This is a genomic window from Pedobacter terrae, from assembly GCF_036946585.1.
Taxonomy (GTDB): domain Bacteria; phylum Bacteroidota; class Bacteroidia; order Sphingobacteriales; family Sphingobacteriaceae; genus Pedobacter; species Pedobacter terrae_C.
In genome coordinates this window covers 115,344-161,064 of record NZ_JAQIIV010000008.1, presented here as the reverse complement: position 1 = coordinate 161,064, position 45,721 = coordinate 115,344, and the positions used below count along the sequence as shown (strand labels likewise).

The following is a 45,721-nucleotide window of genomic DNA, read 5'->3' as shown; positions in this document are numbered from 1 at the left end:
CACCACAAAAAAGGTAATCGAAATTCTTGCTTTTGACAAAGACAAACTAACCTTTGGGTCTCCTGTTTTTGATGGCAAAGAATTAAAAGGAAAAAACAGGGTAATATTTGAGTATGCCAAATCGAACGCCATGACTTTAAAAACGGATATGAAAGCTGGGATGATCGTATTTGACCATTTGGCTTCATTTGATCCGGAAATTAAAGGAAAATTTGAATATTATGGATCGGACGGTACAGTTGATGGCTTCAAAATTATCGGTGGGCGATTAAAATTGCAAGAAGATATCACGCTTAACAATGATCCAAATGATAATGATGCACTTTATGCAGACCCAAAGAAAAATGTTAAACCCATCAGAAAGTTTTGACTTTTAACAAATCATTTACCGTACTCCTCACTTAAAAATTTGTGAGTTTGCCAATCGCTCACTATATTGCGCCCTGCTAAACTAGCTTAAACAACACACAAATTCTGAATTCATAAACCAAAACCAACAAATGTTTTATGCAAACATCTAATGAAACCATTAGTATAGACCATGATAAGGAACTTGACCTCCATTTAGAAAGTCAAGGCGTATCCAAAGAAAAATTATTTAGCCACCCCGTTGGCCTCTTTGTGCTCTTTTTTACTGAAATGTGGGAAAGATTTAGCTATTATGGCATGCGGGCCATCTTGGTTCTTTTCCTGATTAGTGATCTAAGTAAAAACGGCTGGGGCTGGCCACGGCCAGAAGCCTTACAGCTTTATGCTATTTATACAGGTTTAGTGTATTTTACACCAATATTGGGAGGTTTAATTGCCGATAGATTTACAGGTTACAGAAAAGCTGTTATTATCGGCGCTTTTGTGATGACCCTCGGCCATGCAGCCATGGCACTTGAAGGTTTTAGCAACAACTTTTTCTATGCCGGTTTGCTTTTACTGATTATTGGTAATGGATTTTTTAAACCTAATATTTCTTCAATTGTTGGTAAGCTTTACCCCTCCCATAAGCGATAAAAAAGACAGTGCCTATGCCATTTTCTACATGGGCATTAATTCTGGTGCCTTCATTGGGATGTTGATGTGTGGTTACATCGGTGAAAAAGTAGGTTGGCACTACGGTTTCGGTCTAGCGGGTGTTTTTATGCTCTTCGGTATGTTGCAATTCTATTTCGGTCAGAAAATTTTTGGAGTAATAGGCGCCTCTGTAGATAAAACCAAAGCAGTTGAAAAAGCAGATCCAACAGTAGAAGAAATTCCAAGAAAAGTAAGAACCCAGCGTTTATGGGTAATTGCCATCTTATCTATTTTCACCATTTTCTTCTGGATGGTATTTGAACAGGCAGGTGGTTCTATGACTATTTTTGCCAAAGATTATACGCTAAGAAATTTAACTGGCAGTGCGGCAACTACTTTTAAATGGGTAGATAGCGTGCTTACGATATTTCCGCTGGTTGCCGTAACTTTTGTATTGTTCTCATTAGCCAAAAAAATATTTAAAAAATATCCTGCTACCATTTTATTTACCTTGTTAAGTTTTGCGATTATCTGGGTACTAGCCATCTGGAAAGTAAGCCGCGAACTTGGCTCAGTAAGTACAGAGGTGCCTGCATCATGGTTTAGCGTACTTAACTCATTCTTCATCGTTTCTTTAGCGCCAATTGTTTCAAAAATCTGGGAAACTAAATTTAACCCAAGCGGTCCGGTAAAATTTGGTTTTGGCCTTATATTCGTAGGTATCGGTTTCGCAGGACTGGCTTATGGGGGCTCTGCTATTCCACAGGGAGCTACATCGGCACAAGTAAGTCTGTTCTGGCTTGTATTTGCTTATTTCTTTCATACTGTAGGTGAGCTTTGCATATCTCCGGTTGGTTTATCTTACGTAAGTAAACTCGCACCTGCCAATTTGGTAGGCTTGATGTTTGGTGTATTTTTCACCTGTACCGCTATTGGTAATTACCTTGCTGGTGCCACCGGATCGCTGATCGATAAAATCAGCTCGGCTTATTCTATTTCAACATTCTTTTTAATTTTTACGATCATCCCGATTGTAGCAGGCTTTATTATGTTTGCACTAAGTCCATTATTGCGAAAATGGATGCATGGTGTTCATTAATAAAAAAATACTTGTACTCAAAAGCCCGATGTTTTTCGGGCTTTTCATTTTTAAACCAATTTAATGGAAAAAACAGTTTCAATAGAAGAAATTCAAAATTTTGAAGGTAAATACCCTAAACAACTCTGGCACTTATCATTGGTAGAAATGTGGGAGCGTTTCTGCTTTTACGGAATGCGGGGTGTATTGGCCTTCTTTATGGTAGAGCAACTGGGTTTAAGCGACCAAAAATCGAACCTGCAGTATGGCGCTATACAGGCTTTTGTTTATGCGTTTACCTTTATTGGTGGCATTTTTGCCGATAAGATTTTAGGTTTCAGAAAATCATTATTTTGGGGCGGAACTTTAATGATTATCGGGAACCTGATCCTGGCTTTCTCACCACATGATCTGTTTTATGTAGGCATTACCTTATCCATCATCGGGACTGGTTTCTTCAAACCCAATGTTTCATCAATGGTAGGCGAATTATACCACGAGACAGACAATCGCAGAGATGCAGGCTACGGACTTTTTTATGCAGGTATTAATGTAGGTGGCTTACTGGGCGGTGCAATGTGTATCTACCTTGGCAAATATTACAATTGGCATTTATGCTTCTTATCTGCCGCATTTGTGATGATGTTCGGTTTAGGTACATTCATTTTTACAAAAAAATACCTTGGGCCAATAGGCAATTCTCCATTACTGCACCTTAAAAAATCAAAACAGCAACTGTATGAAATAGCCGTTTATGTAGGTTCGATATTGTGTATTCCATTGATTTACATTATGGTGAAAAATACCGACTTTACTGATTATTTTATGTACACGATCGGCATTATTGCTATGATTTATTTCTTATTTGAAACGTTTAAAATAAAAGATAAAAAAGCCCGGTACAAATTATTGGCCGCTTTTGTTTTTATCTTCTGCTACTTTATTTTTATGGCCATATCCGAGCAGAGCGGCGGTTCTCTTTCATTATTTGCAAAAGATAACCTAGACCATAAAATCCTGTTTTTCAACATTGATCCAAACGTGGTGAACAATAGTGTTAATTCCTTTTTTGTGATCGTTTTCAGTCCGATTGTAGGCATTTTATGGCTTGGCTTATATAAGCGCAAAATTGAACCCAATACCGTAGTGAAATTTGGATTAGGCTTCCTCTTATTGGCTTTAAGTTTTTACGTGTTTTACGCCACCAGATTCTTTGCCAATGCTCAGGGAATTAGCTCCTTAAATGTCTTTACCTTAGCTTATTTATTGCTAACGTTAGGTGAACTTTGTTTGGGTCCGATAGGGATGTCGATTATTACCAAACTATCACCAAAGAAAATGTTCGGCATGATGATGGGTCTTTGGTTTTTATCAAGCGCTTTCGGACAATTGGCGGCTGGTAAACTTGGTGCAGAAATGTCTAGTATTGATAATGCTTCGCTAACAACCAAACTGATGGCCTATACCGAAGGTTATAAAGCATTGGCGTTATATTCGCTCATTGCGGGTTTGGCATTGATTATTTTTTCGCAGCTGGTTAAAAAGTTGATGCAGGAGGTGAGATAAAGTCTTCGAGTACGCTTAGATTGACATTGTTTTAAGAAAGTATATTAATAAGATTTGGAAATGAACGGACATCCGTTCCTGGCGGACTGTGTTCCCGCTCTTTGTTTCAAGTCCTTGCGCTCATTCTTCGGGCTCCGGGCTTTACACATCGATCGGGTTTAAAAACAAGGGTTTGTGCCGCAAATGCAAGAAGTAAATGCAAAAGCTAAATAGGATTATGTAACCCTAAAGCTAGTCTGGATTTGCAATCCCGTCTTTAGAACTTAGGATTTGTAATTCTTATAAACTGCTAAAATATAGCGATCCGGATTGCAAATCCGGACCAACGAAAATTTAAGAAGAAATGCGAATAAGCTTAACGATTTGAAAATGAAAGGACTGTAGTTCTTAATATCTTCAGTTCCGCCATTCGCTATAGTTGCTCATTTCAATCGGGCGCTGCCGCTACTATGGGGTTTAAGAACAACGTTCTATTTCTTGAAAAGCAAAAATTAAATATTAAAACTAGCCAGCAACGGTCCGGATTGCAAACCCGAAACAACATTTAGTATTGTTTCTAAAAAGATCCTGAAACAAGTTCAGGATGACGAATCATCCTGAATTAATGAAAATTCATAAAGGTTTCATATTAAATATTTACTTTCGCACATTAAAATCTAATACACCGTAAACCAAACAAAGGCGAAAAGCTTTAATTTTATTTAAATAACCACAACACCCGTGTCAGATAGTTTAGTCATCATTCCCACCTATAACGAGAAGGAAAACATTGAAAAAATCATTAGGAAGGTTTTTTCTTTAACGCAGCCTTTTCATGTTTTGATTATTGATGATGGTTCTCCTGACGGAACTGCTGAAATTGTAAAATCACTACAAAAAGAATACGAGGGACATTTATTTATTGAAGAGCGCGCAGGCAAACAGGGTTTGGGTACAGCCTACATTTATGGTTTCAATTGGGCATTACAGCACAATTATCCGTATATTTTTGAAATGGATGCCGACTTCTCTCATAACCCGGAAGATTTGCCACGTTTACGCGAAGCCTGTGTAAATGGTGCCGATGTAGCCATTGGCTCCAGGTATGTTAAAGGGGTAAATGTTGTAAACTGGCCCATGGGCAGGGTTTTAATGTCGTATTTTGCCTCTATGTATGTACGGATCATTACCCGGATCAATATTCAGGATGCTACTGCAGGTTTTAAATGTTACCGCCGAATTGTGCTGGAGACCATTCCACTAAATAAAATTAAATTTGTTGGTTATGCGTTTCAGATCGAAATGAAGTTTACTGCGATTAAATTTGGCTTTAAGGTGGTTGAAGTTCCCATTATTTTTACCGATCGAACCGAAGGTACATCAAAAATGAGTACCCGTATCTTCAGGGAAGCTTTTTTAGGTGTAATCCAGATGAAAGTTTCCAGTTGGTTTAGGGATTATAAAAGGGAGTCCGAAGTCCGCAGTCCGAAGTCGGAAATCCGAAGTTCAGAGTCTTAATTCAGATTGCCTGGTTCTATTCACTATAGACTTAGGACTTTAAATCAAGACTTTCCCTGCGATTCCCGTATCATCGCTCCAAAATCCTGTCCTTTATCCATTGCACTAACAGTCATTGTGATTCTTTTGGTACGCGTGGGTTCTGTTTTAGCCTGGTTAATCCAATTGATATAGTAGTTTTGGTGAGATTTAGGTTGTTTTAAAAAATTTTGGATTAAATGCACCTCTTCAGACAGGCAGATTTCAAGATCTTCAGGCATTTCGATTTTAAAATCCTGATCTTCCTCTAAATAAAATTCGACCCCCTGCTCCAGCTTCTTTTTTTAGTTTTTTCCTTACCTCACCTTTTAAAGCGATTATAAAATCCCCCTCTCCCATTGGGATAACTGCCATGCCGTTAACCTCCAACTCATCTATTTTTCCTTTTACCCTGAAACTCTTTTTGCAAGCGGGTTTAATTTCATTGGCTAAGGCAGCTGGAATAAACACATAACTCCAGCCGGTTTTTTCGCCCATGGAACCAAAACGTTCTATTTCTGCTTTGAAGTGGATCATGAGTTTAAATATAGAAATTATGTATAAGAATACTATTAAAGAATATAATCGTTAAGTTATTTACGCACGCGTTAGAAACGCGCGCAAGCGGAAATACAGGAGCGCTAAAAATACTATTTCTACTTCCAAACTTGGGTAGAAAGCATCATATTACCAATTAAAAAATATTATTCGGCTCATAAAAAAGCCAATTCATGAGCCGATTAGTAAAATTATTCGGCTCATGATTTGAAAAATGCTAACTAAACAATGAGCATTGACTGTTAACTAACGGATTTTGTAAAAATTTAAATTTATTAATAACCTCAAATTGTCCTCTATTCTTATTGAACTTCCTTATCGCGATGGTGTCGCAATTAAACCGAAGATTAACATAATCATATAAACTTTCTGCCCGATCTATTTGATCCGGACTCAGCTTTCGCCCTATTGAAATGTGTGCACCAGAACCATTTATTGTGTCACTTGTTTTCAGTCGCTTCCTCAGCCTCACCAGCAAATCGTTTAAATAGGGCTTGGAAGAATTATTTGGGAGCAAAACAATTGCATTGCTAAATTTCGATAAACTTAGCTGATCGAAAATCACTTCCTGCTGTTTTTGAGAGTAACAAAATTTCTCGAGTTGTCTGATATAAAAATCAAGCTCGTATTGATCAGCTGAAAACTCAATAACCGTAATATGCGCCTCTGAATTACGGCTTGCATACCAACCAATTTTAGACCATAGTGTATCTTTCAAAGCTTTAACATCATTAATCGCTTCGCTGTGAGGGTAAACAACTATTGAATACCAATCTCTATATAATTGTCGTTTCATTATAATTAATTAATCGCTACCGGATTCATCTGAATATCTAATTTGGCAAACTTTAAAACCTCAATACTCTGGAAACCGAAATCTTCTACCACTTTACCTAAAATAAGGTAACAGCCTTTTCCTTTAAAAGGATACATGGGGGTAGTATTTGGGAAATGGGTAGTATCAAAAAAATCGCCCTTGGCATCTAAAAAAGTACCGAACCACATTTTGGTGTGCTTAATGGTATGTACGGTTTTTTCGCAAACATAATTACCTACCATTCTTACCGTTTTACCGAGATATCCGTGCATTTCAGCCGCCATGATTTCACCACGATAAGGGGTTTTTAGAAAATCGAACATTTTATAGTTGAGCGGATACCCCAAAAGCTCCAGCTCCGTATAAGCATTTTCCAGTCCAGAGTCTTCCAGTACCGGAAGCTGATAGGTTTTATAACTTAAGTTAAAAAGTTCGGCATGGTTTACTTTTTTCTGTTTAAAACCCAGGTAATTGTGCACATCCCAAAGCAAGGTTTTACGATCTTTACCGGTAAAGCGCAATGCACCAAGCCTGATTAATATAATAGCCTGTTCTAATGATATGCAGGTTCTTTTTACAAAATCTTCGAGATGGAGATATAAACCATTTGCCGCACGTTCCTGCGGGATCCTTCTAATGACTTTTTCTTCTAAACCCTGAATGCCAATAAAACCTAGATAAACATCTTCTGCCTTTATATTTACCACTTCATCGCTATGGTTTACACAGGGCAAATGCACCTGGGCACCTGTTTTTTGCAGTTCATACACGTAAACCCAGCGGCTGTAAAAACCGCCATAGTTATTCAATACGGCTACCATAAACTCCATTGGGTAATAGGTTTTAAGGTAAAGGCTCTGGTAGCTTTCAACAGCAAATGAAGCTGAATGCGCTTTCGAAAAACTGTAACCGGCAAAAGATGAAATTTGTCGCCACACTTCGGTAATAAGCATTTCCGAATGCCCTTGTTTTCTGGCGGAAGCAAAAAATTTATTTACCAGTTCATCAAAAGCCAGTTTTGAACGGTACTTTCCACTCATGGCTTTGCGGAGAACATCAGCATCGGCAAGGTCCAAACCTGCAAAATAATGGCATACCTTAATCACATCTTCCTGATAAACCATGACCCCGTAGGTTTCGCTAAGCCGCTCTTTCATCACCTCGCACAGGTAAACCACTTTTTCAGGGGCGTGATAACGCTCGATATAGGACTTCATCATACCTGAGCTGGCTACCCCTGGCCGGATAATAGAGCTGGCGGCTACCAGGGTAAGATAGTTGTCACACTTGAGTTTTTTGAGCAACTGCCTCATGGCCGGCGATTCGATGTAAAAACAACCGATCGGCTGCCCTTCTTTCAAAATACTATTTAATTTTCGATCTTCTTTAAAGGTCTTAAAGTCGTGGATATCAATATCTGTACCCTTATTTTTTTTTATGAGCTGTACGGCCTCGCGGATATGCCCAATACCCCGCTGACTTAAAACATCGAATTTTTCGTAACCTATGGCTTCCGCTTCGTACATATCCCACTGCACTGTAGGAAAACCTTTTGGCGGCATATCCAATGCGGTGTAATAAGTAATAGGTTCTTCTGATATCAAAATCCCTCCGGCATGGATAGAACGCTGATTGGGCATATTTTTCATGTAAGCATGCACAGCCAATAATTTTTGATAAGTCGCATTCAATAAATTTTCACGTTCTTTGGTAGGGTCAGTAAAACTATCAATCTCGCCCTTGGGCAAACCCAAAACCTTACCAATCTCCCTGATAACTGCCCGGTCTTTAAAAGTGCTGATGGTGCCTAAAAAAGCAACGTGCCATTTGGGGGTAGCGGCTAAAAACATATTTTTGTATGATTTCTCTTTCGTCCCACGAAAAATCGATATCAAAATCTGGCGGACTCGTTCTTTTTTCATGCAGGAACCGTTCAAAATACAGATCGAGATCAATCGGATCTACATCGGTAATCCGCAAACAGTACGCTACAATGCTATTGGCTCCCGAACCGCGCCCCACATGATAAAAGCCACAGGTATTCATGGCATAATCTACAATGTCGTAAGTAATGAGAAAATAGGCACAAAAATTTTTGAGTTCGATAATTCTTAGTTCTTTTTCCAAACGTGCAAGGGCCTCGGGATTATCTTCGCCGTAGCGGTACTTCAGGCCACTTTTGGCCAATTGACAAAGCATTTGCTTATCACCTTCTAATGTACCGGTATAATAAAACTTATTTTTAGATGAAGGCACAGGAGTATTTTCGAAATATATGCTCAAATCACAGCTATCCAATAATTGCTGCGTATTTTGAACAATGAATGGATACTGCTCAAACTGCTGTGTCAGCTCTTCCTCCGGGATCAGGCATTCATCCGGATCGCATTTGTCCTTACCGGGTACCTTGCTTAAAAGGGTATTCAGTTCGATAGCCCTTAAATATTCGTGCAGGCGATAAGTAATTTTATTGCCTACCGTAACGGGGTGCCACACCAGCAGCTTTTCCCTTTGTTTTAAAAGCGGATGTTTATACAAGAGGTTTAGCTGTTTTCCACGGATGCCTACGTATTCGTTTGCTTTCAACACCTGATCGAAAGTTTTATGAAAGGGATAAATGATATATGCATTCTCCATTTCGGGAGGAATTTCCGGTAATGGAATGCTATAAATATTGTGATGGCTCAAAAACTCATTCAGCTCGCGCATACCTTCTTTATTGCGGGCAATGCCTACGTACAATAATTGATTATCTTTTCTGAACTCAATGCCAGCTACAGGCTTGATCTGGTAGGGAATATTGCCCTTATGTATTTCGTCAGCTTCTTTGGCAACGCCTTGTTTGTAACATTCACGGATAAACTCTACTGCCCCGCTTGAGTTATTGATATCGGTAAGTACCATTTGGTGAATACCCAGGCGCCGCGCATGAACAATTAGTTGTTCAATACTAAGGGTACCATATTTGAGGCTATAAGCAGAATGGACATTCAAAAACATAATTACTCGTACGATTTACTACCGGTTATTCCTTTTTCGCTCATAAAACTTCTGATTTTTGAACGTTTCCTTACTTCAGGATCTTTTTCTGCTTCTTGGTCATTTTCGATCAATATTTTCTTTTTACGTGGATTATATTTAATCACCCTTCCTTTTTCATCGCGTGGTGGCTGGGTAACAATACAGGCTTTTACCACCGCTTCGGCCCCATAACTATTCCGTACCTTATCCATGGCCTGGCAAAGGCTATATTCTTCTTCAGCAATATTATAAAGACCAATCTGTTCATAGCCACTTACCAAATGCGAAAGTTTTACACCTACCAGGCGCAATAGCATCCGTTTCGAATATACTTTTTCGAACAGGCCATGTGCTTTGCTGATCAGAAATGAATCGAGAGCGGTATAGGGAATCCGCTCTTGTTGGGTAACCGTTTCGAAATTGGTATAACGCACGGTTATGGTAATACAGGCAGTAAGTTTTTTCTGATTACGCAACTGAAAAGTTAACCCGGTAATCATCCCGGTTAAAATGGCTTTCAATTTTGCCATATCCATGGTATCGTTTTCGAAGGTAGCCTGTGTACCGATTGATTTTCTTTCGCGGTAAGGCACCACGGGCGAAAGATCGATCCCATTTGCTTTTTGCCATAAGCTTAAGCCATGCTGCCCCAAAATTTTAAACATCAGCTGTTGCGGGATCTGCGTGAGTGTAAGGATATTGCGAACCCCCATTTCACTTAACTTTTTATAGGTAGCATGACCAATGCCCGGAATTTTATGGATGGCCAGAGGATCGAGAAAAGGACGCAATTCGGGAAGGGTAACCTGCCGTTCGCCATCAGGTTTAGATTCGTTGGTGGCTATTTTAGCCACGGTTTTATTGATCGACAAGCCAAAGGAAATGGGTAGTTTCATTTCTCTAATTATGGTTTGCCGGAGTTCGGATGCAAATTTCATGCAGCCAAAAAATCGATCCATCCCAGTCATATCGATATAATGCTCATCGATACTGGCTTTTTCGAAAAGTGGAACTTTATCGGCAATAATCTCGGTAATCTCATGCGATGCCTTGGAATACTCTTCCATATCGCCCTTTAAAAATATAGCCTGTGGGCATAGTAATTTTGCTGTCCTGCCTGGCATTGCAGAATGTATACCGTATTGGCGTGCTTCGTAACTACAAGAAGCTACTACACCCCTATCGCTTCCACCGCCAATAATTACCGGCTTACCCAATAACTTAGGATTTTTTCTAATTTCTACAGATACAAAAAATGCATCCTGATCCATATGAATAATCTGCCTGTCTCTATCCATTTCTTTCTAATAAAGATGATCGAAACCAAAAATACTAATATTTTTAGCTAAAAAGAACAATTAGAGATATTGGCTGTAATTAATTGCTAACTATATTAGCTTTTAGAATCGAAATTTGTCAATTATGATGCAGATTACGCATCCTACTTATAGGGCTTACCTTAACTAACTGAATGGATTGGGTATAGTGTAGGAACATGGATTACCGAAAATTCCGTTTGGACTAACATGCTGATCGAGCCAGGTTTTCTCTGCGATCTATTTTTGCCTCCTAATAGTTTAATACTTTACATGTAAAATATAAATGCTTTAATTGCACGTAATCCGGTGATGCCCGAACAACCAACACGAATTCTGCCCATGCTAATAAATTATGTCATCAATTTATCATCGTGGCAGATTTGAAAGATACGCATAGCATAAATAGAAATAACTAGGCTCAATGTATCCACACGTTAAGCTCAAAAAATAAAAAACTTTGTCCTATTTTAAAATGTTAAGTTAATCAAAAGCTTGATTACTATGGAAACTAAAAACAATAAAAAAGAAGCTAAAAAAGAACAAAAAGGAAAGGGAAATTCAAAAGGAAAGGCTTCCTTTGATCAGAACGGGGAAGGTTCTTCAGATAAGTTTGGCCAGGCCGGTTCTGCTCCTAATGAATCAGGAGAAAATGGGCCTGGCACTATAGACAAAAACAAAAAGGCCTAATTAAGATAAAAAGAGTGTCTCACTCTTTTATCTTTCGTAGATACTCATTTTTTCAGCAAGTTCTATAATACTTTTTATTTTGAGCTTTTGAAAAAGTCGCAGTTTATACGTGCTCACTGTACCCATTTGAAGATTCAACTGATTTGAGATCTCCAATACACCAATGCCTTTTGTTAAGAGCTCTGCTACTTCAAGTTCTCTGCCCGAAAGTTTAGTGAATGGATTATCCGCATCATTACCCAATATGCTGTTGAACATATTTTCTTTCACATTTCTGCTTGAGTAGCGGCTACCGGCTAGAATTGTTGTGATTGCGGTTACAATTTCAGATTCTTCAGCATTTTTGGTCAAATAACCAGATGCGCCTGATTTCAAATAAGGTACAGCGTAAATGTTCTCATTTAACGAAGAAAATACGAGAATTTTCGCATTGGGCTGAACCAATTTAATCTGATCAATTACCTTAAGGTTATTACCCCCGGGCAAGTTTACATCAATAATTATTAGACTTGGTAATTTCTCCACCTCCACAAGCGCTTGCTCCAAGGTAGATGCGTGAATGATTTCTACACCAGGCCAAAAGTCTGATATTAAACCTTTTAAACCACGACGGATGATTTCGTGATCATCGGCGATGAGTACAGTAAACGTACTTACGGCATTTTTTGTTTTCATTATACTAAGGATATTATGCAAGTTAGCAAAAAGTTATTTTGTTAACACAATTGTAGTAAATTTTTCGTTAAAAATTGTAAATATTATTATACATAATTCAGCATTTTTGTCAAATACGTAAAGATACCGATCATATATTCAGGAAATAAACACCTACATTACTATAATCTTGTTCTGAAATACCAGCAGGTTTAAAGATATTTACAACACTATTACACCACTTTAACACTTTCATTGAACAGGAGCGTATAATGTAACTACCAGTTTAAATCAGCAAATACAAAATAAGATAAAGAACTGGTTATTAAACAAATATAATTTCTTGTATTAACCAACAAGGGATTTATACAGCGAAAATATACCTTTTTTTGACTGGTGAAAATACTAAAAAGCTCGTTTTAAAATGCAAAAATGAAGACCCTTTTTGGAATACAAATGACCAAAGATGTATTTCCAATACTACAGATCAAAGAATATTTACATTCTAACTTAAAGTTGTTTACCGTGAACTATCTTGTTGACAAAAATCAATAGGATATTTCAAAGTGTTATTAATACTAGATACTGATAAACCCTGTTATTGCAAATGCATGGCGAATGAAGTTCCCAAAGCAATTAGATCTTATTTCGGATACGGCTAAGTGTTTCCAATCTGATGGCCAGGAAGGAAGCGATATATTTAAGAGAAACACGGTTAATCAGATCGGGAAAAGAATCCAGGAACCGCCTATATCTTTTTTCCGCAGAAGAAATTCTGCAAATATAGGCACGCTCTTCCGCCGAGCGGTAATACAACTCCATCATCTTCCTTCCCACAATATTTGCTTCGGTGAAATTTTCAAATAGATAATTAGATAAAACATGAGGGATGGCAATCAAATCTACATCTTCCAATGCCTGTAGATACTCTTCCGAATCGCTTTCGACCCATAAATTGCGTATTGTCCCCACAACCTCATTCTCCTTCGAAATCCATGTGGTAATTTCGGTATCTCCATCTTTTACAGATCCCCTAACAATTCCTTTAATAATTAAAAACAGGAATTTATTTGGCTCACCCGGTGAAATCAAATATTTATTCTTTTTATAGCTAATCGGAAATGCATGCTGATTAAGGTGCCTTTCTATCTCTTCATTTAAAGGATTGAAATTTTTAAAAAAGGCAATTAATGGTGAAGAATTATTATATTTCTTCCACTTGTCCTCATCAGATAAATTAACTGCGATCATAGAATTACGGTTCGGATAGACAATTTTATCCTCTTAAAGAGATTTACCCGTAATAATAAGAACATTGATGTTAAAAAAGAACTTTTTTAATCGCTTATAATCGAAAATTACATTAAAACTTCTTTTCAACACCCAGACCGAACAATGCAAAGTCATATTTAACCGGGTCAATTGGATCAAATTCCTTTAACTGATTGGTTAACTCAACAGCCGTTAGCCAATCCGTTTGTTTTCTTTTGATGAGTCCCAGCAAACGTCCTACCCTGTCGACATGCACATCGCATGGGCAAATCAAATCTTTAGGCCTTAGCGTATCCCATATTCCAAAATCAACGCCTCTGGTATCAGCTCTCACCATCCACCTTAAAAACATATTTAAACGCTTGCAGGTTGACTTTTGCTGTGGTGAAGAAATGTGTTTTTTGGTACGATGCGGAAAGTCATCCAACGAAAAAAAATACTGCCTGAAATAATTGAGGCATTGTTCAATAGAAACCTGCATTTTTCCGGCTAAACAAACTTCCGAAGCGGTGTATGCCACTCCATCGGCGATTTCCTGATAGGCCTCAGAAAATATTTCCTGTTTAGGCAGAAAAGCCAGCTCCAAACTATCAAAATGGCTATAATGCATTTTGAAGAACGAAATAAAATAAAGCAGATCTGTATCGTTAAAGGTGCGGTGTTTGAAATTTAGTAAACGCTTTAAATCGTTATCATTATGATGAAGTACAAAATCGTACGGTGCATTATCCATCCGGTTAAGCAGCTCGCGACATTTACTGATAATCGTTTTCCGCTGCCCCCAAGCCAAAACCGCAGCAAAAAAACCAGAAATCTCGATATCCTGTTTTTTAACAAAAAAATGCGGAATACAAACCGGGTCATTTGTAATAAAGCTAGGTTGATTATACTGCTCAACTTTACTATCAAGAAAATTCTTCAGCTCCAGAAATTGCATACAAGTGTTATTTAAACAAAAATAGCAGCACAATAGCGGCCAACTAAACCGGATTGAAACGGTATCCTTTTTTGTTTTGGAATTTTAATGAAGCAAGCACTTCAACAAAAAAGATTTAGTGTAAAGCCGGACGAACATTACATTAGCGCAGTACCTGCTTTAAAAAAAATAAAAAACCGGGCAAATGTTAACCATAATGCCCGATCAAAATTTTAAGCCAATGCACTTTCCAGATCTTCCAAAAGATCGTCGATATCTTCCACTCCAACGCTTAAACGAAGTAGGTTATCGGTTACTCCAACCTTCTCTCTTTCTTCTTTCGGAATAGAACCATGTGTCATGGTAGCCGGGTGATTAATTAATGATTCAACTCCACCCAAAGATTCAGCAAGAGTAAATACTTTAAACTTAGATGAAATTCTAAAGGTTTCTTCCAGATCAGCACCTTTCAACGTAATCGATATCATGCCCCCAAAGCCACGCATCTGTTTCCTGGCTATATCATGGTTTGGATGATCTTCAAAACCTGGCCAGTAGATTTTATCAACTTTTGGATGTGTTTTTAGATAATGTGCAATACGCTCCCCATTTTCACAATGAGCTTTCATCCGAAGATGGAGTGTTTTAATTCCCCTTAAAACCAAAAAAGCATCTTGCGGACCTGGTGTTGCACCACAGGCATTGTAAATAAACCAAAGATCTTTATACAATTGCTCATTATTGGTTACCAAGGCCCCCATTACCACATCAGAATGACCGCCAATATATTTGGTTACGGAATGCATGACAATATCAGCGCCCAAATCAATAGGATTCTGCAGGTATGGCGATGCAAAAGTATTATCTACAGTTAAGGTTAAATTTTTCTCTCTGGTGATTTTCGCCACCCCTTCAATATCAATAATTTGCATGGTTGGATTGGTTGGTGTTTCTATCCAAACCAATTTTGTCTTATCATTAATATACGGCAGCATGTTTTCTGGATTAGAAAGATCCAGAAAATGAAATTTGATTCCGTATTTGGTATAAATTTTAGTAAAAATGCGATATGAACCACCATAAAGATCATTTCCCGTAATTACCTCATCGCCCGGCTGCAATAGTTTTAATACAGCATCAGTAGCCCCCATCCCGCTGGAAAAGGCTAAGCCATATTTGGCATTTTCCAAAGCAGCTAAACAATCTTCCAGTGCTTTACGCGTTGGATTGGTACCTCTCGAATATTCATACCCTTTGTTATCTCCTGGAGATTTTTGCCAATAGGTAGAGGTTTGATATATTGGTGTCATTACCGCACCAGTGGTTGGATCAGGCTCCTGGCCTGCATGTATAGCTTTAGTCGCGAATTTCATTTTTTTTAAAATTTGAGATGTGAGACATGAGATATGAGATTTGTTTTCTCTCACATCTCAATCTCCTATCTAATATCTACCTAGTATGCTCTTGCAAACAATACTCTCTGGATAGATGGTTTTCCCGAATAAATACAAACACCATCTTCCAGTTTATTATCTAAAGGTATACAACGGATGGTTGCTTTTGTTTCCTCTTTAATTTTTTGCTCCGTTTCTGGTGTCCCATCCCAATGGGCTGAAATAAAACCCGCCTTGTTATCTAACAATTCCTGAAACTCTTCATAGCTGTTCGCTTCGGTAATGTGCTCATCACGATAAGCCAAAGCTTTGTTGAACATACTTTGCTGAATATCTTCCAACAATTTGGCAACGTAAATATCCAGACCTTCCTGAGGTACCGTTTGTTTCAGCTTGGTATCTCTGCGCGCAATTTCTACTGTTTTATTTTCCAGGTCGCGGCCGCCAATCGCAATTCGCACAGGCACGCCTTTCATTTCATAATCTGCAAATTTGAAGCCTGGGCGTTGTGTGTCACGATCATCATATTTAACCGATATACCCATACCTTTTAAACGTAAACTTAGTTCGTTCACATATGCGGAGATTTTAGAAAGATCTTCATCACTTTTATAAATTGGAACAATAACCACCTGAATCGGTGCCAATTTTGGTGGAATAACCAAACCAGAATCATCACTGTGTGCCATAATCAATGCGCCCATTAAACGTGTAGAAACGCCCCATGAAGTAGCCCAAACATGATCCAATTTTCCATCCTTGCCAGTAAATTTAACATCAAAAGCTTTTGCAAAATTCTGACCTAAGAAGTGCGATGTTCCAGCCTGTAAAGCTTTTCCATCCTGCATTAAAGCTTCAATGCAATAGGTATCCAGAGCGCCGGCAAAACGCTCATTGGGCGATTTACGTCCTCTGACAACCGGAACGGCTAACCAGTTTTCTGCAAAATCGGCATAAATATGTAACATGCGTTCTGTTTCCTCAATCGCCTCTTCTGCGGTTGCGTGTGCAGTATGCCCCTCTTGCCACAAAAATTCTGCTGTACGTAGAAATAGCCGCGTACGCATTTCCCACCTTACTACATTTGCCCATTGGTTAATAAGTATAGGTAAATCACGGTACGATTGGATCCATCCCTTATAGGTATTCCAAATAATAGTTTCTGAGGTTGGACGAACAATTAATTCCTCTTCCAATTTGGCAGTTTCATCAACTACAATATTGCCATTCCCATCGTTTTTAAGTCGGTAATGTGTTACAACGGCACATTCTGTCGCAAAACCCTCAACGTGAGATGCTTCCTTAGAGAAAAATGACTTTGGGATGAATAATGGAAAATAAGCATTTTGATGTCCGGTATCCTTAAACATTTTATCGAGTATAGCCTGCATTTTTTCCCATATAGCATAACCATTTGGCTTTATAACCATGCAACCACGTACAGCTGAGTGCTCCGCTAAATCTGCCTTTAACACGATATCATTATACCACTGGGAATAATCTGCTTCCCTACTTGTAATTTCTTTGCTCATCTTTTGTATTTGGAACGTAATTTGTACGTTAAAAAGTGTAAAATTAGATGGCAAATTTATAAATTTATGCCTACAAACAATTAACAATAACCTCAATTATTTTACGCCTACTTTTCCACCAAAAAATAGGCAATAAATAGTTACTTTTGACTACTTATCAAACAAGTAAACGCACACAACTAAATATAAACACCATGAAACCAATTAAATTTTTACCCATTGTCATGATTGCCACCGCGGGGCTGGTGGCTTCATGCTCAACATCAAAATTGGCTCAAACCAAGCCGGTTGATGATGTGTATAATTCTGTAGCAAAAGCGAGAGAGGTGGAAGTTGTTCTTCCTTCTCAAAATCAACAAACGCAGAATCAAAACAACGGCCAGGAAGAATATGACGAATACTATGGAACAAGCAATCCATATTATGACATGGACTATGCTTCCAGAATCAACCGATTTCATAACGGCTACAGTTTTCAGGGCTATTATGATCCCTATTTCGATAATTATTACTATGGAAACAGTTTTGGTCCATCCAATTATTTAGGCTTTGGTTTAGGCTGGAATAATGGTTATGGTTTAGGCGGTTGGGGCTTTGGCGGTGGCTGGGGCTTTGGTAGCATTTGGAACAATCCATTTTATTATGGCAACTATGGCTTCGGCTGGAATAATCCTTGGGCTTGGAATGCCTGGGGGCCTTACTCTTACTACGATCGTTTTGGTTGGGGCGGCGGTTACTACGGCGGAGGCTGGGGTATCGGAGGAGGATACTATGGTGGCGGTGTATATACCAACAGCAATTTCAGACCAAGGCCAGGAAGTAATGACAGAGGGGTACCTAGATACGGTAATGGGAACGGCGGAAACGTTGGTAGGCCTAGCAGAAGTGGAATAGTTAATCAGAATGGCATATCCTATGCACCAAATAATAATGCGGGCAGACCGGTAAGAAGCCAGGGTGGTTATAGTCAAAATGATGGTATGCAAAGTGGCAGACCGACCAGAAACAATAATTACTCTCCTCAGCAAGGTTCGCAAAGTAACAGGCCTACCAGAAACGAGAATTATACTCCTCCTGCAAGAACCGAAAGCAGACCAAGTTACTCTCCTCCACCATCATCATATGGCGGCGGCGGTGGCGGCTCTACCGGTGGCGGCGGTGGTGGTTCGAGACCATCAAGAGCTGGAAGAGGTTAATTATTAAATTTAAACACACAAATGAAAAAAATAATCCTGGCTTCTCTAGTAGCTACAGTAGCTGCTATGGGAACAACATATGCCCAAAGTTATGCCCCTGATGCATTCCGTTTTTCCCAAACCAATTACGGCACCTCTGCCCGGTTTAAAGGAATGGGCGGTGCACAAATTGGAGTTGGTGGCGATATTGGCTCTATCAATGCAAATCCTGCTGGTTTAGGCCTATTCACCAAATCTGAATTTAGCATTACTCCAGAATTTAATTCAGTATCTAATAATAGTGCTTATTTGGGAAACAGTACGAAAACCAATAAAAGCCAGATTAATCTGAATAATATTGGAGCGGTGTTTTATAGCCCCGCAGCCAAAATGAAAGGATCTGACGTAGATAAAGGTTTAGTAAGTACAGTTTTTGGTTTAAGTTATACCCGTAATAATGACTTTTTGAATAACATTAGTTATAGTGGCTTGAATACCAATAGTTCCATCAGGGATTCTTATGTAGATCAAGCGAATAATTTTGGTGTATCAAACAGTATTGCAGGAGACGCCTATAACAGTTTCCTAATTAATAAAAATACACCAACTTACCCAAACCGGTTTTCTGCTGAACCTTATAATAATGCCAGTTTTCAACAGAACTGGGACGAATCTCGTTTGGGTTCCACCTCTGAATTTAATGTAGCTGGTGCGCTAAATTTTGGCAACAAAGTATATATTGGTGCTACCGCAAGTTTTGTTAATGTAAGATACATCAGCGACGCTGCTTTTACTGAATCTGGTATTGTTAACTCTTATAATGATGGCGATGCCGTACCTACCTACAACGGAAATGAAAATTATAGTCTCAATCACTTCCGTAATCAGGAAACCAAGGGTGGTGGATTCAATTTAAAGTTAGGTGCTATTTTCAGACCTGTTAGTGAGTTAAGGATTGGTCTAAATTTCCAGACTCCAACCTGGATGAATATTGAAGATAATACCAGCGAGACACTACAGGCTACCACCGCGGGGAATGCGAATACCGGACCGACCAAATCAAATAACCCAACCCAATATTATTCATTTACCTATAACTTACGCACACCACTTAAAGCTTCAGCAGGTATCAGTTACGTAATTGCAGGTACTGCACTAATATCAGCTGATGTGGATTATGTAGATTACGCCTCAATGCGTTTTTCTGATTCTAATGGATCTGACCGTACTACTATTAACGATAATAATGCGTTTATCAAATCATCTTATAAAGAAGCTATTAATTATAGAGTTGGCGCTGAAGTAAAAGTTAGTAATGAATTTAGTTTACGTGCAGGTTACGGTGTAAATGGAAACGGTGTTAAAGGTGGTGATAATAAGTTTTATCAAGGCCAATACTACACGGGTGGATTGGGTTACCGCATAGATAATTATTATTTCGATCTTGCATACCAGAACTACAAAACAAACTTCAACTCAAGCCCTTACTTGTTAGATGATTATAGTGAACCGGTTGCTGATGTTAAAAGCAATAGGAACAATGTATTCCTAACCTTTGGAGTAAGGTTCTAAGTTTAAAAGTATTTGTATATAAGCTCTTCAATTAACATTGAAGAGCTTTTTTTATGGGTTCACGACTGAAATGAGCATTTCATCATAAATAGGGCCATTATTCGTAACACCTTGAGCCACAATTTTAAATACACCGGTTAAATCTCCTGTAGTAAAGCACACAGATGTTTTGCCAGTATTGCTCAATGCTACTTGTTGGTCCCAATAAATAGTTGTTGCATTTATGGGTTCATCCATATTTGAGACATCGCGTTTATAAAACTTTTTTGGCATTTGAATACCCTTTATAATAGAAATATTGGCATCAATCTCCTTTAATTGGCAACCAAAATAAGTAACCTGATTACCATCCTGATCACGATATCGCTCGTTAGGTTTTGCAGGCCTGTTCCCCGATTCTCCGGCATGATTAACACAGTTTAAAACATTATACATACAGACATAGTCGCCACACCGGTTCACTCTGGGTTGATTAGAAAAAACCCCCGTGTTGAAATTGTCTTTTTCCTTTGCAATAATAACCTCTTTCAAATTTATTCCCGCAGATATTTTTACCGCTGCATCTTGTATCATTCCCGAAACAGGTTTGTCCGGATTTCCAAAAGCAGTCTGTTGCAACTGGCTTTTGATCTGCGCTAGTGGATCATCAATCTTTATCGAAAATATGGCGGGGTTTCGGGTGTTCATGCTTAGCCAAACATCACTTTTATCATCGACAATGAGATTTGAAAACGGGATGGTAAACTTTCCGCTGCTATCCGTACTAAAGGAATTGATGTTGGTTTTGGCAATTGTATGTAATTCCATCGGCGATTTAATCGCACTTTTCCCTTTTGACACCCAACCTTTAACTTCACTACTTGAAAAAACAATTGAGTCGTTGTTTGATGTCTGTTGCCATTGATAGCCACGCCATCCCTTTATTAAAAAAACCTTATTTAGATAGGCTTTATCTTTGATTTTTACAGAAGAAAAATCATAAGGCAATGTAACTAACTCTTTTTCCAGAAACACATAATCGACAATATTTTTATTATTTACGCTGGAAAAGCGATTGGATTGTGCACATGATATGGATACAAAGCCATTTATACTATCTAATCCTTTCCTATGATAGTCGAGCGTTAGTTTTACGCTATCTCTTTTTTTATAAAAATCCTTATCTGTTTTCAAATTTAGATTAACCAATTGATCATGATGCGCAAAAAAGAGACGCTCAGCCAAGGGCTTAAATTCGGCGTCTAAAATCGTAATTTTGTTTAAGCCAGGTTTCACAGAATCAAGATTAAATCGTAGTTTCTGACTAAGTCCACCGCCAAGCCCGAGCTCACTTTGCAGAGATATTTCATTACCGTTATGGATTACGGCGTAAATTTTGGTGTCGTGAGTTGCAAGTAAGCTTATTCTGAGATCATGGTCTACTACCGCATCAGCGGCTGTCATTACCAAACCTCTTTTAAGAATATCGGGAAGTTCATACTGATTTTGGCCATTTGAAGAAATCAATCTTAGGGCGTATTTATTTCCAACCCTTGGCAATATTTTAAATATACCCAATCCGGTTAAATCTGTAGAAAAGCTGTCAATGGCCAGGTTATTTTCGAATAAATAAGCCTTAAGCTGGACAGGAGAATTTTTTAAATCCCGAACTTCGAACCCTACCCTGCTAGGCAATCCGTTAACAAGATACCCGCCCTCAGGGTAAAAGTTAACCTTATAAATGCTAATTTCCGGAGAAGGTAAATCATATTTAATATGCCTTTTATCTTTATTTTTTTTGATAGCTACAGATAATATATTATTTGTGCTATCTATCTTTGCAGTTGGATAAGGAATAACTGCTTCCCCTATGTTATTGGTTTTTGTATGGCCATGTGATATCACTTTCGACTTTCCAAACGCGTAAGCAATATCTGCATTTTCAACAAAATGATGGTCACTGGTCAACACTTTAAGCAGTACACCTTCAGCAGATGCATGAATGCCCTTCTTTATTAAACTAAAATGCGGAACCATCGTATTTATTGTATTAGATATAATGGAGACAGGCTGTATAAACATAGCTTCAATCTTTCCATTAGCTTGAATATTTGTATTAACGACAAAGTGGTAGGCTCCGCTTAAAAGTGAATCAGGCAAATTAAAGTTCCCAAATGAAAATCCATCCTGTATCAGAAACCTTTCCTGTAATACAACAGTACTGTCTATGCTATTTACTAGAGAAATGTAAAGTGTATGATGATTATCGAGAGGTAGCACTGATTTTAACAAATAACCCGTAAACCAAACCTGTTCACTATTGGTATAAATGTTTTTATCAAAATGCACAAATAGGCTAGATCGGAGATTATTCGAACCATAACTATTCAGGTTTGTAGCTACACTATCGAGTTGATGATTTTGTGCCCTTGCTGACACACCAAACAACACTGATAAAAAAATAATTAGCCAAGGTTTTAAACGCATAATATTGGTATGCTTAAAAATCAGCTTTTTATTTTAATTATTCAAATAAATCCAAATCGGTAAACTTGATTGCTATTTTTGGTGAAGCTAATTAGCACACAAATATTTAAATCGTTTTTTTTTACTATGCAACGTGTCAATCTTTCTAAATTTTAACTATCCCATGCTTTACCGCATACAAAGCCAAGCCGGTACGGCTTTTAAGCTGCAACTTTTCACACAGCGAATTCCTATACCCATCAATGGTGCGCGGACTCACAAACATCTCAGCTGCAATTTCATTATAAGTTTTTTCGGTACAAGTATATTTCAAAAACTCCATTTCCCGTTCTGTCAATTTTACAAAATCAGCTATCTTTGAACCGGATGACAAAGCACTTAATGACTGCATCACCTTTCTGGTAACCAGATCATTATAAAAATATCCTTTGCTGATTACTTCATCGAAAGCTCTTTTAAGTTCCTCAGGTTCTGCGTCTTTTAGCACATAACCTTTGGCTCCGTTTGTGATCATCTTAATAATGGCGGTTTCTGCATCCATGGTACTCAAAGCAAGTATATTTACTTCGGGATGATTGGTGTGTAGCCACGAAGCCGTGCTATATCCATCCATTTCTGGCATGTTGATATCAAGCAATACGATATCAGGTAAATCATATATTTTTAACTGCCTGATAAAATCCTTTCCGTTAGCAGCTTCAAATAATATGTTGTAGGATGGAAAATAGCTAATCAACGCGGCCAATCCTTTTCTAAATAACACGTGATCATCAACCAATGCTATGTTCTTAATTTGGTCAGACATAGGGAATAGTTAAGGTAATTTTTGTTCCGTTATTAATCACACTGTTGATTGTGGCTTCTCCCATAATCAATTTAGCGCGTTTTACAATATTCATAAGTCCCAATCCGGTTTCAATTTTTTCTTTTTCACCCGTAATAAAACCTACACCATTATCTTCAATCGTGATATTTAGCTTTTCCGCAAAATCAAATACAACATTTATTGTGGTGGCTTGGGCATGCTTTAATATATTTTGCAAACTTTCCTGCACAATCCTAAAAATGATTATTTTCTTTTGTTCCGCAATTTGATGTTCATTACCACTTACCTCAACTTTGCAAACAATTGCCTCTGCCCTATTTATGCGCTGTAGCTCATGTTCAACTGCCTGCAACAAACTCAACTCCTGAATACGGCTTGTACTCAAACTTTTTGCAATATCACGCAAATCGTTAAGGGCATTGCCTACATTTACTTTAATCTCGGTAATCAACACTTTATCGCCTGCTTCTTTTTTTTCTAATAGACTCAATTGCAGTTTAGCCAAACTAAGCAATTGCCCAACATTGTCGTGTATTTCCTGGCTGATGGTATCAAATGTCTGCTCCTGCATTTCCAAGCGGGATTGAAGCAATTGTTCACCATACTGTTTTTCTAGTTCTCCCCGTTCTTTTGCATACTGGAATTTCTTTCTCTGAAAATAGAGCATAAAGAAAACGATCGCACTACTCAATGCGAAAAAAATAATAATACTGGGAATAATTACAAAGAGGACTTCTCTATCTTGATCATTTTGCATAAAAAAGCATAAGCAAACAATAAATACATGATAATATTGGTTATTAGATTTAATTTTTTAAGCTTAACTGCTAACTGCTCATAATTTGCAGTCAAATAATGAAACATGCCCATGTATGGTACAACGCAGGTATAATAAACAATTAAAGCGATAGCAACCCAGAATTCACCTTCGTTTATCAGTGATGTCGCTTCGTTTGAGGTTAATTTTTCATAACAATAAATAAGCGCAAAAAAAATAATGATTGTTCCGCCAAATACAAAAGCATAGCTACTCCACTGTAATATATTAAAGCAATAAAAACTAAATACATACCAGAGCACTGGAAAAATAAGTAAGAATAAATTTACTGCTTTTAGCAAATAGATGTTCTTAACAATCTGCTTGAAGAAATAAGCATAAAACATAAATTCTACCAGAATAAAAAAATTATACTGGGGTAATATGTTTCCCTCATAACCAACATTTTGCCTGAATAAAAAAACACTCAATTCTAACAGAAAAGTATAAGTGCATAACAAAGCAACTGTTTTGAGTTGCTTTGTTATTTTTTTTATTTGGTAAATACCCGTGATAGAAGAAACACCCAGCGAGATAAGATATAAATATTTGAGATACATAAAATTTAAATATATATCTAAAATAAGTATTTACTATTTATCTGAAACATCAAGTGTTGCCATATTATCGGTCGATGGAGGTGGAGTCGGATCTCCGGTATCAAAGGTATCGCCAATAAATCTATTTACAGTTAACTCATACCTATAACTAAACTCTTCACTATCAATATCTTCAATACCAATATCCCTGTTCTTGTTCATAAATGTAAAGCCGATGGTTAAACGCTGTTTTCTATCTTCAGCTCCAGATACCGGTTTAGGAAACGAATAGGCCAAGTTAGTATAGGATACAAAACGGATACCGAAGCCAGTTACCATACTTCCGGCCTTTCCTTTTTGGTATATCATTTCATCACGAGTTTGTGTCATCTGCTCCGCACTAAACCACACATGCTTTGTTTCATGAATAAAGTTAGTTCGGTCATTGTCTGATAGGGTTTCAAAAAGAATGCTACGTTTTATATTTTGATAATTGTGCACCCAAAGTCTGGCTTGATCCTCCTCAATTTTATCGAAGGTTTTACCATTGAAAGCATAATAATTTCCATCATCAATGTTATTTACGCCAGTAGTTTTCACAAAAATGAGTGTAAGTATACCACATTTATCTTTATACACATTTCCATCTATTGATGGAGAGGCAAAATAAACTCTGACGCCATCATCCTTTTTAAGCCCATCGGATAACTTGGTAAAAAAATCAATTGCTGCATCAATATTTGCAAAATCTATTTTTCTGGTTTCCTGTTCATTTTCCTGCAAGGATGTGATGACATTAAGTATTGGATACTTGTAATTATTGAACCATAGTTCTCGATAATTACTTTCTTGTTTGGTAACAAATGTTTTTGGTAATGGTTCCATAGCTTTTAATTTAGTTTGAGGTTTATTAAGTAATTTATACCTAAATATACACGATGTAAATTTGAAATTAAAAATTCTCAAACCATGCATCAGCTAGAAAGTCAAGACTTTACCTGCATAAAAAACAAGCCATAACGCATTTAATCACCTTTTTTCGTTCTGTCCTTTTCATTTGTTTATTTTAAAATACGGTGATTTCACGGTAGGGTGTTGCGCTTTTCACTCGTATAAATTCCAATGTTTTCACGCTTGATTTAAGTCGAGTTTCGAGAGTAGTTTTGGGTTAGAAAATGGTAGGATAAAAATTCTTTCTAATAAATATTCAAAATTCTCTTAACCAAACAATTCAAATTTACGATTGACATTATGAAAAAGGTAATTCTTTTAACAATAGTACTTTCTATTGCACTCTTACAAAAGATGTATGCCCAAATAGATACCAGTTTTAAAAAGGCTGATAAAATTATCGGCAAAGCTGACACATCAATTGGACAGAAATCGAAACAGCTCGATAAAGCTAAAGAAACCATCAACAGTATTCAGAGCAATATTTCAAACTTGATTGCGCAAAAAGATATCAATGCAAAAAATATCGATTCTTTAGATAGAGCAATAAAGAGTTTGAATAAGATTAAAATAAGAACACAAAAGCAAAATGAAAACCTTCTTAGCCAAAACAGTAAATTAGAACAGGCTAAAAATTTACAAGAAAGTATACTAGCCAAATTAAATAAGCAAATAGAAATAGCAAGGAAGCAGATTGACACATTAACAAAAGTCGCTGATACATTAAAGTCGAGCAATAAATTGAAAGATAGTCTATTAATGATAAAAGAAAATTCCTTAAAAAAAGCAGACAAAACTTTAGAATTAACAAGTGCATCAATAGCTAATCAATTAGACAGCTCTGAAACTGTAGCAATCATAGAAATGTTGGATAACACAAGTATCCACACATCAAAAGGAATTATAAGCGCTAAAATTAAAAAGGTGCATATCAATACTATTCAAGGCGTAATATTAGAAATTATTGTAACAACTGATAAAGGTGTTTTTAGAAATAAGGGGAATATCGGGAAAACAAATGATAAAAATGGAATAGTTATTACAGATCTTCTGCACTTTGAAAAATCCACACAAAAAAAATTGTATAAAGAAATGTTTACGACTACAGATCCTTTAGAAGAAGGAGGCGAAACGTCGTATTTACTACTTAAAGATGTAATTCGCTATACACCAATCAGCTCATATACTGATGCCGTTTACGGAGAATTTGAAATCACTTTGCCATCCGTGAAAGGCGACAAAATTTATCTAATAAAGGAATCGTCCTCTATAAATACGTATTTTAATATCGCTGCCTTCACTGACATAAAAGGAATTGGTGGCGAACCAAATGGAATAGCCCAGTTTACTGCCGATGCAAAGTTTATGCTAAATACACACCCCTTTAATAGAACCTCAATCGTTTATGCAAATTATATATCTTTTCAAGGTGGCTTATCAAAATTCGACAGTGAATTTAAAGGAACAGAAATCAGTAATCAAGACATTATAAATCGAAAGGATCTTCTACAACGCGCAAATTACAAAGTCGGAGTAAAACTTAATTTAATCAAAGGATATTTACCACCTGTACCCATTTTATTATATAATACTATGGAACTAAATATAGGCTATAATGTAATAGGTTCGCAAATTTTCAAAACAGGTTTTAAAGATTTGGCCCAAACTGTAATTGACACCGCATTCCGCACAATTACGCAAAACCAATGGTATACTGAACCAACAATTACATTTAGTCGTCGTAAAAACTTTTCCATGTGCCTCGCATTGCCTTATTATTTGAACAACGTTAAAAAAAGTTCATCAATACAAAATAGCCATACAGAGCATTGGGTTGTTCCAGGTATTAGCTTAATGTATTTTGGAAAAAGAGATGTTGGAAGTAAACTATTCTTCCGCTACAATCATTACATTAATATTAACGATAAGTCCCAGGCTTTTTCGCAGATGCAGCTAGGTTATTCATTAAATCTTACTCAAGTAATAAATAATAAATAAACTGAATTCATTATATGAAGCCATAGAGCGCCCCACCCTCTTTCCTCATTTCATCAATCTTAGCCTCAACCACTGCATCTTTAATCAACTCAGGTGCGTGGTGGGGCTTTTTTCGCGCATCAATAATCATCGGTCCCTTACATCCCCAGTGTTTATTGATGGTAAAGTCGTTGATGCCATAAATATCTGCTGCCGGGTTACTTCTTGTAAAAGTTACCCAAACCAGATTATCAATATTTGTAGCGGCAAACTCGGCATCATCAGCTAGTACAATAAGGGGTAGGCCCGAAAGATCTTGATCAATTAAAGCTATATTTAACTTAGCAATTTCCGCAGCTGTCTTTTCCGCACTAAGGTACTTATCACACTCAATTACTAAAACTCCAGGAATAGCGAGCTGTGATTGATAACAACCATCGCCAAGCTTTATTCCTTCTGGAAGCGCACTCCATAACGTTCGTTTTTTTTCTCCTGCCGCTGCAATAACCACCTTTGATCCACTATTTAGTCCATCACCACTATAATCCAGCGTATCAATGGTGGTATTGGTATAAAAATGAATATCCCTGGTTAAATCTACCCGTTCCAATACATGTTTTAAGAAATCTTCTATATGATGCGTACTCAAATGCTGATCATCTTCTTTAGCGGCTATAAAAAGATATTTGGCCAAACTTAACTGATTTTTACCTAAAATATGATTGGCTATGGTTAAAATCTCTTGTGGCCTTCTTTCCTTTAAGTAAGGTGTATAACGCTCGCTACCTATGGCAAAAAGTAAAGGATGAACGCCTGCTGCATCTACCGCATGAACCTCTTTTAAACCATGGATTTCCTGCGGAATGGCCGAACCTGTAATCTCATGAATCAATGCTCCAAAACTGGTATCCTCTTGTGGTGGTCTACCAACTACAGTAAATGACCAAATTGCATCCTTTTTATGGTAAACATTGTGCACTTTCATTAAAGGAAATGGATGCGTTAAGCTATAATAGCCTAAATGATCACCAAAAGGTCCCTCTGGTTTATTTTCATTTGGATAAACGGTTCCTGTTATAATGAAATCAGCATCTGCAGAAATACAGAAACCTTCATCATCATAAAAATAGCGGAAGCGCCTGTCGCCCAATGCACCGGCAAAAGTCATTTCAGACAAACCCTCTGGTAAAGGCATTACAGCAGCCAGCGGATGTGATGGTGGGCCACCTACAAAAATACTCACCTTTAAAGGCTGTCCCAGCGCATTGGCTTTCGATTGATGCACACCTATGCCCCTATGAATCTGATAATGCAAGCCAATCTCTTTATCCTGAATATAATCGTTTCCACCCAATTGAATGCGGTACATCCCAAGGTTTGCATGCAAAACACCAGGCTTTTCAATATCTTCAGTATATACCTGTGGCATCGTAACAAAGGGTCCACCATCCATTGGCCAGTTTACAATCTGCGGTAACTGACTAATGGTTGTTTTCAGAAACTTACTTTTAGCGGAAGGTGTTTTTAGTGGCAGCGCAGACAAAGCCGACATTGCCGAACCCGCATATTTGAATGGATTTTTTAATGCTTTTATAGGATCGTTCCTCAACGAAACCAATTGCTGCACTTTGGGTAAGGTATCCCTGAAAATGAACTTTGATCTTTCTAAAGTTCCAAATAAATTAGAAACTGCAGGAAAAGGACTTCCTTTTACCTTTTCAAATAGAATCGCCGGACCTTTGTTTTCATAAACCCGTAAATGGATGGCCGCCATTTCTAAATAAGGATCTACTTCTTCTTTTATCCTGATCAAATGACCATGCTTTTCAAGATCGGAAACACATGCTGCTAAACTTTTGTATGCCATGTCCAAAGATAAATAATTAGACTTTCTATGAAACAAAAAAGCCTCATATAGGCAGATTTTATAATTAATCTACTTACATAAGGCCAATAACCTACCAATAGTAATATTATTTCTTACCAGCGAAAGAACGTAACATCCAGGTATTTTTCTCTTTAAACTGCATAAACTTATTTACCATATCGTTTGTTCCGTCATCACCAGCCTGCTCAGATGCTTCCATCACTTCACGTTCCAACTCGATCAAGGTGGCCATATCATCTAAGATAGCTTCAACCATATCTAAATCGTTCATGCCAATGGTATCCACTTCCTTAATTTTCGATTCTTTAATATAATCAGCAAAACGACTGTGTGGCGGTTTACCTAAAGTTAACACCCGCTCCGCAATTTCATCAATAGTTAACTGTGCATTGGTATATAATTCTTCAAACTTAACGTGAAGGGTAAAAAAATTCTGCCCTTTGATGTTCCAGTGGCAACCTCTTAATTTTTGATAATGGATATGGTAATTCGCCAGGTAATCGTTTAACAGATCTACAACTGGTTTAACTTCTTTTTCATTCAAGCTTATTTCTTTCGCGTCCATTTTGTTATGATTTTTAATGTTTTTGATGTGAACCTAACAAACCAGCTTTATAAAAGTTTGCTCAATTTCGTCTTTTGAACAATACGTTATTTATTAAACCGTTTAATAGCTAACAAATAACAATATAAGGATATTGCAAAGCTTTGTAAATGAATAATATACTAATATAATAAAATTAAAATCATTCTACTTTTACTGACAAGCCAATAGTTCAACATAAGATGTTTAGCAATATTATTCGTATAATTGCGCTCCTTGATTTAGAAATTTATATCAAAATAAATGCATAAAATATATTTATCTGCTGCTGTATTATTTGCCTTGAACATTGCAAATGCGAAAGCCAATACAGCAAGAGACTCTATCGGTGTAGAAAATAATAATGGCAAAAAACTTATCGTCCACCAAACTGTAGCAAAAGACACTTATTACTCTATCGGGAGAAGATACAATGTATCTCCAAAGGATATTATGTCCTTTAACAACAACAAATATTTACAGGTTGGGGTGATCATCAAAGTGCCAACAGATATTCCTTTTGCAGCTAACGGATCATCGAATACGGCAACAACTTCTGCAACGGTGAATAATGTAATTGAGCATACCATTAAGCCAAAAGAAAACCTAAACATGCTGGCCGAAAAATATGGCACCAGCATTAATGAAATTAAGGCGTTAAATCAGCTAAAAAGCAATAATTTAAGCATAGGGCAGGTTTTAAAAATACCTGTAAAAAACGGACTACAAGGTGTAACAGCTGAACAACCTGTCACCCAACCTGCAAAAACCAATGCAGAACCAATTGTAAGTAATACTTCTCCTTCAGATCAAACCGTGATCGAACATACCGTCGCGCCAAAAGAGTTTTTAGGAAAAATTGCAGAGAAATATGGTACTACAGTTGAAGAAGTAAAAAAGGCAAACAATCTTTCAGGCAATAACCTTCGGATTGGGCAGAAGCTCAAAATCCCAGCCACAAAAAATATTGATGAAAACAAGGTGGTAGCGGCTGCCGATGAAAAACCGGCGCAGGAAAACAGACCTACCGATGTAGCAGGCACGCATACCGTTTTAAGAAACGAAACCATCTTTACCATTGCCAAGCAATATGGTGTTACGGCTTACCAGATTAGAAAAATGAACAACCTGCCTGATAATGCCATTACTATCGGCCAGGTCTTAAAAGTACCTGGAGGAATTATTACTGATGTGCAGGTACCTAAGGAAAAACAGACCGAAACAACAACAATAACGAAAGAAGCTCCTGTAGCCACTAAAGACGAAAGTTTTATCCATACCGTAGCTACCGGGGAAAACATTTTTTCGATTGCTAAAAAATACAATCTAACCGCTTACCAAATCAGAACGGCAAATAAACTGGATGATAACAATATTAAGGTTGATCAGAAATTGATTATTCCTAAGCCACCACAACCCAGATCGGTGAATGATCTATCAAAAGAAGAGCAGGAAAATGAGCCAGATAGTACCATGGTAAAGGACCCTAAACTCCGTCGCGATCCAAGCGTATACGGCTTGAGCCAGATCGAAGAAAAAGGAACCGCAGTATGGATTGCAGACCAGGATTTAGACGGAACTAAAATGTTGGTTTTACACCGCACAGCACCTGTAGGCAGGGTAATCAAGATTACCAACCCGATGACTAACCGCACTACCTTTGCAAAAGTTGTTGGTAAATTTACAGAAAACGAATCTACAAAAGATGTTATCATTGTAATGACTAAAGCAGTAGCCGATTCATTAGGTGCTTTAGACAAACGTTTTTTCTGCAATTTAACATATAGTGCTCAATGAGTGTGAACAAGAAACCATTTATAATTGGTATTGCCGGTGGTAGTGGATCGGGTAAAACATTTTTTTTAAACTGCTTTCTTCATCATTTTAAACAGGATGAAGTCACACTCGTATCGCAGGATGATTACTATATTCCGGCTGGAGATATGACGCAGGAAGAAAATAAATTATACAATTTTGACCTCCCCTCAACCATTGATAGCGAACAGTTTCTGCGAGATATTAAACAGCTTATTAACGGTGAAGTGGTTTATAAAAAGGAGTACAACTTTAACAATCCACTGGCAGTTGTAAAAATCCTAGAAATTAAATCAGCTCCAATTATTATTGTTGAAGGACTTTTCATTCTTCACTTCAAGGAAATTGCTGCATTATTAGATCATACCATTTTTGTTGATGCGGATGAGCAGATTGCTTTAGACCGCCGTATTAAACGCGATGGTTTGGAACGTGGTTATCCGGAAGACGATGTGCTTTACAAATGGCATAATCATGTAGTGCCGGCTTATAAAGAATATCTGCTTCCCTACCGCAATCAATGCAATAAGGTAGTGATGAATAATACTAATGAGCCTGATGAAATTATCGCCATCACAGAAGATATTTCGAGTGGTTTAAGAAATAGTGTTCTGGTTGATATACAGTAAACTTCAAAGAAGTCAAGTTTTTAAAACCTGACTTCTTTTTCTAAGGAATCGTCATTCCCAACTTGATCGTAATGCCATGATAGGCTTACAAATGTATTAAGATCCCGCCTGCGCGAGAATGACGATCATTCCATAGAGTCAATCGCCGTGATTTATGGCTACACAAACCACTAATCAATCCAATCTCATTTCAGGAATTTCTCCCTCAACAATTAACCTCCCAGCGGTGGATTGTTTTATAAATTCGATACTCGCACCCTGAGCTCTTTCTAAAAGTTTGAAACCACCTTCAGGTAAAATATCCAGCACTGCCAGTTCAGTTACAATTTTTTTGATACATTTAACCCCCGTTAGCGGCAAGGTACATTTTGGCAACAACTTACTTTCTCCTGCTTTATTGATATGCTGCATGGCTACAATAATATTTTTAGCTGATGCAACCAAATCCATTGCTCCGCCCATTCCCTTTACCATTTTACCCGGAATTTTCCAGTTGGCAATATCTCCATTTTCTGACACCTCCATGGCACCCAAAATGGTTAAATCTACTTTTTGTGCGCGGATCATCCCAAAACTCATGGCTGAATCGAAAGTAGATGATCCTGGTAAAGTGGTAATGGTTTGTTTCCCTGCATTTATTAAATCGGCATCTTCCTCCCCTTCAATGGGAAACGGCCCCATGCCCAATAAGCCATTTTCTGATTGCAATACTACATTAATTCCTTTTGGTATATAATTGGCCACCAGCGTAGGTATACCAATGCCAAGATTTACGTAATATCCGTCTTTTATTTCTTTAGCGATACGCTGCGCAATCTCTTCTTTTGAAAACATAGTTTTATTGATTGAATGTTAAGTGATAGAATGAGTTAATAATCGGCATCTATTAACCGACTTAGGACTCCGACTTTTTACCTCCTTACCGTACGCTGTTCAATTCTTTTTTCATAATTGTTGCCTTGAAAAATGCGATGAACATAGATACCTGGGGTATGAATCTGATCCGGATCTAATTCACCAGCTTCAACCAGTTCTTCTACCTCCGCAATCGTAATTTTACCTGCCATGGCCATTACAGGATTAAAATTCCGGCTGGTGGATCGAAAGATCAAATTCCCTGCGGTATCTCCTTTCCAGGCTTTAACAATAGCAAAATCAGCATCAAATGCATATTCCATCAAATAATCTTTACCATCAAAATTACGCACTTCTTTTCCTTCTGCCACTTCAGTACCTACACCTGCGGGTGTAAAAATTGCGGGCATACCGTATCCTGCAGCAAGACAGCGGGTAGCCAAAGTTCCCTGGGGAATCAGCTCTACTTCAAGCTCGCCGCTTAGTAATTGCCTTTCAAATTCGGCGTTTTCGCCTACATAAGAAGAAATCATTTTTTTAACCTGACGTTGTTTCAGCATTAAGCCGATGCCAAAATCATCAACACCTGCATTGTTTGATATACAGGTTAGTTCTTTAATTTCCTTCGCTACCAAGGCATTTATGCAATTTTCCGGAATCCCACAAAGCCCGAAACCACCAAGCATAAGGGTTGCACCATTTGATATATCTTTGATAGCTTCTTCAGCTCCAGATACCACTTTATTTATCATTTTATGAATTTTTGGTTAGTTCGCTAAATTACAAATTGCCTTTAAAATTGTCATATCTAAAATTTTAAATCTATCAGGAATGTAAATTGATTGGAATTAATCTAAATAACTCTTAACTTTGTACTGCAATGATTTACGAGAGAGAAGAAAATACATTCATATTGCCCACCGACCCTGAATTTCAAAAAGGTATGGGTTTTATTTTCAGTTGTACTGCTGAATACAAAAAATGTTGCGAGAAATTTAAAAAAGGTAAACGCTGCAAAAAGTGTCCCGGGCGCAAAAAGTAACCGCTTATTTTGCTATCTCCACAATTTTATCATCGTTTCCATTACTGGTGCAGATGTAAATTTTCCCTTCCGGCGATTGGCAAACAGCTCTCACCCTACCATAAGTATTAACATAAAAATCTTTTGTACTTGTTATTTTAGTTTGTGCATCATCAAATTTCAATTGCATCAATTTTGTACCCTTCAATACCGCTAATAGTAAAGAATTTTTAAACTGCGGGATATAGTTGTTATTGTAATAGGTTAAACCACTGGGTGCGATAGTTGGTGTCCAATTGATGAGCGGTTCTGCTACATTGTTTAAGCTACAAAAAGATTGCTCTCCGCTTTCATTACAAAAACCTTTGATATTTGGCCATCCATAATTTCTGCCTTTTTCAATGATATTAACTTCATCATCAGAATCAGGTCCATGCTCTGAAGAGAAAATTTTGTTGCCCACCAAGGTCAATCCCTGGGGATTGCGATGTCCTAAAGACCATACCGGGTTGTTAGGATAAGGATTATCAGCAGGGATAGAGCCATCTAAGTTTATTCTTAAAATTTTCCCGGCTAAAGAATTAATATTTTGAGGAAGATTAGTATCAGCAGCATCACCAGTACTAATAAATAATTTACCTCCGCTGATTAACAAGCGTGAACCATTATGAATAGAGGCAGCCGGAATCTGATCCAATAAAATGAATGGGCTGGTTAAATTTCCCCCTGCATAAGTATAACGTACCACCTTAGCTTGATAGGTACTTCCATAATCATATACTACATAAACATAAGGGTTGCTGGTAAAGTCGGGATGTAATGTCATGCCAAGTAAACCTCCTTCACCGTTAGTGCGTACCTCAGTTATGGTTAACAATGCTGTTACCTGACCTGTAGCAGGGTTTAACCGACTGATTTTGCCCGCTTTTTCAGTAAACCAGATGAAATTATCCGGACCATATACCATTTCCCAAGGCAGATTTAGTCCTGATATAATTACTTTTGATTTTAATTCTACATCAGGCAAGTTACCTGGATCTTCATTACCATTGTCGGTTTTTTTGCAGTTTGTGGCAAACAGTACCACAAAAAGGCAGAGTAATATCTTTTTCATAAGCGTAACGTTTTAAAAATAACACGGTTACGTTTATAAAGTTTTATGTGCTGTCTGATGTTTCCATCTAACAGGATAAATGCTGTGCTTGCGCTCGTTTTTAACGAGTGCATAAATAGAGCTGCGATTTTATCGCAAAAATATTATTTAAAGTGTCGAATGGTAACATCCAACACCACTACCAAATCTAACTTATCAATTCAAATACACATACGTGATGCCATCGCCTCCCCTATCCGCATGTTCATCTTCCATTCTGTTTACCTGACTATATTTGCGTAAATATTCCCTGATCATCTTCCTCAAAATCCCATCACCTTTACCGTGAATCAGTTTAATAGATGGAAAACCCAGCATAATGGCTTTGTCTAAATATTTCTCTACTTCGAACAGGGCATCTTCAGTTCGTTTTCCACGAAGATCGAGTTCAGCCCTGAAGCCAGAAACCGCGTCATTCATGCGTCCATTGAAAGAATTGGCGCTGCTTTGAATTACTTTTTTAGCTTCGCGGTTGCTCACCTTTTGTACGCGGTTCTTTTTAACTGTTGATCGTAAATCACCAATAGCCAACACCAGTTCATTTCTGTTAATTTCTAAAACCTGACCGATCGTTTCGCTATCATTAAATTTCACCAAATCGCCAATTTCGATTTCGCCGCCAATTACCACCTGAACAGGTTTAGGGCGCTCCTTCGGTATGGTATTTTTAACCAGTTCCTTTTGTAAATTTTGACGGAGTGCCTTTGTTGCTTCTTTATCAGCTTGCTTTTCTTTTATCTCGGCAATTGTATTTTCGACCAGCTTATTGGCATTTTTTATAATGTTCTGTGCCTCTTGTTTCGCTTCTCTAATCAGTACCTTTCTATTCTCTTCTAAAAAGCTTTTTAATTTTTCATTTTCAGCAACCAGGTTTTTGGCTTTATTCTGCTGATTGGCTAAACTTACCTTGGCATCGTAAACAGTTTTCTTTTCCCGTTCCAGATCAACAAGCATTGTATCTATCCTATTCTGATTCGAACCTGTTTTTTCTTTTGCAAGCTGAATAACCTCCTTAGGCAAACCAATGTTCTGTGCAATTTCAAAGGCATAGGAACTACCTGGCTTACCCATTTCCAGGATATACAATGGTTTCATTTTGGCATTATCGAAAAGCATGGATGCATTTTCTAAACCCTCCGTATTGCCGGCAAATAGTTTTAAATTAGAATAGTGTGTGGTAATTACCCCCCTAACCTTTTTATTATTTAATACTTCTAAAACAGCTTCGGCCATTGGCCCGCCAAACTGTGGATCGGTACCCGTACCAAATTCATCAATCAGCACCATTGTTTTAGGTGAAGCATGTTCTACGAAATAGCGCATCTTCTTTAAATGTGCACTATAAGTACTTAAATCACTTTCTATCGACTGATCATCGCCGATATCGGCGAAAATATTTTCGAAAATCCCTACCTCACTATTGGCATCAACCGGAATTAACAGGCCAGTTTGCAACATAATCTGCAAAAGACCAACTGTTTTCATACAAACCGATTTACCACCCGCATTGGGTCCAGATACCAGCACCACACGTGTTTCGGAATCTATATGAATATTTAAGGGGGTAACACTCCTCTTTTCAGCAGCAAATGAGATTGATAACAAAGGATGCCTTGCATTAATCAACTTCGTTTTAGCCTCCTTTAAGAGACCCGGCATTTCAGCATCAATATCCATCGAAAATAAGGCCTTTGCCCTCACAAAATCCAGTTTGGTTAAGAAACCATGATAAGAAAGCAATAATGGTGAATACGGCCGCAGATCATCCGTTAAGGCAATTAAGATTTTGATAATTTCTCGGCGTTTGTCAAACTCTAAATCGCGTAGCTTATTATTTAAAGTAAAAACTTCTTCTGGCTCAATATAAACGGTTTGCCCTGTCGCCGATTCATCATGCACAAAGCCTTTTAGTTTACGTTTATTCTCGGCCAAAACCGGAATACACATTCTCCCATCCCGAATGGTCAAACTACCATCAGCAACCCAATTATTGGCTATGGCTTGCTTATAAATAGCATCCATGCGCTTACGTACATCCTGCTCGGCTTTCGAAATGGCTGAAGTAATTTCCTGCAATTCTTTTGATGCATTGGGCTTAATCTTGCCTTTGGCATCAATTACGGTTTCTATCTTTCGGAGAATATTTTTCTCAATTGGGAGATGTTCAAATAATGCTTCAAGTGTAGGGTATACTTCTGCGCGTTCTTCAAAAAAACGAAGGACAGAAAAAACAGTCTGCAATGAAGTGTAAACCTGAAACCACTCCTCTTCTAAAAGGTATGTACCTTCAACCCTGATTTTTTCAACCAGAGATTTAATATCAAAAAAGGTATTAATCTGTAAAGGCTCCTGATTTTGCAGGATGCTCTTAAACTCGTTGGTTTGACGTAAGAATTTATCAATTTGATCAAAACGGTTCATCACCTGCATCTTCTCCACCATCGCCTGGCCCATTGGGCTCAAACAATGTTTGCTGATCAGTTGCCTGATTTCTACAAAACCTAAACGTTCTAAACAATTATCGGGATATAACATACTATTGTACTGCAACTGGCGTGGGCGATGTGCTCACCATTCCAGCTTTCTTTATATTAATGAGTGAATCGGCCTCTTTTTTCTTTTTGGCAATCGCTGCCACAGCTTTAACCTTTGATAAAGAATCGGGTTTCATTTTTTTTGTAATCGCAAGAGAATCGGCCTTAAATTTCTTTGCTATTGCCAAGGAATCAGTTTTAAATTGTTTTTTCTTAATTAACAGATCCGCTAATTCCATTCCTTTTTTTTGTTTAGCCAGCATTTTCTGTACGTTTTTGTACACGGCGTCCAGTTCCACAGGATTTGTGTTGTACCAAAGTAAACTTTTGTTATACTGGGCAGAATCTGTCCCAAACTTTTTATAAATTCCATTATAATATGCGGCAGCAACCCTCTTTGCCGAGTCTACCATGTAAATGCTGGTAAGGTATCCGTCTACAATGTGCATATCGTATAAAATCTTTTCCATTTGATCAGGTTTAATAATGTCATCAGGTATGCCAGGCTTACAGCCCAACCATAATATAGCTGTCATTAAAACCCATATTAATCGCTTCATGCTTAATTTAAATATTATTTTTTGCCCAAATTGCGGCAAGGTTATTAATTTTACCAAAAATAGTTATAAATGAGCATAGCTGATAATCTTAAACAATATAAAAGCGAAGTTGAATCGGATGGGGTTAAACTCATTGCAGTTTCAAAAACACAGTCAATAGACTCAATTTTAGAAGCATACCATGCTGGACAACGTATTTTTGGGGAAAACCATGTACAGGAAATGGTTGAAAAAGAGGCGCAACTTCCAAAAGATATCGAATGGCATTTAGTTGGTCATTTACAAAGCAACAAGGTAAAATACATTGCCCCTTTTGTTAAACTCATTCATGGAGTTGATAGCCTTAAGTTGCTGCAGGAGATCAATAAACAGGCTACCAAAAACGATCGCATAATTGATTGCTTATTACAGGTTTATATCGCTGATGAAGACACCAAATTTGGACTTGGTTTTGATGAAGTAATCGAACTGTTAAGGGCTGAAGAGTTTGCAGAATTGAAAAATATCCGTATTGTAGGTTTAATGGGAATTGCGACCAATACCAAGAACGAAAAACAGATTGCGACGGAGTTTAACGAACTAAAGGTATTTTTTGACGGCATTAAAGTTAGCTTTTTCCGTAAAGATGATACGTTTAAAGAGATATCAACCGGAATGAGTGCCGATTATAAAATTGCAATTGAGCAAGGAAGTACAATGGTGCGCATTGGAAGCAGTATTTTTGGAAAAAGGATCATCAAACATTTCAAAAACGATATTTCGGCAAACTAATATGGAATTTAATATCAGATTTGCAACAGCAGAAGATTGTCCAAGAATATTGGAACTAATTAATGAACTGGCTGTTTATGAGCGGGCTCCTGATGAAGTTACCGTCACTTTAGATCAATTCATTGATGCTGGTTTCGGTAAAAACCCCGTATGGAAAGCTTACGTAGCAGAAGTAGATCATACCATTGTGGGCTTCGCGTTGTATTATACACGCTATTCTACCTGGAAAGGATGTAGGTTATACCTGGAAGATTTTATCGTAACAGAAGAATTTAGAGGAAAGGGTTTAGGCAAAATATTATTTGAAAAAGTAATAGAAGAGGCAAAAACCGGCAACTATAGCGGCATGGTTTGGCAAGTGTTAGACTGGAATGAACCAGCAATTAACTTCTATCATAAATATAAAGCACAGTTAGAAAGCGGATGGATAAATGCATCGCTATCTACAGAACAGATCAAGGCATTTTAATATGGATATTTTTAAATTTGGAGGTGCCTCGGTAAAAGATGCGGCAGGTGTAAAAAATCTGGCCAATATTGTACGCGATTACAAAAAAGGAAATCTGTTGGTTGTTATTTCTGCTATGGGAAAGATTACCAATAGACTGGAAGACCTAACCCACGCTTTCCTCTCACAGAATGATGATGCACATGCAATTTTTGAAGAGATTAAACATTTCCATTTCAGTATTATAGATGAACTCTTTGAGGAAAAACAACATCCTGTCTATGATGATGTAGCCAATACCTTTGTTGAGATAGAATGGCTGATTGAAGATGAACCAGATCAAAATTCTGATTATATCTACGATCAGATCGTATCTATAGGTGAAATCGTTTCCACTAAAATTGTATCAGCATGGTTGAATGAAACGGGAAGTAAAGCCCTATGGGCAGATGCACGCAACTATATCCAGACTGATAATACATATAAAGAAGGTAAAGTAGATTGGGTTAAGACGCATCAGATTATACAGAAAGATTTAGCACCACTTTTAACTGATAACATCATTGTAACACAAGGATTTATTGGTGGAACAAGCGAAAATTATACCACAACGCTGGGTCGGGAAGGTTCAGATTATTCGGCGGCTATATTTGCGTCTTGCTTAGATGCTGCTGCGCTAACCATATGGAAAGACGTACCTGGGGTATTAAATGCAGATCCGAAGTGGTTTGATGAAACAGAATTGATTGCCCAACTTTCTTATCATGATGCGATTGAGCTTACGTACTATGGCGCAACAGTCATCCACCCAAAAACCATAAAACCCCTTCAAAACAAAAGTATTCCACTTTTTGTGAGGTCCTTCATCCAGCCAGAAGGCTTGGGAACGGCAATCACCAAAGAAAATAACCCATTACCTGTCCCATCTTTCATTTTTAAGGTAAACCAGGCCCTAATTTCTATTTTTCCAAAAGACTACTCATTTATTATTGAAGAAAACCTAAGCAATATTTTTGAGCTTTTCCATACTCATAAGATCAAAATCAATACCATGCTTAATTCAGCAATTAGCTTTTCGGTTAGTATTGATGATCATCCCGTTCAGATTGAAAAACTGATCAAAGATTTATCGGAAGAGTTTACCGTAAAATATAACAGAGGACTTGAACTGGTAACCATCCGTTATTACAATCAGCAAACCATTGATCGGGTAACCATCGATAAAGATATTTTATTAGAAGTGAAGAGCCGGCACACCTGCCAGATGGTGATGAAAAATAAAAGTAGTAGCAAGTAAACAGTATCAAGAACCAAGATTGGATACCAGCCTTGATACTTGCTACTCGATACTCGATACTTGATACTTGATACTTGATACTTGATACTTGATACTTGATACTCTATACTAAAATATGAACAATAAACTTTTAGCTAAAGCCGTACAAGATTACATTAATGCAAATTTAAATGCCGATGTAAATCAGATTGCTTTAGCAAAAAGTATGTTTGAAGGGATTAGTCCTGCAGAGCTAGCTACACAAATCGCAGCAAAAAAGAAATCGGCGAAGAAACTACCTACCTGGTTTCATACAGAAAATATCTATTACCCCCCAATATTATCCATAGAACAAACCTCGTCAGAGCTTACTGCAGAATACAAATCAAAACTTGCTAAAGGAGACACATTGATTGATATTACCGGAGGTTTGGGAATCGACAGTTATTACTTTTCGCGAAAGGTCAAGACAGTAACACATTGCGAAATTAATCCAGAATTAGCTGCAATAGCACAGCATAATGCGCAGGTTTTAAAAGCAATTAATATAGCGTTTAAAGCGGAAGATGGCATTGCTTATATCAAAAAAAATGATACATTTTTTGATACCATCTATGTTGACCCTGCAAGAAGGGCCGAAAAAGGCAAAGTTTTTATGCTTAAAGATTGTACACCCGATGTGACAAGCAATCTGGATATATTATTGGAAAAATCGTCAAGGATAATTATCAAAACTGCCCCATTACTGGATATCTCTGCTGGCTTAGCAGAACTGAAACAGGTGAGCGAAATCCATATTGTGAGTGTAAAAAATGAATGTAAAGAACTGCTATGGATAATCGATAAAGGTTACGAAAACGATACAAAAGTTAGGGCAGTAACCTTAAACAGAGGAAATGAAAAGGATTTTTCTTTTTATAAATCATCATCAAATGCCTCAGTACAATTTACAGACAATTTGAATATTGGTGAGTACCTATATGAACCTGATGCCGCATTACTAAAATCTGGTGCCTTTAATTTAATCGGCACAACTTACGGTATCATAAAATTACATCCGCAAACGCAGCTGTTTATTGCCGATCAAGTAAAAACAGATTTTCCTGGCCGTATTTTCAAAATTGAGTCGATACTGAACACTGGAGACCTGAAGAAAGATACTAAATTAAAAGGTAATGTAATCGTACGCAACTATCCTGCAAAACCAGAAGATTTAGTGAAGAAATATAAAATTATAGCCGATCAGGATCAGTTTTTGATTTTTACCAAAATTGCAAATGGAGCAAATGTAATTTTGAAAGCATCGATTATACAGTATTATTAGTTGTATTGCAGGTTCCAGGACCAATCAATTCATCTTGGCCAATAAACAAGGCCAAAAACGGCCTTCATTAAACTTGATTATCAATGTGATAATTCTTTCCAGGCAATCCTATTTTTTCAAAATGTGTAAACCTCATTAAGATCAACGCCACTGAAGTAATAGACTCCAGTACTGAGTTATCGATTTTGCTCACCAAAAAAAGCAGAAATAATGCCGTAACAGTACAAGCAACAAGTGCCTGATAATTAAATCTAACCTGTTTAACGTATTTAAATATCGAAAGTGTTGCGCGTCCGCAATTGACAGAATTTTAGTTGTTCTTAAAAGTGCGGCTACCATATCCTAAGATCAAATAAGCAAAAGGCGGAAATTTAAAATAAACCACCGCCGCCTAAAACAGCATCTATAAATTCCGCACTAAAAGACATAAAACACAGTAAGTCAACTTATTTACCACCCTATCCTGTAAATACCTAAACATACTACATCTTCCATTTTAGCTTCTTCCTTTTACATTTACATTCTTTCGGGAGAAGTAATACCCAGAATCAGCATGCCAGCATAAATAATATCGGCAGTTTTTTTGCAAAGGTTTAAGCGGAATTGTTTCACTTCACCTTCTTCAGTTTTTACGATTGGCGGTACCTCATGGTAAAACTTATTGAACAGCTTGGCCAGTTCATATAAATAGTTGGCTAAACTTGCCGGGCTGAAAGCTTTCGCCGCAATTTCTATTTCTGCAGGGTATTTAGCCAATTGAAGAATCATTTCCAATTCTACATCACTGATCCCGCCAAACTCCAAACTCCCAACGCCAAACTTGTAATCAGATTTATTTAACAATGATTTGATCCTGGCGTGGGTATACTGAATAAATGGTCCGGTATTGCCTTGAAAATCGATACTTTCTGCCGGATTAAACAATAAACGCTTTTTAGGCTCTACCTTTAACAAGAAATATTTTAAGGCCCCCAAACCAATGTTTTTGTAAAGTTCTTCTTTATCTTCCTGAGGAAAATCGTTGGTTTTACCCAACTCCTCCGTTTTCTCACGAGCGGTATTGATCATGCTTTCAATCAGTTCATCGGCATCTACCACGGTTCCTTCACGACTTTTCATTTTTCCGTTAGGTAAATCTACCATGCCGTACGACAGGTGATATAATCCTTTCGCCCAGCTTTTACCCAGTTTCTCTAAAATGAGGAACAACACTTTAAAATGGTAATCCTGTTCGTTACCTACCACGTAAATCGATTCATCCATATTGAAATCGTCGTGTTTCATTTCGGCAGTACCCAAATCCTGAGTAATGTAAACCGAAGTACCATCGGCACGCAATACCAGTTTCTGGTCTAAACCATCTTCAGTTAAATCAATCCATACCGAACCGTCTTCTTTTTTAAAGAAAACACCTTTGGACAAACCTTCATCAACGGTACCTTTCCCTAAAAGATAGGTATTGCTTTCGTAATAAAACTTATCAAAATCTACACCCAGGTTTTTATAGGTAATATTGAAACCCGCATATACCCATTCATTCATCGTTTTCCAGAGCGAAACCACTTCGTCATCGCCCTGCTCCCACTTTAAAAGCATTTGCTGCGCTTCTTTAATCAACGGAGCATTTTTCTTGGCTTCATCTTCCGTTTGCCCTGCCACCTTTAAAGCTTCAATCTCTTTTTTATATTCTTGATCAAATATGACGTAGTATTTGCCTACCAAATGGTCGCCTTTTTCGCCCGTACTTTCAGGGGTTTCACCATTGCCCCATTTTTGCCAGGCCAGCATTGATTTGCAGATGTGAATACCGCGGTCGTTAACCAGGTTCACTTTTACTACATCATAACCATAAGCTTTAAGCAATTCGGAAACCGAATAACCCAATAAGTTATTGCGTACGTGCCCCAAATGTAGTGGTTTATTGGTATTTGGCGATGAGTATTCTACCATGACCTTTTTCCCGTTTGAGGGATATACACCAAAATCAGGCGCCAAAATTTCTTCATTAAACTGATTCAAAAAGTAACTTTCGGCAATGCTTAGGTTCAAAAAGCCTTTAACTACATTAAATTTGGTAATATTCCCTACATGGGCCACTAGATATTCGCCTATTTCGGTAGCCGTTTGCTCAGGCGATTTTTTAGAGATCTTAGTTATTGGAAAAACCACAATGGTGGCCTGACCTTCAAATTCTTTACGTGTTTCCTGTATATTGATTACACTTTCAGCTATTTCTTCTTTGTAAAGCTCCAAAATGGCTTTTTGTGTCTCGGTAATAATAAAATTCATGGACCAAAAATATGTAAAAAAGGTGGAAGGTGAAAGGTTTATGGCCTAAGGTTTTGAGCTTCTAGAGGTTTTGGAAAGCTACTGTAGTGCCGGTAGGGCCCGGATATTCCTTCTTTACGCTGTAGTCCCGATTGAAAAATCGGGAGCCGCCGCAGCAATAAGGTTTAAAGATGCTGGTGCTGTGCAATAAAGAAGTCGGGAGACCAAGATCCGGGGCTAAAAGACAGGATGCCTGTAATGATAACAACCATTAGGCTTTTCGATTTCCGGCGCCTATTTATGCCTATATCTTCGGACTTTCGGCCCCCCGGACTTTCGGACTGTCAAAAATTCTAATAGATTTGCAATAACTAACTTTTTTATGAGCGAGCAGAATCTAAACTTTAAAGTGAATGTAAACACCGAAATCGGCAGGTTGCGTAAATTGTTAATTCATAGCCCGGATAGTGGTTTGGGCAAAGTGGTACCATCTAAAGCGCAAGATTGGCTGTTTGAAGATATTGTACATTTAGATACCATTCGTAGGGGTGAATACGATTATTACATCAAATTATTGATGTATTTTTTAGATCCGGATAAAATCAAAGGGAAACTGGCTGAAATTGATTCAGAGAAGGCTAACCGAAATTTCTATAAGCCCAATCACCCCGAGTTTCACAATTCAACTGCGGTAATAGAAATACAGAATTTGTTGAGTGAAATGCTGGAGGATGAATCTATCCGGAAAAAACTAGTGGCTGCAGTTTGTGCAATAGAGGGTTGTACTTATAAAGTTCAGATCGAACTGACCCAAACTCCCGCTAAAGAGCTGGCGGAGATTTTTATTTCAGGTACCCTTGCCAACGATACGATGATCTTTGCCCCAATTCCCAACCTGATTTTCACTCGCGATGTAGGCACCACGATCAACAACCATAT

General features: G+C 37.6%; 39 protein-coding genes and 1 pseudogene (1 of these 40 running past the window's edge). 16 read left to right on the top strand and 24 right to left on the bottom strand.

Annotation, left to right across the window (positions count from 1 at the left end):
• The 5 genes and pseudogenes from PGN18_RS13310 to PGN18_RS13290 all read left to right on the top strand — a co-directional run.
• A pseudogene (locus PGN18_RS13310) lies at nt 1-370 on the top strand (hypothetical protein); the annotation flags it as partial.
• 137 nt (nt 371-507) lie between these two features.
• Entirely contained in the window at nt 508-1,005 is a 498-nt protein-coding gene (locus PGN18_RS13305; protein ID WP_335319993.1) for an oligopeptide:H+ symporter, read from the top strand.
• A complete protein-coding gene (locus PGN18_RS13300; RefSeq protein ID WP_335319992.1) occupies nt 941-2,104 on the top strand; it encodes a peptide MFS transporter in 1,164 nt (387 codons plus the stop codon). Before PGN18_RS13305 ends, PGN18_RS13300 begins: the two co-directional genes overlap by 65 nt.
• A gap of 63 nt (nt 2,105-2,167) precedes the next feature.
• On the top strand, nt 2,168-3,649 hold the full coding sequence (locus PGN18_RS13295; RefSeq protein WP_335319991.1) for a peptide MFS transporter: 1,482 nt from the start codon (nt 2,168-2,170) through the stop codon (nt 3,647-3,649).
• A gap of 720 nt (nt 3,650-4,369) precedes the next feature.
• Nucleotides 4,370-5,146 (top strand): polyprenol monophosphomannose synthase, encoded by a 777-nt coding sequence (locus PGN18_RS13290; RefSeq protein ID WP_335319990.1) that lies wholly within the window; start codon nt 4,370-4,372, stop codon nt 5,144-5,146.
• A 44-nt stretch (nt 5,147-5,190) separates the two neighbouring features.
• On the opposite strand, the gene PGN18_RS13285 is transcribed toward PGN18_RS13290, so the two are convergent.
• The 6 genes from PGN18_RS13285 to dinB all read right to left on the bottom strand — a co-directional run bounded on the left by PGN18_RS13285 (nt 5,191) and on the right by dinB (nt 10,858).
• Nucleotides 5,191-5,406 (bottom strand): YdeI/OmpD-associated family protein, encoded by a 216-nt coding sequence (locus PGN18_RS13285; RefSeq protein ID WP_335319989.1) that lies wholly within the window; start codon nt 5,404-5,406, stop codon nt 5,191-5,193.
• A 7-nt stretch (nt 5,407-5,413) separates the two neighbouring features.
• Nucleotides 5,414-5,701 (bottom strand): DUF1905 domain-containing protein, encoded by a 288-nt coding sequence (locus PGN18_RS13280; RefSeq protein ID WP_335319987.1) that lies wholly within the window; start codon nt 5,699-5,701, stop codon nt 5,414-5,416.
• 238 nt (nt 5,702-5,939) lie between these two features.
• Nucleotides 5,940-6,518 (bottom strand): 2'-5' RNA ligase family protein, encoded by a 579-nt coding sequence (locus PGN18_RS13275; protein WP_335319986.1) that lies wholly within the window; start codon nt 6,516-6,518, stop codon nt 5,940-5,942.
• 5 nt (nt 6,519-6,523) lie between these two features.
• Nucleotides 6,524-8,389, bottom strand: coding sequence for a helix-hairpin-helix domain-containing protein (locus PGN18_RS13270; protein WP_335319996.1), 1,866 nt, complete (start codon nt 8,387-8,389; stop codon nt 6,524-6,526).
• Nucleotides 8,328-9,539: a PHP domain-containing protein gene (locus PGN18_RS13265; RefSeq protein ID WP_335319985.1), complete on the bottom strand. Its 1,212-nt coding sequence runs from the start codon at nt 9,537-9,539 to the stop codon at nt 8,328-8,330. Before PGN18_RS13265 ends, PGN18_RS13270 begins: the two co-directional genes overlap by 62 nt.
• Before the next feature lie 2 nt (nt 9,540-9,541).
• On the bottom strand, nt 9,542-10,858 hold the full coding sequence (gene dinB, locus PGN18_RS13260) for a DNA polymerase IV (protein ID WP_335319984.1): 1,317 nt from the start codon (nt 10,856-10,858) through the stop codon (nt 9,542-9,544).
• Nucleotides 10,859-11,380: 522 nt separating this feature from the next.
• Here dinB and PGN18_RS13255 point away from each other — a divergent pair.
• The gene (locus PGN18_RS13255) at nt 11,381-11,566 is read left to right on the top strand and encodes a hypothetical protein (RefSeq protein WP_335319983.1); all 186 of its coding nucleotides are present in this window, start codon (nt 11,381-11,383) and stop codon (nt 11,564-11,566) included.
• 27 nt (nt 11,567-11,593) lie between these two features.
• Here PGN18_RS13255 and PGN18_RS13250 read toward each other — a convergent pair whose 3' ends face one another.
• From PGN18_RS13250 to proS, 5 genes are all read right to left on the bottom strand, one after another.
• Nucleotides 11,594-12,241 (bottom strand): response regulator transcription factor, encoded by a 648-nt coding sequence (locus PGN18_RS13250; protein ID WP_335319982.1) that lies wholly within the window; start codon nt 12,239-12,241, stop codon nt 11,594-11,596.
• A 615-nt stretch (nt 12,242-12,856) separates the two neighbouring features.
• Nucleotides 12,857-13,471 carry a Crp/Fnr family transcriptional regulator gene (locus tag PGN18_RS13245; protein WP_335319981.1) on the bottom strand — a complete coding sequence of 205 codons (615 nt, stop codon included), beginning with the start codon at nt 13,469-13,471 and terminating at the stop codon, nt 12,857-12,859.
• A 112-nt stretch (nt 13,472-13,583) separates the two neighbouring features.
• Nucleotides 13,584-14,429 carry a TIGR02757 family protein gene (locus PGN18_RS13240; protein WP_335319980.1) on the bottom strand — a complete coding sequence of 282 codons (846 nt, stop codon included), beginning with the start codon at nt 14,427-14,429 and terminating at the stop codon, nt 13,584-13,586.
• 212 nt (nt 14,430-14,641) lie between these two features.
• Nucleotides 14,642-15,781, bottom strand: coding sequence for a cystathionine gamma-synthase (locus tag PGN18_RS13235; protein ID WP_335319979.1), 1,140 nt, complete (start codon nt 15,779-15,781; stop codon nt 14,642-14,644).
• Nucleotides 15,782-15,861: 80 nt separating this feature from the next.
• A complete protein-coding gene (proS, locus tag PGN18_RS13230) occupies nt 15,862-17,334 on the bottom strand; it encodes a proline--tRNA ligase (protein ID WP_335319978.1) in 1,473 nt (490 codons plus the stop codon).
• A gap of 194 nt (nt 17,335-17,528) precedes the next feature.
• Between proS and PGN18_RS13225 the strand changes: the two genes are divergently transcribed.
• Together PGN18_RS13225 and PGN18_RS13220 are read left to right on the top strand one after the other, a co-directional pair.
• Complete coding sequence (locus PGN18_RS13225; RefSeq protein ID WP_335319977.1) at nt 17,529-18,530, top strand: hypothetical protein; 1,002 nt, start codon at nt 17,529-17,531, stop codon at nt 18,528-18,530.
• A gap of 21 nt (nt 18,531-18,551) precedes the next feature.
• Nucleotides 18,552-20,081, top strand: a complete 1,530-nt coding sequence (locus tag PGN18_RS13220; RefSeq protein ID WP_335319976.1) for an OmpP1/FadL family transporter — start codon at nt 18,552-18,554, stop codon at nt 20,079-20,081.
• 51 nt (nt 20,082-20,132) lie between these two features.
• Here PGN18_RS13220 and PGN18_RS13215 read toward each other — a convergent pair whose 3' ends face one another.
• From PGN18_RS13215 to PGN18_RS13195, 5 genes are all read right to left on the bottom strand, one after another.
• Nucleotides 20,133-22,547, bottom strand: coding sequence for a hypothetical protein (locus PGN18_RS13215; RefSeq protein WP_335319975.1), 2,415 nt, complete (start codon nt 22,545-22,547; stop codon nt 20,133-20,135).
• Between the two features lie 145 nt (nt 22,548-22,692).
• Nucleotides 22,693-23,352, bottom strand: coding sequence for a response regulator transcription factor (locus tag PGN18_RS13210; protein WP_335319974.1), 660 nt, complete (start codon nt 23,350-23,352; stop codon nt 22,693-22,695).
• On the bottom strand, nt 23,345-24,064 hold the full coding sequence (locus PGN18_RS13205) for a sensor histidine kinase (protein ID WP_335319973.1): 720 nt from the start codon (nt 24,062-24,064) through the stop codon (nt 23,345-23,347). The genes PGN18_RS13210 and PGN18_RS13205 overlap by 8 nt, the downstream gene beginning before the upstream one ends.
• A 29-nt stretch (nt 24,065-24,093) precedes the next feature.
• A complete protein-coding gene (locus PGN18_RS13200; protein ID WP_335319972.1) occupies nt 24,094-24,750 on the bottom strand; it encodes a hypothetical protein in 657 nt (218 codons plus the stop codon).
• Between the two features lie 33 nt (nt 24,751-24,783).
• Nucleotides 24,784-25,614, bottom strand: coding sequence for a hypothetical protein (locus PGN18_RS13195; RefSeq protein WP_335319971.1), 831 nt, complete (start codon nt 25,612-25,614; stop codon nt 24,784-24,786).
• A gap of 366 nt (nt 25,615-25,980) precedes the next feature.
• Here PGN18_RS13195 and PGN18_RS13190 point away from each other — a divergent pair, with 366 nt between their 5' ends.
• Entirely contained in the window at nt 25,981-27,678 is a 1,698-nt protein-coding gene (locus PGN18_RS13190) for a hypothetical protein (protein WP_335319970.1), read from the top strand.
• A gap of 10 nt (nt 27,679-27,688) precedes the next feature.
• Here the strand turns inward: PGN18_RS13190 and PGN18_RS13185 are convergent, their stop codons facing one another.
• Nucleotides 27,689-29,524, bottom strand: coding sequence for a UbiD family decarboxylase (locus PGN18_RS13185; protein ID WP_335319968.1), 1,836 nt, complete (start codon nt 29,522-29,524; stop codon nt 27,689-27,691).
• Nucleotides 29,525-29,630: 106 nt separating this feature from the next.
• Nucleotides 29,631-30,110: a Dps family protein gene (locus PGN18_RS13180; protein WP_335319967.1), complete on the bottom strand. Its 480-nt coding sequence runs from the start codon at nt 30,108-30,110 to the stop codon at nt 29,631-29,633.
• A 282-nt stretch (nt 30,111-30,392) separates the two neighbouring features.
• Here PGN18_RS13180 and PGN18_RS13175 point away from each other — a divergent pair, with 282 nt between their 5' ends.
• Both PGN18_RS13175 and PGN18_RS13170 read left to right on the top strand, forming a co-directional pair.
• Nucleotides 30,393-31,925, top strand: coding sequence for a muramidase family protein (locus tag PGN18_RS13175; protein WP_335319966.1), 1,533 nt, complete (start codon nt 30,393-30,395; stop codon nt 31,923-31,925).
• 2 nt (nt 31,926-31,927) lie between these two features.
• Nucleotides 31,928-32,572: a uridine kinase family protein gene (locus tag PGN18_RS13170; RefSeq protein ID WP_335319995.1), complete on the top strand. Its 645-nt coding sequence runs from the start codon at nt 31,928-31,930 to the stop codon at nt 32,570-32,572.
• A gap of 174 nt (nt 32,573-32,746) precedes the next feature.
• Here PGN18_RS13170 and PGN18_RS13165 read toward each other — a convergent pair whose 3' ends face one another.
• The 5 genes from PGN18_RS13165 to PGN18_RS13145 all read right to left on the bottom strand — a co-directional run bounded on the left by PGN18_RS13165 (nt 32,747) and on the right by PGN18_RS13145 (nt 38,671).
• On the bottom strand, nt 32,747-33,406 hold the full coding sequence (locus PGN18_RS13165; protein WP_335319965.1) for a 3-oxoacid CoA-transferase subunit B: 660 nt from the start codon (nt 33,404-33,406) through the stop codon (nt 32,747-32,749).
• A 77-nt stretch (nt 33,407-33,483) separates the two neighbouring features.
• The gene (locus PGN18_RS13160) at nt 33,484-34,179 is read right to left on the bottom strand and encodes a CoA transferase subunit A (RefSeq protein ID WP_335319964.1); all 696 of its coding nucleotides are present in this window, start codon (nt 34,177-34,179) and stop codon (nt 33,484-33,486) included.
• A 294-nt stretch (nt 34,180-34,473) separates the two neighbouring features.
• Entirely contained in the window at nt 34,474-35,562 is a 1,089-nt protein-coding gene (locus PGN18_RS13155) for a PQQ-dependent sugar dehydrogenase (protein WP_335319963.1), read from the bottom strand.
• Nucleotides 35,563-35,757: 195 nt separating this feature from the next.
• A complete protein-coding gene (locus PGN18_RS13150; RefSeq protein ID WP_335319962.1) occupies nt 35,758-38,136 on the bottom strand; it encodes an endonuclease MutS2 in 2,379 nt (792 codons plus the stop codon).
• A 1-nt stretch (nt 38,137) separates the two neighbouring features.
• Nucleotides 38,138-38,671, bottom strand: a complete 534-nt coding sequence (locus tag PGN18_RS13145) for a DUF4296 domain-containing protein (RefSeq protein WP_335319961.1) — start codon at nt 38,669-38,671, stop codon at nt 38,138-38,140.
• 93 nt (nt 38,672-38,764) lie between these two features.
• Here PGN18_RS13145 and PGN18_RS13140 point away from each other — a divergent pair, with 93 nt between their 5' ends.
• The 4 genes from PGN18_RS13140 (at nt 38,765) to PGN18_RS13125 (ending at nt 42,514) form a co-directional block, all read left to right on the top strand.
• Nucleotides 38,765-39,466 carry a YggS family pyridoxal phosphate-dependent enzyme gene (locus PGN18_RS13140; protein ID WP_335319960.1) on the top strand — a complete coding sequence of 234 codons (702 nt, stop codon included), beginning with the start codon at nt 38,765-38,767 and terminating at the stop codon, nt 39,464-39,466.
• Between the two features lies 1 nt (nt 39,467).
• On the top strand, nt 39,468-39,935 hold the full coding sequence (locus tag PGN18_RS13135; RefSeq protein WP_335319959.1) for a GNAT family N-acetyltransferase: 468 nt from the start codon (nt 39,468-39,470) through the stop codon (nt 39,933-39,935).
• Between the two features lies 1 nt (nt 39,936).
• Complete coding sequence (locus PGN18_RS13130; RefSeq protein ID WP_335319958.1) at nt 39,937-41,211, top strand: aspartate kinase; 1,275 nt, start codon at nt 39,937-39,939, stop codon at nt 41,209-41,211.
• Nucleotides 41,212-41,326: 115 nt separating this feature from the next.
• On the top strand, nt 41,327-42,514 hold the full coding sequence (locus PGN18_RS13125) for a class I SAM-dependent methyltransferase (RefSeq protein WP_335319957.1): 1,188 nt from the start codon (nt 41,327-41,329) through the stop codon (nt 42,512-42,514).
• 516 nt (nt 42,515-43,030) lie between these two features.
• Here PGN18_RS13125 and argS read toward each other — a convergent pair.
• Nucleotides 43,031-44,803 (bottom strand): arginine--tRNA ligase, encoded by a 1,773-nt coding sequence (gene argS / locus PGN18_RS13120; protein ID WP_335319956.1) that lies wholly within the window; start codon nt 44,801-44,803, stop codon nt 43,031-43,033.
• A 361-nt stretch (nt 44,804-45,164) separates the two neighbouring features.
• Here argS and PGN18_RS13115 point away from each other — a divergent pair, with 361 nt between their 5' ends.
• On the top strand, nt 45,165-45,721 hold the start of the coding sequence (locus PGN18_RS13115; protein WP_335319955.1) for an arginine deiminase family protein. 889 nt of this gene lie beyond the right edge of the window; the window shows 557 of its 1,446 coding nt (coding positions 1-557); the start codon lies at nt 45,165-45,167; its stop codon lies beyond the right edge, outside the window.

What these genes read in the sequence shown, in the direction of transcription:
- PGN18_RS13305 (WP_335319993.1), top strand. Translation starts at nt 508, where the DNA reads ATGCAAACATCTAATGAAACCATTAGTATAGACCATGATAAGGAACTT.
- PGN18_RS13235 (WP_335319979.1), bottom strand. Translation starts at nt 15,781, where the DNA reads ATGAAATTCGCGACTAAAGCTATACATGCAGGCCAGGAGCCTGATCCA.
- PGN18_RS13210 (WP_335319974.1), bottom strand. Translation starts at nt 23,352, where the DNA reads ATGTCTGACCAAATTAAGAACATAGCATTGGTTGATGATCACGTGTTA.
- PGN18_RS13175 (WP_335319966.1), top strand. Translation starts at nt 30,393, where the DNA reads ATGCATAAAATATATTTATCTGCTGCTGTATTATTTGCCTTGAACATT.
- PGN18_RS13300 (WP_335319992.1), top strand. Translation starts at nt 941, where the DNA reads ATGGATTTTTTAAACCTAATATTTCTTCAATTGTTGGTAAGCTTTACC.
- PGN18_RS13285 (WP_335319989.1), bottom strand. Translation starts at nt 5,406, where the DNA reads ATGCCTGAAGATCTTGAAATCTGCCTGTCTGAAGAGGTGCATTTAATC.
- PGN18_RS13215 (WP_335319975.1), bottom strand. Translation starts at nt 22,547, where the DNA reads ATGCGTTTAAAACCTTGGCTAATTATTTTTTTATCAGTGTTGTTTGGT.
- PGN18_RS13255 (WP_335319983.1), top strand. Translation starts at nt 11,381, where the DNA reads ATGGAAACTAAAAACAATAAAAAAGAAGCTAAAAAAGAACAAAAAGGA.
- dinB (WP_335319984.1), bottom strand. Translation starts at nt 10,858, where the DNA reads ATGGATAGAGACAGGCAGATTATTCATATGGATCAGGATGCATTTTTT.
- PGN18_RS13220 (WP_335319976.1), top strand. Translation starts at nt 18,552, where the DNA reads ATGAAAAAAATAATCCTGGCTTCTCTAGTAGCTACAGTAGCTGCTATG.
- PGN18_RS13245 (WP_335319981.1), bottom strand. Translation starts at nt 13,471, where the DNA reads ATGATCGCAGTTAATTTATCTGATGAGGACAAGTGGAAGAAATATAAT.
- PGN18_RS13185 (WP_335319968.1), bottom strand. Translation starts at nt 29,524, where the DNA reads ATGGCATACAAAAGTTTAGCAGCATGTGTTTCCGATCTTGAAAAGCAT.
- PGN18_RS13130 (WP_335319958.1), top strand. Translation starts at nt 39,937, where the DNA reads ATGGATATTTTTAAATTTGGAGGTGCCTCGGTAAAAGATGCGGCAGGT.
- PGN18_RS13165 (WP_335319965.1), bottom strand. Translation starts at nt 33,406, where the DNA reads ATGTTTTCAAAAGAAGAGATTGCGCAGCGTATCGCTAAAGAAATAAAA.
- PGN18_RS13190 (WP_335319970.1), top strand. Translation starts at nt 25,981, where the DNA reads ATGAAAAAGGTAATTCTTTTAACAATAGTACTTTCTATTGCACTCTTA.
- PGN18_RS13150 (WP_335319962.1), bottom strand. Translation starts at nt 38,136, where the DNA reads ATGTTATATCCCGATAATTGTTTAGAACGTTTAGGTTTTGTAGAAATC.
- PGN18_RS13270 (WP_335319996.1), bottom strand. Translation starts at nt 8,389, where the DNA reads ATGTTTTTAGCCGCTACCCCCAAATGGCACGTTGCTTTTTTAGGCACC.
- argS (WP_335319956.1), bottom strand. Translation starts at nt 44,803, where the DNA reads ATGAATTTTATTATTACCGAGACACAAAAAGCCATTTTGGAGCTTTAC.
- proS (WP_335319978.1), bottom strand. Translation starts at nt 17,334, where the DNA reads ATGAGCAAAGAAATTACAAGTAGGGAAGCAGATTATTCCCAGTGGTAT.
- PGN18_RS13140 (WP_335319960.1), top strand. Translation starts at nt 38,765, where the DNA reads ATGAGCATAGCTGATAATCTTAAACAATATAAAAGCGAAGTTGAATCG.
- PGN18_RS13265 (WP_335319985.1), bottom strand. Translation starts at nt 9,539, where the DNA reads ATGTTTTTGAATGTCCATTCTGCTTATAGCCTCAAATATGGTACCCTT.
- PGN18_RS13160 (WP_335319964.1), bottom strand. Translation starts at nt 34,179, where the DNA reads ATGATAAATAAAGTGGTATCTGGAGCTGAAGAAGCTATCAAAGATATA.
- PGN18_RS13250 (WP_335319982.1), bottom strand. Translation starts at nt 12,241, where the DNA reads ATGAAAACAAAAAATGCCGTAAGTACGTTTACTGTACTCATCGCCGAT.
- PGN18_RS13125 (WP_335319957.1), top strand. Translation starts at nt 41,327, where the DNA reads ATGAACAATAAACTTTTAGCTAAAGCCGTACAAGATTACATTAATGCA.
- PGN18_RS13280 (WP_335319987.1), bottom strand. Translation starts at nt 5,701, where the DNA reads ATGATCCACTTCAAAGCAGAAATAGAACGTTTTGGTTCCATGGGCGAA.
- PGN18_RS13200 (WP_335319972.1), bottom strand. Translation starts at nt 24,750, where the DNA reads ATGTATCTCAAATATTTATATCTTATCTCGCTGGGTGTTTCTTCTATC.
- PGN18_RS13155 (WP_335319963.1), bottom strand. Translation starts at nt 35,562, where the DNA reads ATGAAAAAGATATTACTCTGCCTTTTTGTGGTACTGTTTGCCACAAAC.
- PGN18_RS13240 (WP_335319980.1), bottom strand. Translation starts at nt 14,429, where the DNA reads ATGCAATTTCTGGAGCTGAAGAATTTTCTTGATAGTAAAGTTGAGCAG.
- PGN18_RS13295 (WP_335319991.1), top strand. Translation starts at nt 2,168, where the DNA reads ATGGAAAAAACAGTTTCAATAGAAGAAATTCAAAATTTTGAAGGTAAA.
- PGN18_RS13225 (WP_335319977.1), top strand. Translation starts at nt 17,529, where the DNA reads ATGAAACCAATTAAATTTTTACCCATTGTCATGATTGCCACCGCGGGG.
- PGN18_RS13195 (WP_335319971.1), bottom strand. Translation starts at nt 25,614, where the DNA reads ATGGAACCATTACCAAAAACATTTGTTACCAAACAAGAAAGTAATTAT.
- PGN18_RS13180 (WP_335319967.1), bottom strand. Translation starts at nt 30,110, where the DNA reads ATGGACGCGAAAGAAATAAGCTTGAATGAAAAAGAAGTTAAACCAGTT.
- PGN18_RS13275 (WP_335319986.1), bottom strand. Translation starts at nt 6,518, where the DNA reads ATGAAACGACAATTATATAGAGATTGGTATTCAATAGTTGTTTACCCT.
- PGN18_RS13145 (WP_335319961.1), bottom strand. Translation starts at nt 38,671, where the DNA reads ATGACAGCTATATTATGGTTGGGCTGTAAGCCTGGCATACCTGATGAC.
- PGN18_RS13135 (WP_335319959.1), top strand. Translation starts at nt 39,468, where the DNA reads ATGGAATTTAATATCAGATTTGCAACAGCAGAAGATTGTCCAAGAATA.